This window comes from Salmonella sp. 741265050_HSA (genome assembly GCF_046569445.1).
In the GTDB taxonomy this organism is placed as follows: domain Bacteria; phylum Pseudomonadota; class Gammaproteobacteria; order Enterobacterales; family Enterobacteriaceae; genus Salmonella; species Salmonella enterica.
On record NZ_JBKFSV010000019.1, the window covers coordinates 1 to 52,500 of the forward strand.

47 protein-coding genes and 1 pseudogene (1 of these 48 only partly in view) are annotated in these 52,500 nt (G+C 52.5%); 25 read left to right on the plus strand and 23 right to left on the minus strand.

Features of this window, described 5'->3' with window-relative positions:
* The 5 genes from ACLD4F_RS20095 to yiaY all read left to right on the plus strand — a co-directional run.
* A partial coding sequence (locus ACLD4F_RS20095; RefSeq protein ID WP_411011007.1) for an HlyD family secretion protein occupies positions 1-853 on the plus strand: 853 nt, incomplete at its 5' end.
* A gap of 97 nt (positions 854-950) precedes the next feature.
* A complete protein-coding gene (locus ACLD4F_RS20100) occupies positions 951-1,559 on the plus strand; it encodes a glutathione S-transferase (protein ID WP_000766677.1) in 609 nt (202 codons plus the stop codon).
* 98 nt (positions 1,560-1,657) lie between these two features.
* Positions 1,658-3,049 (plus strand): L-seryl-tRNA(Sec) selenium transferase, encoded by a 1,392-nt coding sequence (gene selA / locus ACLD4F_RS20105; RefSeq protein ID WP_000200188.1) that lies wholly within the window; start codon positions 1,658-1,660, stop codon positions 3,047-3,049.
* Entirely contained in the window at positions 3,046-4,896 is a 1,851-nt protein-coding gene (selB, locus tag ACLD4F_RS20110) for a selenocysteine-specific translation elongation factor (RefSeq protein ID WP_172496451.1), read from the plus strand. Before selA ends, selB begins: the two co-directional genes overlap by 4 nt.
* Before the next feature lie 185 nt (positions 4,897-5,081).
* Complete coding sequence (yiaY, locus tag ACLD4F_RS20115; RefSeq protein ID WP_061377055.1) at positions 5,082-6,233, plus strand: L-threonine dehydrogenase; 1,152 nt, start codon at positions 5,082-5,084, stop codon at positions 6,231-6,233.
* Positions 6,234-6,304: 71 nt separating this feature from the next.
* Here the strand turns inward: yiaY and ACLD4F_RS20120 are convergent, their stop codons facing one another.
* Positions 6,305-7,186, minus strand: a complete 882-nt coding sequence (locus ACLD4F_RS20120) for an ROK family protein (RefSeq protein WP_001188273.1) — start codon at positions 7,184-7,186, stop codon at positions 6,305-6,307.
* Positions 7,187-7,354: 168 nt separating this feature from the next.
* Here ACLD4F_RS20120 and aldB point away from each other — a divergent pair, with 168 nt between their 5' ends.
* Entirely contained in the window at positions 7,355-8,893 is a 1,539-nt protein-coding gene (gene aldB / locus ACLD4F_RS20125; RefSeq protein WP_000183988.1) for an aldehyde dehydrogenase AldB, read from the plus strand.
* 173 nt (positions 8,894-9,066) lie between these two features.
* Here the strand turns inward: aldB and ACLD4F_RS20130 are convergent, their stop codons facing one another.
* On the minus strand, positions 9,067-11,022 hold the full coding sequence (locus tag ACLD4F_RS20130) for a glycoside hydrolase family 127 protein (RefSeq protein WP_001650977.1): 1,956 nt from the start codon (positions 11,020-11,022) through the stop codon (positions 9,067-9,069).
* Between the two features lie 263 nt (positions 11,023-11,285).
* On the opposite strand from ACLD4F_RS20130, the gene ACLD4F_RS20135 reads away from it, so the two are divergent.
* Positions 11,286-12,101, plus strand: coding sequence for a helix-turn-helix domain-containing protein (locus tag ACLD4F_RS20135; RefSeq protein ID WP_039591147.1), 816 nt, complete (start codon positions 11,286-11,288; stop codon positions 12,099-12,101).
* Positions 12,102-12,261: 160 nt separating this feature from the next.
* Here ACLD4F_RS20135 and araD read toward each other — a convergent pair whose 3' ends face one another.
* The 10 genes from araD to yiaK all read right to left on the minus strand — a co-directional run bounded on the left by araD (position 12,262) and on the right by yiaK (position 21,283).
* Positions 12,262-12,957: an L-ribulose-5-phosphate 4-epimerase gene (gene araD / locus ACLD4F_RS20140; RefSeq protein WP_000893174.1), complete on the minus strand. Its 696-nt coding sequence runs from the start codon at positions 12,955-12,957 to the stop codon at positions 12,262-12,264.
* Positions 12,951-13,811 (minus strand): L-ribulose-5-phosphate 3-epimerase, encoded by an 861-nt coding sequence (locus ACLD4F_RS20145; protein ID WP_001244035.1) that lies wholly within the window; start codon positions 13,809-13,811, stop codon positions 12,951-12,953. The genes araD and ACLD4F_RS20145 overlap by 7 nt, the downstream gene beginning before the upstream one ends.
* On the minus strand, positions 13,804-14,466 hold the full coding sequence (gene ulaD, locus ACLD4F_RS20150) for a 3-keto-L-gulonate-6-phosphate decarboxylase UlaD (protein WP_079944116.1): 663 nt from the start codon (positions 14,464-14,466) through the stop codon (positions 13,804-13,806). Before ulaD ends, ACLD4F_RS20145 begins: the two co-directional genes overlap by 8 nt.
* On the minus strand, positions 14,463-15,959 hold the full coding sequence (locus ACLD4F_RS20155) for an FGGY-family carbohydrate kinase (protein ID WP_079944117.1): 1,497 nt from the start codon (positions 15,957-15,959) through the stop codon (positions 14,463-14,465). The genes ulaD and ACLD4F_RS20155 overlap by 4 nt, the downstream gene beginning before the upstream one ends.
* 3 nt (positions 15,960-15,962) lie before the next feature.
* Positions 15,963-16,949, minus strand: a complete 987-nt coding sequence (yiaO, locus tag ACLD4F_RS20160) for a 2,3-diketo-L-gulonate TRAP transporter substrate-binding protein YiaO (protein ID WP_000766340.1) — start codon at positions 16,947-16,949, stop codon at positions 15,963-15,965.
* An 11-nt stretch (positions 16,950-16,960) separates the two neighbouring features.
* Complete coding sequence (yiaN, locus tag ACLD4F_RS20165; protein ID WP_000301822.1) at positions 16,961-18,238, minus strand: 2,3-diketo-L-gulonate TRAP transporter large permease YiaN; 1,278 nt, start codon at positions 18,236-18,238, stop codon at positions 16,961-16,963.
* 2 nt (positions 18,239-18,240) lie between these two features.
* Entirely contained in the window at positions 18,241-18,714 is a 474-nt protein-coding gene (gene yiaM / locus ACLD4F_RS20170; protein WP_000832315.1) for a 2,3-diketo-L-gulonate TRAP transporter small permease YiaM, read from the minus strand.
* Positions 18,715-18,852: 138 nt separating this feature from the next.
* Positions 18,853-19,785 carry a DUF4862 family protein gene (locus ACLD4F_RS20175; RefSeq protein ID WP_047606889.1) on the minus strand — a complete coding sequence of 311 codons (933 nt, stop codon included), beginning with the start codon at positions 19,783-19,785 and terminating at the stop codon, positions 18,853-18,855.
* Between the two features lie 23 nt (positions 19,786-19,808).
* Positions 19,809-20,273 carry a YhcH/YjgK/YiaL family protein gene (locus tag ACLD4F_RS20180; protein WP_000576100.1) on the minus strand — a complete coding sequence of 155 codons (465 nt, stop codon included), beginning with the start codon at positions 20,271-20,273 and terminating at the stop codon, positions 19,809-19,811.
* 11 nt (positions 20,274-20,284) lie between these two features.
* Positions 20,285-21,283, minus strand: a complete 999-nt coding sequence (gene yiaK, locus ACLD4F_RS20185) for a 3-dehydro-L-gulonate 2-dehydrogenase (RefSeq protein ID WP_000869008.1) — start codon at positions 21,281-21,283, stop codon at positions 20,285-20,287.
* Positions 21,284-21,512: 229 nt separating this feature from the next.
* Here yiaK and yiaJ point away from each other — a divergent pair, with 229 nt between their 5' ends.
* Together yiaJ and ACLD4F_RS20195 are read left to right on the plus strand one after the other, a co-directional pair.
* Positions 21,513-22,313 carry an IclR family transcriptional regulator YiaJ gene (yiaJ, locus tag ACLD4F_RS20190; protein WP_000081338.1) on the plus strand — a complete coding sequence of 267 codons (801 nt, stop codon included), beginning with the start codon at positions 21,513-21,515 and terminating at the stop codon, positions 22,311-22,313.
* A 116-nt stretch (positions 22,314-22,429) separates the two neighbouring features.
* Positions 22,430-22,903, plus strand: a complete 474-nt coding sequence (locus ACLD4F_RS20195; protein WP_001078817.1) for a 4Fe-4S dicluster domain-containing protein — start codon at positions 22,430-22,432, stop codon at positions 22,901-22,903.
* Between the two features lie 36 nt (positions 22,904-22,939).
* Here ACLD4F_RS20195 and avtA read toward each other — a convergent pair whose 3' ends face one another.
* Both avtA and ACLD4F_RS20205 read right to left on the minus strand, forming a co-directional pair.
* Positions 22,940-24,190 (minus strand): valine--pyruvate transaminase, encoded by a 1,251-nt coding sequence (avtA, locus tag ACLD4F_RS20200; RefSeq protein WP_000144379.1) that lies wholly within the window; start codon positions 24,188-24,190, stop codon positions 22,940-22,942.
* Positions 24,191-24,364: 174 nt separating this feature from the next.
* Positions 24,365-26,392 carry an alpha-amylase gene (locus ACLD4F_RS20205; RefSeq protein ID WP_411011008.1) on the minus strand — a complete coding sequence of 676 codons (2,028 nt, stop codon included), beginning with the start codon at positions 26,390-26,392 and terminating at the stop codon, positions 24,365-24,367.
* A 315-nt stretch (positions 26,393-26,707) separates the two neighbouring features.
* On the opposite strand from ACLD4F_RS20205, the gene ACLD4F_RS20210 reads away from it, so the two are divergent.
* On the plus strand, positions 26,708-27,532 hold the full coding sequence (locus tag ACLD4F_RS20210; RefSeq protein WP_001575119.1) for a protein bax: 825 nt from the start codon (positions 26,708-26,710) through the stop codon (positions 27,530-27,532).
* Positions 27,533-27,592: 60 nt separating this feature from the next.
* Here the strand turns inward: ACLD4F_RS20210 and xylR are convergent, their stop codons facing one another.
* Positions 27,593-28,771: a D-xylose utilization transcriptional activator XylR gene (xylR, locus tag ACLD4F_RS20215; protein WP_000459824.1), complete on the minus strand. Its 1,179-nt coding sequence runs from the start codon at positions 28,769-28,771 to the stop codon at positions 27,593-27,595.
* A gap of 362 nt (positions 28,772-29,133) precedes the next feature.
* Here xylR and xylA point away from each other — a divergent pair, with 362 nt between their 5' ends.
* From xylA to ACLD4F_RS20230, 3 genes are all read left to right on the plus strand, one after another.
* Positions 29,134-30,456, plus strand: a complete 1,323-nt coding sequence (gene xylA, locus ACLD4F_RS20220) for a xylose isomerase (protein ID WP_001149561.1) — start codon at positions 29,134-29,136, stop codon at positions 30,454-30,456.
* A 99-nt stretch (positions 30,457-30,555) separates the two neighbouring features.
* The gene (gene xylB, locus ACLD4F_RS20225; protein WP_076727373.1) at positions 30,556-32,010 is read left to right on the plus strand and encodes a xylulokinase; all 1,455 of its coding nucleotides are present in this window, start codon (positions 30,556-30,558) and stop codon (positions 32,008-32,010) included.
* Positions 32,011-32,184: 174 nt separating this feature from the next.
* Positions 32,185-32,538, plus strand: coding sequence for a YiaA/YiaB family protein (locus tag ACLD4F_RS20230; RefSeq protein ID WP_001635944.1), 354 nt, complete (start codon positions 32,185-32,187; stop codon positions 32,536-32,538).
* A 22-nt stretch (positions 32,539-32,560) separates the two neighbouring features.
* Here ACLD4F_RS20230 and ACLD4F_RS20235 read toward each other — a convergent pair whose 3' ends face one another.
* Complete coding sequence (locus ACLD4F_RS20235) at positions 32,561-33,556, minus strand: acyltransferase (RefSeq protein WP_001182572.1); 996 nt, start codon at positions 33,554-33,556, stop codon at positions 32,561-32,563.
* Positions 33,557-33,721: 165 nt separating this feature from the next.
* Here ACLD4F_RS20235 and ACLD4F_RS20240 point away from each other — a divergent pair, with 165 nt between their 5' ends.
* From ACLD4F_RS20240 to ACLD4F_RS20275, 8 genes and pseudogenes are all read left to right on the plus strand, one after another.
* Entirely contained in the window at positions 33,722-34,024 is a 303-nt protein-coding gene (locus tag ACLD4F_RS20240; protein WP_000605592.1) for a YsaB family lipoprotein, read from the plus strand.
* Positions 34,025-34,162: 138 nt separating this feature from the next.
* The gene (gene glyQ, locus ACLD4F_RS20245; protein WP_001168556.1) at positions 34,163-35,074 is read left to right on the plus strand and encodes a glycine--tRNA ligase subunit alpha; all 912 of its coding nucleotides are present in this window, start codon (positions 34,163-34,165) and stop codon (positions 35,072-35,074) included.
* A 9-nt stretch (positions 35,075-35,083) separates the two neighbouring features.
* Positions 35,084-37,153 (plus strand): glycine--tRNA ligase subunit beta, encoded by a 2,070-nt coding sequence (gene glyS, locus ACLD4F_RS20250; protein WP_001291745.1) that lies wholly within the window; start codon positions 35,084-35,086, stop codon positions 37,151-37,153.
* A gap of 264 nt (positions 37,154-37,417) precedes the next feature.
* Positions 37,418-37,833 (plus strand): annotated as a pseudogene (locus ACLD4F_RS20255) (transposase); the annotation flags it as partial.
* Positions 37,834-38,440: 607 nt separating this feature from the next.
* Positions 38,441-39,667: an AAA family ATPase gene (locus tag ACLD4F_RS20260; protein ID WP_079944122.1), complete on the plus strand. Its 1,227-nt coding sequence runs from the start codon at positions 38,441-38,443 to the stop codon at positions 39,665-39,667.
* Positions 39,664-40,332 (plus strand): HNH endonuclease, encoded by a 669-nt coding sequence (locus ACLD4F_RS20265; protein WP_023213311.1) that lies wholly within the window; start codon positions 39,664-39,666, stop codon positions 40,330-40,332. The genes ACLD4F_RS20260 and ACLD4F_RS20265 overlap by 4 nt, the downstream gene beginning before the upstream one ends.
* Before the next feature lie 297 nt (positions 40,333-40,629).
* Positions 40,630-40,917 (plus strand): DUF1778 domain-containing protein, encoded by a 288-nt coding sequence (locus ACLD4F_RS20270; protein ID WP_000965886.1) that lies wholly within the window; start codon positions 40,630-40,632, stop codon positions 40,915-40,917.
* A complete protein-coding gene (locus ACLD4F_RS20275; protein WP_000533909.1) occupies positions 40,905-41,390 on the plus strand; it encodes a GNAT family N-acetyltransferase in 486 nt (161 codons plus the stop codon). The genes ACLD4F_RS20270 and ACLD4F_RS20275 overlap by 13 nt, the downstream gene beginning before the upstream one ends.
* Positions 41,391-41,760: 370 nt before the next feature.
* Here the strand turns inward: ACLD4F_RS20275 and cueP are convergent, their stop codons facing one another.
* From cueP to ACLD4F_RS20290, 3 genes are all read right to left on the minus strand, one after another.
* Entirely contained in the window at positions 41,761-42,300 is a 540-nt protein-coding gene (gene cueP / locus ACLD4F_RS20280) for a copper-binding periplasmic metallochaperone CueP (RefSeq protein ID WP_000047139.1), read from the minus strand.
* Between the two features lie 173 nt (positions 42,301-42,473).
* Positions 42,474-42,686 carry an RNA chaperone/antiterminator CspA gene (gene cspA, locus ACLD4F_RS20285; RefSeq protein WP_000014594.1) on the minus strand — a complete coding sequence of 71 codons (213 nt, stop codon included), beginning with the start codon at positions 42,684-42,686 and terminating at the stop codon, positions 42,474-42,476.
* 287 nt (positions 42,687-42,973) lie between these two features.
* Positions 42,974-43,264 carry an HTH-type transcriptional regulator gene (locus ACLD4F_RS20290; protein WP_000455790.1) on the minus strand — a complete coding sequence of 97 codons (291 nt, stop codon included), beginning with the start codon at positions 43,262-43,264 and terminating at the stop codon, positions 42,974-42,976.
* Between the two features lie 438 nt (positions 43,265-43,702).
* On the opposite strand from ACLD4F_RS20290, the gene ACLD4F_RS20295 reads away from it, so the two are divergent.
* On the plus strand, positions 43,703-44,413 hold the full coding sequence (locus ACLD4F_RS20295) for a DUF3053 domain-containing protein (RefSeq protein ID WP_000190524.1): 711 nt from the start codon (positions 43,703-43,705) through the stop codon (positions 44,411-44,413).
* 49 nt (positions 44,414-44,462) lie between these two features.
* On the opposite strand, the gene ghrB is transcribed toward ACLD4F_RS20295, so the two are convergent.
* Complete coding sequence (gene ghrB / locus ACLD4F_RS20300; RefSeq protein WP_079944123.1) at positions 44,463-45,437, minus strand: glyoxylate/hydroxypyruvate reductase GhrB; 975 nt, start codon at positions 45,435-45,437, stop codon at positions 44,463-44,465.
* A 218-nt stretch (positions 45,438-45,655) separates the two neighbouring features.
* Positions 45,656-46,318, minus strand: a complete 663-nt coding sequence (locus ACLD4F_RS20305) for an OmpA family lipoprotein (RefSeq protein ID WP_000747548.1) — start codon at positions 46,316-46,318, stop codon at positions 45,656-45,658.
* Between the two features lie 152 nt (positions 46,319-46,470).
* On the opposite strand from ACLD4F_RS20305, the gene ACLD4F_RS20310 reads away from it, so the two are divergent.
* Entirely contained in the window at positions 46,471-48,804 is a 2,334-nt protein-coding gene (locus tag ACLD4F_RS20310) for a molybdopterin guanine dinucleotide-containing S/N-oxide reductase (RefSeq protein WP_079981667.1), read from the plus strand.
* Here the strand turns inward: ACLD4F_RS20310 and ACLD4F_RS20315 are convergent.
* Positions 48,773-49,213, minus strand: a complete 441-nt coding sequence (locus ACLD4F_RS20315; RefSeq protein ID WP_000619902.1) for an N-acetyltransferase — start codon at positions 49,211-49,213, stop codon at positions 48,773-48,775. The genes ACLD4F_RS20310 and ACLD4F_RS20315 overlap by 32 nt on opposite strands.
* A complete protein-coding gene (gene tag, locus ACLD4F_RS20320; RefSeq protein ID WP_001188418.1) occupies positions 49,191-49,772 on the minus strand; it encodes a DNA-3-methyladenine glycosylase I in 582 nt (193 codons plus the stop codon). Before tag ends, ACLD4F_RS20315 begins: the two co-directional genes overlap by 23 nt.
* A 156-nt stretch (positions 49,773-49,928) precedes the next feature.
* On the opposite strand from tag, the gene ACLD4F_RS20325 reads away from it, so the two are divergent.
* Both ACLD4F_RS20325 and eptB read left to right on the plus strand, forming a co-directional pair.
* Positions 49,929-50,633 carry an autotransporter domain-containing protein gene (locus tag ACLD4F_RS20325; RefSeq protein WP_374732398.1) on the plus strand — a complete coding sequence of 235 codons (705 nt, stop codon included), beginning with the start codon at positions 49,929-49,931 and terminating at the stop codon, positions 50,631-50,633.
* Between the two features lie 230 nt (positions 50,634-50,863).
* A protein-coding gene (eptB, locus tag ACLD4F_RS20330) for a kdo(2)-lipid A phosphoethanolamine 7''-transferase (RefSeq protein WP_079944126.1) crosses the window boundary here: on the plus strand, positions 50,864-52,500 show its 5' portion. Its footprint extends 55 nt past the window's final position; the window shows 1,637 of its 1,692 coding nt (coding positions 1-1,637); the start codon lies at positions 50,864-50,866; its stop codon lies beyond the right edge, outside the window.

Below are 52,500 nucleotides of genomic sequence, written 5' to 3' on the forward strand. Positions count from 1 at the left end.
TCCGGTACGGTATCAGGCGCGTGTCGACAGGCTGCAGGCTGATCTGGTTACCGCTACGCACAACATCGACAACCTGAAAGCACAGTTGTCGGAAGCGGTCGCCAATACCACCCGTGTATCTGCTGAACGTGACCGTCTGTATAAAGATTATCAACGCTATTTGAAAGGCAGTCAGGCGAAGGTTAACCCGTTCTCTGAAAGCGATATCGATAACGCTCGGCAAAACTATCTGGCACAGGATGCGCTGGTCAAAGGCTCGGTTGCAGAACAGACGCAGATTCAGAGCCAATTAGACAGTATGGTCAACGGTGAGCAATCTCAGGTTGCGTCCCTACGTGCCCAGCTTGCCGAGGCTAAATACAATCTTGAACAGACGGTAGTTCGTGCCCCCAGCAGCGGTTATGCCACGCAGATTTTAATTCGTCCGGGGACTTACGCAGCAGCATTACCTTTGCGTCCGGTAATGGTGTTTATTCCTGAACAAAAACGGCAAATCGTGGCGCAATTCCGCCAGAACTCGCTGCTGCGCCTTAAACCAGGCGATGAAGCGGAAGTGGTGTTTAACGCGCTGCCTGGTCAGATTTTCACCGGCAAGCTGACCAGTATTCTTCCTGTCGTTCCGGGTGGTTCTTATCAGGCGCAGGGCGCATTACAGTCCTTAACGGTGGTGCCGGGTACCGATGGCGTGCTGGCCACGATTGAGCTGGATCCGAATGCCGATGTGGATGCGCTGCCGGACGGTATCTATGCCCAGGTCGCAGTCTATTCCGACCATTTCGCCCACGTGTCGGTAATGCGTAAAGTACTGCTGCGCATGACCAGTTGGATGCATTACCTTTATTTGGATCATTGAGACCGTCATCACCTGCCATTTTCAGTGACCTGAGCCATACTAAGCGGTGCCCCACTATCATTGGGCACCGCTTTTTTGTTGGCAAAAAGGACCCGGCATGAAACTCATTGGCAGCTATACCAGCCCTTTTGTGCGTAAAATTTCGATTCTGTTACTGGAAAAGGGCATCACCTTCGAATTTGTGAATGAACTTCCCTACAACGCGGATAGCGGGGTGGCGCGCTATAACCCGTTAGGTAAAGTACCCGCGTTGGTCACCGATGCGGGCGAGTATTGGTTCGATTCGCCGATCATCGCGGAATATATTGAGCTACTGGATATCGCGCCAGCGATGCTCCCGCGTGACCCGATGGCAGCGCTTAAAGTTCGCCAGCTTGAAGCGTTGGCTGACGGCATTATGGATGCAGCGTTGGTTTCTGTACGCGAACAGGCGCGCCCGGCGGCGCAACAATCGGAAACGGAACTGCTGCGCCAGCGGGAAAAAATCAACCGCAGCCTGGATATGCTCGAAAGTTATCTGAGCGACGGGACGCTAAAAACGGATACGGTCAATCTGGCGACTATCGCGATTGCCTGTGCGGTAGGCTATCTCAACTTCCGCCGGGTCGCGCCTGGCTGGTGTGTTAGCCGCCCCCACCTGGTCAAACTGGTCGAAACGCTTTTTCAACGCGAAAGCTTTGCCCGCACCGAAGCGCCAAAGGCTTGACGCGCATTATGTCCGCCTGAGCAAACTCACGTTACAATCCCCCTTATGTCGATATCCCTCTCCCGCCAGGAGAGGGCCACCAACAGCCAGGCATTTTCATGACAAGCGAAACGCGTACACTCTACAGCCAGCTTCCTGCTATCGATCGCTTATTGCACGATAGCGCTTTTCTTTCTCTGCGCGATCGGTATGGCCATACCCAGGTGGTTGATCTGCTTAGGCGGATGCTTGACGACGCGCGCGACGTCATCCGGAATACGCAAACGCTTCCCGACTGGTACGCAGACTGGGCGCAAGAGGCGAAACTCCGGCTGGAAAATGCGGCGCAAAGCGCGCTGCGCCCGGTGATTAACCTGACGGGGACGGTGCTGCACACCAATCTTGGCCGCGCATTGCAGGCGCAAGAAGCGATTGAGGCGGTAACGCAGGCGATGCGCGCGCCGGTGACGCTGGAATACGATTTAGATGGCGCCGGGCGGGGGCATCGCGACCGGGCGCTGGCGACGCTGTTATGCCGAATCACCGGGGCGGAGGACGCCTGTATCGTCAATAACAATGCGGCGGCGGTATTGCTGATGCTGGCGGCGACAGCCAGCGGCAAAGAGGTGGTGGTTTCGCGTGGCGAGCTGGTCGAAATCGGCGGCGCGTTTCGTATTCCGGATGTTATGCGCCAGGCGGGCTGTACGCTGCATGAAGTGGGCACCACCAACCGGACGCACGCGAAAGATTACCGTCAGGCGGTAAATGAAAATACCGGGCTGTTGATGAAGGTGCATACCAGTAATTACAGCATTGAGGGCTTTACCAAAACGGTAGAGGAAGCGGAACTGGCGGAAATCGGGCGAGAGCTGGATATTCCGGTGGTGGCGGATCTGGGCAGCGGTTCGCTGGTGGATTTAAGTCAATATGGCTTACCCAAAGAGCCGATGCCGCAGCAGCTCATTGCCGCAGGCGTCAGCCTGGTAAGCTTCTCCGGCGATAAGTTGCTGGGCGGGCCGCAGGCCGGGATCATCGTCGGCAAAAAAGCGATGATTGCCCAACTGCAAAGCCATCCGCTGAAACGCGCTCTGCGCGCGGATAAAATGACGCTGGCGGCGCTGGAGGCAACGTTACGTCTGTATCTGCACCCGGAAGCGTTGGCGGAGAAATTACCCACCCTGCGTCTGTTAACTCGCAGTGAAGCGTCGATTCGCGAACAAGCGCAGCGGTTACAGGCGCGGCTGGCGGCACGTTACGGCGATGAATTTGCGCTGGAGGTTAAACCCTGCCTGTCGCAAATCGGCAGCGGTTCATTACCAGTAGACCGCCTTCCCAGCGCCGCCATGACCTTTACCCCGCACGACGGGCGCGGTAGTCGGCTGGAGGCGCTGGCGGCCCGCTGGCGCACGCTGCCTGTACCGGTCATTGGCCGAATTTATGATGGCCGTTTATGGCTGGATATGCGCTGTCTTGAAGACGAAAGCCGGTTTATGGAGATGATGCTGAAATGATTATTGCAACTGCCGGACACGTAGACCACGGTAAAACGACGTTGCTCCAGGCGATTACCGGAGTCAATGCCGATCGCCTGCCGGAAGAGAAAAAACGCGGGATGACTATCGATCTGGGTTACGCCTATTGGCCGCAGCCGGATGGTCGTGTGCTGGGCTTTATCGATGTGCCTGGGCATGAAAAATTCCTCTCTAACATGCTGGCGGGCGTAGGCGGTATCGATCACGCTTTGCTGGTGGTCGCCTGTGATGACGGCGTCATGGCGCAAACGCGCGAGCATTTACAGATCCTGCAACTGACGGGCAATCTCCAGCTCACCGTCGCGCTGACCAAAGCCGATCGCGTGGATGAGGCGCGTATCGGTGAAGTACGTGAAGAGGTACTGGCGGCGCTCGGCAACTATGGCTTCGCCGATACCGTTTTATTTGTCACCGCCGCCAATGAAGGACGCGGTATTGCAGAACTTCGCGCTCATTTACAGCAGCTTCCTGCACGTTTGCACGCCGCGCAGCATCGCTTCCGTCTGGCTATCGACCGTGCGTTTACGGTGAAAGGGGCGGGACTGGTGGTGACCGGAACGGCGCTGAGCGGAGAGGTGAAGGTAGGTGATACGCTGTGGTTAACCGGAGTAAATAAACCGATGCGGGTGCGTAGCCTGCACGCACAAAATCAGCCTACCGACCATGCGCACGCCGGGCAACGTATTGCGCTCAATATTGCGGGCGATGCGGAGAAGGAACAGCTTAACCGCGGCGACTGGCTGCTTTCCGATGCGCCGGTGGGGGAAGCTTTTTCCCGGGTGATCGTTTCTCTGGCGCTTCATGCGCCGCTTTCCCAATGGCAGCCGCTACATATTCACCATGCCGCCAGCCATGTGACCGGTCGCGTCTCTTTGCTGGAAGGCGGGCTGGCAGAGCTGATCTTCGATACGCCGTTGTGGCTGGCCGATAATGACAGACTGGTGCTGCGTGATATTTCCGCACGTGCCACCCTTGCCGGCGCACGCGTGGTGACGCTTAAGGCGCCGCGTCGCGGTAAACGTAAACCAGATTATTTGCACTGGCTTTCAACGCTTGCCGACGCGCAGGACGATAGCGCGGCGTTGGCCATTCATCTGGAACGCGGCGCCGTCAACCTGCCGGATTTCGGTTGGGCGCGTCAGCTTAATCCTCTCGGTATGCGTCAGCTTATTGAGCAACATGGTTTTATCCAGGCCGGAGACAATCTGTTAAGTGCGCCCGTCGCCGCCCGCTGGCAGCGTAAGATTCTTGATACGCTGGCGACCTACCACGAACAGCACCGCGATGAACCGGGGCCGGGACGCGAGCGTTTACGCCGCATGGCCCTGCCAATGGAAGATGAAGCGCTGGTCCTGATGCTGATCGAGCGGATGCGCGATGACGGCCTGATTCATAGCCATCACGGTTGGTTGCATCTGCCGGATCATAAAGCGGGATTTAGCGATGAGCAGCAGGCCGTCTGGCAAAAAGTTGAACCGCTATTTGGCGATGAGCCCTGGTGGGTACGCGATCTGGCGAAAGAGACCGGAACGGAGGAACAATTGATGCGGCTGGTGCTGCGGCAGGCGGCACAGCAAGGCATCATTACCGCGATCGTAAAAGATCGGTACTATCGTAACGATCGGATTGTCGCTTTCGCCAATATGATCCGCGAGCTGGATCAAGAGAGAGGATCAACGTGTGCGGCGGATTTTCGCGACAGGCTGAATGTAGGGCGGAAACTGGCCATTCAGATCCTTGAATATTTTGACCGGATTGGATTTACACGACGTCGTGGGAATGATCATTTATTACGTGATGCGTTATTATTTCCGCAAAAAGAATGAAATGGTTAAATTAAATCAGAAATGAATCAATACAATTATTGAGTTGATTTATAAAAGCACATCAGGAAATTAACCTAATGTGCTTTTTATTTTTCTGACTTCTTAAAATAGTCATCGTGATCATATTATTAGGATAATTTCACCCGTATTCTTCGCACCTTATTCTGGTAATTAAGGACAGTATAATGGCAGCTTCAACGTTTTTTATTCCTTCCGTGAATGTAATTGGTGCCGATTCATTAAAGAACGCAATGAATACGATGGCGGAATATGGTTTTCGCCGTACATTAATTGTTACGGATGCTATGCTGACAAAATTAGGGATGGCGGGTGATATTCAAAAAGCGCTACAGGAACGTGATATTTTTAGCGTGATTTATGATGGTACGCAGCCTAACCCTACCACCAGCAATGTGGCAGCTGGGTTGAAGCTTCTGAAAGAAAATGGCTGCGACAGCGTTATCTCGCTGGGCGGCGGTTCCCCGCACGACTGTGCGAAAGGTATCGCTCTGGTGGCGGCGAATGGCGGCGATATTCGTGACTATGAAGGCGTTGACCGCTCCGCGAAACCGCAGTTGCCGATGATTGCGATTAATACGACCGCCGGCACCGCGTCTGAAATGACCCGTTTTTGTATCATCACCGACGAAGAACGTCATATTAAAATGGCTATCGTCGATAAACACGTTACGCCGCTGCTCTCTGTCAACGACTCCTCTTTAATGGTTGGTATGCCGAAATCCCTGACGGCGGCAACTGGTATGGATGCGTTAACCCACGCGATTGAAGCTTATGTTTCCGTTGCGGCAACGCCTATTACCGATGCCTGCGCGCTGAAAGCGGTAACGATGATTGCGGAAAATCTGGTTGTTGCGGTTGAAGAGGGGAGCAATGTCCAGGCGCGTGAAGCGATGGCTTATGCTCAGTTCCTGGCGGGAATGGCGTTTAACAATGCGTCGCTGGGCTACGTTCATGCTATGGCGCATCAACTTGGCGGTTTCTACAACCTACCGCACGGCGTATGTAACGCGGTTCTGCTGCCGCATGTGCAGGTATTCAACAGCCAGGTAGCGGCGGCTCGCCTGCGTGATTGCGCTGCGGCGATGGGCGTCGATGTATCAGGTATGAGCGAGGCGGAAGGCGCGCAGGCGTGTGTGGCGGCCATTCGCCAACTGTCGCAGAAAGTCAACATTCCGGCGGGACTGCGCGAGCTAAACGTGAAGGAAGAAGATATCCCGGTTCTGGCGACTAATGCTCTTAAAGATGCCTGTGGTCTGACGAACCCGATTCAGGCGACTCACGACGAGATTGTGGAAATTTATCGCGCGGCGATGTAACGCTTTTGCCCGGTGGCGCGGACGCTTACCGGGCCTGCGTAGACGATGCAGGCCGGATAAGGCGTAACTCGTTAGCTTCGGGCGAGCTTTTGCTGCGCCAGCCAGACGGCGCCCAGCCTGCCCGCCTGATTTCCCAGTTGGCAGGGCTGAATCGGCACCTGGAGCGCCTCCCACATTTCAAACGTTTCAAGATGCCGCGTCAGGAGCGGGTAGAGCTTTTCCTGTTCGCTTATTCCTCCGCCGATCAGCACCACGCCCGGATCAAACATAGAGATCACGCTGTAAACGCCGCGTGATAGATAACGCGCCCAGTCATTGACCGCCTCACGCAGATGAACATCGGTCGCCATTCGTTCGAAGATCACATCCGCAGGCGGCATCTCTTCGGCAGGCAGCGCCAGCGCCTGGCGGCACGACGCCATTAATCCGCTGGTTGACGCGATTTTATGCATACTTTCGCCATTATTCCCGACCGGCATGACGCCGAATTCACCGGCGTGGAAATGTGCGCCGCGATACAGTTCTCGTCCGACGATAATACCACCGCCAATGCCGGTTCCAATGGTGATACAGACCATGTTTTCATAATGCTGCCCGGCGCCTCGCCACATTTCGCCCAGCGCCGCGCAGTTCGCGTCGTTCTCCACGACCAGCGGCAGATCGGTTAGCCCGCTGAACAACTCCATCAGGTTGACGTCATCCAGGTAAGCCAGCGCGCCCGCTTTTGCCGCATGACCGTTATGGGGATTAATATGGCCGGGGAAACTGACCCCGATTGCCGCAATGTCATAGTCCTGTTGGCAACGCGCCACCACATCCTGCCATTTGCGGGTAAACGTGGAGGCGTCCTCTGGCGTATCGAATTGATGATGGGTTAATTCTTCGCCGTCACTGTTAATCACGCCATATTTGACGTGAGTTCCTCCCACATCAATGCCGATATATTGCTGCATAGTGTTCTCCGTACGTTAAACAGGCACCTGTTTAGTATGGCTAAAACCAGACGGAGAAACGTAAAGGAAAGTAATTCGTGATTGCTGTCGTAAAGCGGGAAACCATTGGCGAAAAATTCACCAGTACCGTCTACCCTTGTGGAGTACCTTTACAATAAGGAGTTGGTCATGACGAACAATCCCCCTTCAACACGTATTCAGCCAGGTGAATACGGGTACCCACTGAAGTTAAAAGCCCGCTATGACAATTTTATTGGCGGTGACTGGGTTGCGCCCGCCGACGGCGAATATTATCAAAACCTGACGCCAGTGACCGGCCAGCCGCTATGTGAAGTCGCTTCCTCCGGTAAAAAAGATATCGATTTAGCGCTCGACGCCGCGCATAAGGCGAAAGATAAGTGGGCGCATACGTCAGTACAAGACCGTGCCGCTATCTTGTTTAAGATCGCCGATCGGATGGAACAAAACCTCGAACTGTTGGCGACAGCGGAAACCTGGGATAACGGTAAACCGATTCGTGAAACCAGCGCCGCCGACGTACCGCTGGCGATCGATCATTTCCGCTATTTCGCCTCCTGTATACGTGCGCAGGAGGGCGGGATCAGCGAAGTTGATAGCGAAACCGTGGCCTACCATTTTCACGAACCGCTTGGCGTCGTGGGGCAGATAATCCCGTGGAACTTTCCGTTGTTGATGGCAAGCTGGAAAATGGCGCCAGCGCTGGCGGCGGGTAACTGCGTGGTGCTTAAACCGGCACGCCTGACGCCGCTTTCCGTTCTGCTGTTAATGGAAGTCATTGGCGATCTGTTACCACCGGGCGTCGTCAACGTCGTGAACGGCGCGGGCGGCGAGATCGGCGAATATCTGGCGACCTCGAAACGTATCGCGAAGGTGGCGTTTACCGGTTCGACGGAAGTGGGTCAACAGATCATGCAGTACGCCACGCAGAATATTATTCCGGTGACGCTGGAGTTAGGCGGCAAATCGCCAAATATCTTCTTTGCTGACGTGATGGATGAGGAAGATGCGTTCTTTGATAAAGCGCTGGAGGGATTTGCCCTGTTTGCCTTTAACCAGGGCGAGGTGTGTACCTGTCCAAGCCGTGCGCTGGTCCAGGAGTCCATCTATGAGCGCTTTATGGAACGCGCTATTCGCCGGGTGGAGAGCATTCGCAGCGGGAACCCGCTAGATAGCGGTACACAGATGGGGGCGCAGGTCTCTCACGGCCAGCTTGAGACTATCCTCAATTATATCGATATCGGTAAAAAAGAGGGGGCCGATATTCTGACCGGTGGGCGACGCAAGGAGCTGGATGGCGAACTTAAAGAGGGCTATTACCTTGAGCCTACCATTCTGTTTGGTAAGAACAATATGCGCGTCTTTCAGGAGGAGATCTTTGGCCCGGTGCTGGCGGTAACCACCTTTAAAACCATGGAGGAGGCGCTGGAAATCGCTAACGATACCCAATACGGCCTCGGCGCCGGCGTCTGGAGCCGCAACGGCAATCTGGCCTATAAGATGGGGCGCGGCATTCAGGCCGGGCGCGTATGGACCAACTGCTATCACGCCTATCCGGCACATGCTGCGTTCGGCGGCTATAAGCAGTCGGGCATCGGGCGCGAAACGCATAAGATGATGCTGGAACACTACCAGCAAACCAAGTGCCTGCTGGTGAGCTATTCCGATAAGCCGCTGGGGCTGTTCTGACGCAAGAGGTAATGCCCGATGGCACTTCGCTTATCGGGCCTACCGCGTTGATATTAGCCTGGTGGTAATGTCTGATGGCGCTTCGCTTATCAGGCCTACAAAAATTCATCGCAATTTACTGATATTGCAAATCTTGTAGGCCGGATAAGGCGCAGCCGCCATCCGGCACAGTATTACCGCTCGTTAACCCAAATCCGCATTTCGCCCTCGCCACGGTTGGCCCAGCTAAACCACGGAATGAACGTTAGCGTCTGCGGCTGGCGCGATGACGGCGCGTTATCGTAGTGCCACAACGCCTGATGCTGCGCATCTGGGGCGCTTTGCTTCTCGCCTTCAGCCTGAATCAGCATCTTATGCGCAAAAAGCCCTTTGCCCTCAAAGACCCGGAATTCACTCTCTTTCGGTAACCACAGATTATGCAGTTCTTCGCCGTTATCGGCCTGCTCAAGGCAATAGACCAGTGGCCCGCGCTGAATGGCGACCTTACCGGCGACGTGACGCGCCAGCGGATTGCCATACACGCGGCGAACCGGCATCGGCAGCGTCAGGGTTATCGTATCGCCCTCCTGCCAGGTCCGACGGATATGCAGATAACCTTTGCGAATATCCTGCTCCACTTCCAGCCCGTTGAGCGTCACTTTTGCCTCAGGGCACCAGTCCGGCAGACGTAGCGCCAGCGTGTGACGTACCGGCTGCACAGAGTCGATGGCGATCTTCACCTGCTCATGCCACGGGTAGTTCCCGCTGATTCGCAGTTTGAGCGCGCCATTTTCAACGGGTATTTCCATGCTGTTACCCACGTACATATTGATGTACAGCGCATCCGCACGCGGCGTGTAGATGTAGTGACCAAGGGAGGTGAGCACGCGGGCGATGTTCGGCGGGCAGCAGGCGCAGCCAAACCAGCGCTGGCGGATGGGCTTAACGTGATCGTAAATATGGTTGAATTTTAACGATTTTGGATGCACTTCCAGCGGGTTGACGTAGAAGAAATGCTTGCCATCCAGCGCCATACCACCGAGGACGGTGTTGTACAGCGCGCGCTCCATCACGTCGGCGTACTGGCTATCGGCTTCCATTTCCAGCATCCGGCGGGCGAACATCATCAGGCCGATTGAAGCGCAGCTTTCCGCATAGACCGAATCATTCGGTAAATCGTAATCGCTGCTAAAGGCTTCGCCGCTGCTCTGTGAACCGATGCCTCCGGTGATATACAGCTGACGCTGCGCCATATTTTTCCACAGGCGCAGGCAGTCCTGGCGTTTGCCTTCATCGTTGCTCAGGCGAGCGAGATGCGCCACGCCAGTCATCAGATAGACAAAACGTACCGCGTGGCCAATGGCCGTCTGCTGCTGCGAAATTGGCAGATGCGCCTGGCTGTAGGCTTTGTCTTTGACCATCCACGCCGGGCCGTAGGTATGCCAGTAAGAGGTTTGGCCGCGTTTTTCGTACTCTTCGTCGTAGAAGTGCGGTTGGGTGCCGCGCTGCCCGATAAAGTAGCTTGCCAGCATCATATAGCGCGGCTGCTCTGTTACCTCATACAGACGCATCAGCGCCAGCTCAATTTCCGGGTGGCCCGGATAGCCGTGCAGCTGATTTTCGCCAGGGCCGAAAGTGCTGTCGATATGATCGGCCAGGCGACAAACGACGTCTAGCAGCCGACGCTTGCCGGTGGCCTGAAAGAAGGCGACGCCCGCTTCAATCAGATGCCCGGCGCAATAAAGCTCATGGCACTCCGCCAGGTTGCTCCAGCGTTCTTGCGGGGCTTTTGCCGTAAAGTACGTATTGAGATAGCCATCGTCACACTGCGCGGCGGCCACCAGTTCAATCACCTCATCGGCGGTTTTCTCAAGCGCGGGATCGGGCTTCTGGCACAGTGACCAGGCAACCGCTTCCAGCCATTTCGCCACGTCGCTGTCCTGAAAGACCATGCCGTAAAAGTCGCCCGTCTGCTGGCCTGCGGCAATGCGGAAATTTTCAATGGCATGGCTGGGTTCAGCCTCTGGAATACGATCGTTTAACGCATCCCACTGGTAAGGAATAACCACATCGCGAACCAGTTGTTGATACTGTCCGAGGAACGGATCGCTGACCGTCAGTTTATGCAGATCGACTTCCAGTACGTTCATTTCGTGCTCCTTAAGGCTGTAGAGGTCATAGATATTCCTCGCTGACGGGGTATTTTATGGCAGTAATTTTTATTTTCGCGTTATGACCTGATTCATTTTGCCCGGATAGCGGTGAGCGACAAGGCGATAAAAGAGTAAAAAAAGATGACGATTCCGACCCGTATTTAAAAATGTGAGATGGATCGAGTGAAATGACTATTTTTAGTTAATAATCAAAAGGTAATATGAAATACGGTGCTGAATGAGCGGGAAATGACATATTAATGCTCGAATTATCCATAACATTACCGATTAAAGTCCAAAACGGCGGATTATTTATTTCTCGCGGCATTGGGCGTCATCCTGCCAGGCGTCTACAATCGTGGGAAATTATATTTGTGGAAAAAGGCTGCCTGAAAATTCAGGAAGAAGAATGTGTTTTCTGTGTCGACGCCGGGGAAAGCCTGTTGCTTTGGCCGCATCGCCGCCATATTGGCGTTGAGGAGTTTCCCGCCGATCTTAAATTTTACTGGCTCCATTTTGAGGTCAAAGCGCCGGACAGCGACCCGCGCTGGCTGACGCATCTTTCCGTGCCGCAGCATACCCAGGTTGCCGATCCGCAGGCGCTGATTGCGCTTTTTCGCCAGTTTATGAACGAGCAGGAAAAGCACCAGCGCAGCCCGGCGCTGGAGTTCATCGTGCTGCTGATTTTGCAGCAGCTCACTGTTGACGCCCGGCAGAATGAAAACGCCGAGGCCGCTGGCGTGTCGCTGGCCTGGAAAGTGCAGCAGCTGATTCGAACGCACTATCACCTGCCGCTTTCCAGCTCGGTTCTGGCGAAAGAACTGCATTGCAATGTGGATTATCTGGGACGCGTTTATCGGCGGGTATTTCACCTTACGCTAACGGAAGCCATCCACCGCCAGCGGGTGCGCGAGGCGGAAAAGTTGCTGATTAGCGACGCGCGTTCGTTAAAAGAGGTGGCGGAGCGGTGCGGTTTTAATGACGTTGGTTACTTTCGCCAGATCTTCCGCAAGCACACCGGCCTGACGCCTACCGCCTGGAAGCGGCGCTACAGTAAGGAACACGTTAATTCTTGAGTATAATCTTTGGCCCTCTGACAACGCGGTTGCAAACTGAATGCCCGATGGCGCTTTGCTTATCGGGCCTACAAGAGTTCATCACAACGTATTGATATTGCAAATCTTGTAGGTCGGATAAGGCGCAGCCGCCATCTGACACAGGCTGTGGCTGCCGGCATTACTGCCCGTAATAGGCATTCGCGCCGTGTTTACGCAGATAATGTTTATCGAGCAATTCCGGCTGCATATCCGGTAGCTGCGGGGCCAGCTGGCGCGAGAACAGCCCCATATAGGCACACTCCTCAAGCACCACGGCGTTGTGGACGGCATCGGCGGCATTTTTACCCCAGGCAAACGGGCCGTGCGAATGAACCAATACCGCCGGGATTTGCGCCGGATCCAGACCGCGCTCTTCAAAGGTTTTAATAATCACCTCGCCGGTCTGATACTCGTACTCGCCGTTAATTTCCTCAACGGTCATCAGTCGGGTACAGGGGATCGCGCCATAGAAATAGTCGGCGTGGGTGGTGCCCCAGGCGGGCAGATCGAGCCCGGCCTGCGACCAGATCGTCGCATGGCGGGAATGGGTATGCACGATCCCACCGATTTGCGGATAGCGGCGATAGAGCGCCAGATGGGTCGCGGTATCTGACGACGGTTTTTTGTTGCCTTCAACGACCTTACCGCTGGCGATCTCTACCACCACCATATCGTCGGCGGTCATCACCTCATATTCGACGCCGGAAGGCTTAATGACCATCAGCTTGCGCGTCTCATCGACCGCGCTGACGTTGCCCCAGGTAAAGGTGACCAGCCCGTGCGCCGGGAGGGCCAGGTTGGCCGCCAGCACCTCGGCTTTCAGTTGCTCTAACATGTGAAACCTCCTTCCTGCATCCGTGATTCAATCCAGCGGCGGGCCTGGATAATTTCCAGCACCGGCTCGCTGGCTTTCTCTGTCCACATCTCAATCAGAAATGAACCGCGATAGTTCAGCTCATGCAGCGTTTTGAAGATGCCGACAAAATCAACGCATCCTTCGCCAAACGGCACGTCGCGGAACTGGCCGGGGCTGTCACCGGTCACTGGCAGCGTGTCTTTCAGGTGGATAGCGGCGATACGGTCGATACCCAGCTTCAGCTCGGCGGTCACGTCGTTCCCCCAGGCGCTGAGGTTGCCGACGTCTGGATAAACGGTGAACCACGGTGACGAAAGCATCTCGTCCCACTTTTTCCACTTGCTGATGGAGTTCATAAACGCGGTATCCATGATTTCCACCGCCAGCATCACCTGCGCCGCTGCGGCCTGTTCCACCGCCCACGCCAGCCCTTCGGCGAAACGTTGCTGGGTGCCTTCGTCGTGTTCTTCGTAATAGACGTCGTAACCCGCCAGCTGGATGGTGCGGATCCCCAGGTCGCGCGCCAGACGGATGGCTTTGGTCATGATTTCACGCGCCCGCTGGCGTACCGCTTCGTCGCGGCTGCCAAAAGGGAAACGGCGATGGGCGGAGAGACACATCGACGGGATGGCGACGCCGCTTTCCAGCATCGCGTTCACCAGCGAAGCGCGTTGGGCCGAGGTCCACTCCAGGCGTGAGAGACGTTCGTCGGTTTCATCCACCGACATCTCAACAAAATCAAAACCGCAGCTTTTTGCCAGCACCAGCCGCTCCGGCCAACTGAGGTCTTTCGCCAGCGCTTTCTCGTAAATACCTAATGGATGATTACGCATGCTTTTCTCCCCAAATGGCGTCAATTTGGGCGTGGAATTCGGCTGCGACCTGCGCCGGATGGGCGGCACCCGCCAGCGCACGTCCGGCGATAAATGCCTTAACGTTAATGTCGCGGAACAGCGGCAGATCCACTGGGGTAATGCCGCCGGTAATCGATAGTTCAAGGCCGATGTCGGACAACGCTTTCATGCGCATCAGATCCGCTTCGCCCCACTGCTGCCCGCTGGCCTGCGCATCGCGTCCGCGGTGGTAAATCGCCTGGCGAACCCCGACGCGATACCAGTCTCGGGCGTCGTCCAGCGTCCAGTTGCCGAACAGTTCCATTTGGATTTCACCGCCGCAGGATTGCGCGACGGCATGGCCTTTCTCGACGGTTGCGAGCGGCGCAGCGCAGATGATAGTCATCCAGTTAGAGCCAGCGCTAAAAGCCTGCTGCGCCAGGGTTTCACCGGCATCGGCCACTTTCCAGTCGGCGACGATGATTTTTTCCGGGCACTGCGCTCGCAGGGCTTTCACCGCGCTAAGGCCTTCGGTTAAACAGAGGATGGTGCCAGCCTCAACGATATCGACATGATCCTGTAGCAGGGCGACATCGCGCTGGGCTGCTTCCAGACTGGTGTGGTCGAGCGCCAGTTGCAGTAATGGTCGGCTCATAATGCGTGCTCCTTAATACGGGCGTGATAGCCCTGTAGTGCTTCAATCAAATCCTGGTATTGGCGGTATTTGCGCTGGTAGAGGGCGTGTGCGGTCATGTCCGGCAGCAGCGTGCGCACCGGGTGCCGGAGGTCGCGTTGGGCCTCGCGGAAATTGCGATATACGCCGGTGCCGACGCGGGCAGCCAGCGCCGCGCCGAAGCAGCCGGTCTCCTCCACCTGCGGCAGCTCAATGCGCAGGCCGCTGACGTCCGCCAGCATCTGCATCCAGACGTCGGAGTGGGCCGGTCCGCCGGTAACGCGCAGGGCGCAAACGTCGGTAAAGCGTTCACGCATGCGGTTGAGGTGGGTCATATGGCTGAAGACCACGCCTTCATAAATCGCCTGCAGCAGATGGGCGCGGGTGTGCAGCGCCTGCATGCCGTAAAAGCCGCAGGTCATCTCCAGCCCGGCATTGCTGCCGTAGAGAAACGGCAGAAAAAAGAGGTCGCTACCGGCTTTCGGCAGGCTGGCAACCGCCTGGTTGATCTCATCAAAAGAGAGGTCGCCCCACTGGGCGGTGAACCATTCAAGGTTGCCGGAAGAGGTCGGGCTGGCTTCGTGAACGATATACTGCCCGTCATTGACGTAGCGGCCATAGACGTAAGGGTGGGCCTCATGGTCGCGCAGGCCGTGAGCGATGCCGCTGGTGACGGCCCAGGTACCCATCACCGCATTGAGGGTCGATTCATCCTCAATACCGGCGCAAAGGGCGGTGGAAACCACGTCAAACAGGCCGCCGACGACGGGGGTACCCGCCGCCAGACCGGTGATGGCGGCTGCCTGAGCGGTGATCTCCCCGCATATTTCGGCTGAACCCACCACGGGGGGCAGCGCGCTATCGATTTCACTGATGCCCAGCCACTCGGTCAGACGCGGGTCGTACTGGCCCGTCGCCATGTTGTAGAGGTTGGACTCGGAGATGTTGCTCTCCTCACAGCCTTTCACGCCGGTTAAGCACCAGCGCAGATAGTCATGCGTCATCATGACGCAGCCTATCTGCGCGTAGCGCTGCGGCTCATTCTCTTTTACCCAGCGTAAAAGGGAGACCGGATGCCCGGTCCATAGAGTTTGTCGGGTCAGCGGGTAGAGTTTTTGCGGAACCGCTTCTTTTTGCCAGCGCTGGACAATTTCCATGGCGCGACGGTCGGAAGAGAGTATCGCTTTACCTAATGGCCGATCGCTTTTATCTAACAGGAACAGGCCCTTACCCTGAGCGGAAATACCCAGACCGCGGATTTGTGAGCCGCTCACCCCCGTGTGCGCCAGCAGTTTGCTGATGACCGAGCCGCACTGTTGCCACAGTTCGGTCATATCGCGTTCAACCCAGCCTGGCTGCGGGCTTAAAGCGTGCAGCGGCAGGCGTTGTACCGCTACTTCCCGGCCTGCGCCATCGTACAACCCGGCTTTTAGCCAACTCCCACCACAATCTAACCCCAGCCAGTAATTGCTCATGACTTATTGCACCTCGTCCACGGCTTTCAGGAGGTCAGCGCCCTGCGGGTTGTCTTTCAGGAACATATCGCGCACCTGGCTGCCCAGCGCATCGCTGAAGGCTTTACGGTCGATATCGGTCAGGACTTCAACTCCGGCTGCTTTCATGCCATCGATAATTTTTTGCTGATCTTCGGCGACCAGTTTGCGCTGGTAGTCACCCGCTTCTTTAGCGGAACTCAGCAGTGCCTCCTGGAGCTGCGGGCTTAAAGCGTCGAATTTAGCTTTATTGATCACCAGCAGCAGAGGCGAATAGGCGTGATGAGTGAGGGAGAGGTATTTCTGTACCTCATAGAATTTCGCTGACCACACGACGTTGATAGGGTGTTCCTGGGCATCAATCGTACGGGTTTCGAGGCCGGTATAGACTTCGGAGAATGGCATCGGAATAGGGTTCGCGCCGAAGATTTTAAAGGCCGCGATATTCATTGGGCTGTTGTTAGTGCGGATTTTTAAGCCTTTCAAATCGCCCGGCGTTTTTACCGGCGCGCGGGAGTTGGTGACGTCGCGCCAACCGTTTTCCCAGTAGGCGAGGACTTTTAACCCTTTTGAATCGAGTGATTTTTTCAGTTCATCGCCGACTTTGCCGTCGAGCGTTTTATGCGCATGCGCGGTATCGCGAAACAGGAAGGGGACATCAAGTAAGTTGAATACAGGGGCCAGACCGGTGAAATTGTTCGAACCGGACATTTCCATATCAATGGTTCCGCCGCGCACCCCGCTGATCATTGCCTGGGCGTTACCTAATGTGCTGTCAGGAAAGAGTTTTAGCGTTAATTCGCCGTTAGTTTTTTCTTTTAATAGTTCGTTAAATTTTTTCGCGGCAATATGTTGGGAGTCAGTTTGCGGTGTTTCATAACCAAAACGTAAAGATTGCGCCGCCAGAGACGACACGCTGAAAACCGTCAGACCAGCTATCAATAATGAACGAGCAATAACGTGTAATTTCATAATATTATCCTTTAATTAATCCATTTAAGCGGTGTGATAATTAGCTCGGGAATAAAAATAAATAAAACCAGCAGCGACATCAGGACGACAACGTAAGGGAATACGCCTCTTACCGCGTCATCAAATTTCAATTTTGCTACCCCGGAAATAACGTTGAGGACGTTGCCAACGGGCGGTGTGATTAATCCAATAGAGCAGTTAATAATGAACATGACGCCGAAATAAATCGGGTCAATATTGGCTTCTTTAACTAATGGCAATAATACAGGGGTAAGAATTAACACCGTTGGCGTCAAATCCATCACCATACCGACGACCATAATTGAGATCATAATGACGATAAATAAGAGTCGCGGAGAGTCGACCAGCGGCTGCAGCAAATCTGACACCATCATGGGTAATTCCGCGATCGTAATCAGCCAGGCGGATACCTGGGCTGCGGCCACCAGAAACATGACGACTGACGTCGTTTTGGCGGCATTGACCAGCACGTGGTAGAGACTGGAAAACGTTAATTCCCGATAGATAACCACGGCGACAAACAGGGCGTAAAACGCGGCGACCGCCCCTGCCTCCGTTGGCGTGAAAAGTCCGGAACGGAAGCCGCCGATAATAATCACCGGTAGAAACAGCGCCCAGATACCTGAAACCAATGATTGCCAGATTTCACGCGGTGTTGCTTTGGGCTGAGAAGGGAGATTTAATCGCCCGGCCTGCCACCACCAGGTGAGCATAAGCGCCGCGCCCATCATGATGCCCGGTGCGATCCCGGCCATAAACAGCTTGCTGATCGACAAGCCGCTGGAAACGCCGAAGATAATAAAAGGAATCGAGGGGGGAATAATTGGCGCAATGATCCCGCCGGAAGCGATTAACCCAACGGAGCGGTTGATCGGGTAGTTTGCGGAGCGCATCATCGGCACCAGCAGCGCGGCGACCGCAGCGGTATCTGCTACCGCAGAGCCGGAAAGGCTGGCCATAATCATTGCCGCAATAACGCCCACGTAGCCCAGGCCGCCGGGCTTATGGCCGACCAGCTTCATCGGCAGGTCGACAATTCGCTTTGACAGGCCGCCCGCGTTCATGATTTCACCGGCCAAAACAAAAAAGGGAATGGCCAGTAGGGAGAAACTGTCCGCGCCGTTAACCAGGGTTTGCGCCATAATCTGCACGTCAAACATATCCAGGTATGCCATCAGAGCAGCGCCGCAAAGCAGCAGCGACCAGGCGATGGGTAAACCTATCGCGATCCCGCCGAGCAGGCAGCAGAGAAATATCACCACGGCCATGATTAGGCTCCTTGCTGTGGTTGTTGAAAGGAATCGTTATGCGTTATTAAGTGATAAAGCCGACGCAGCTCGATTAACGCGATGGCAACGCTTGTGGGCAGACAGGCGATATACATCAGGCCGATCGGTAAACCGAGGATTGGCGAGTGATCGCTCCAGTCCTGCAGTGCTTTTTGTAGGCTGCCCCAGCCTAATGCGAGGCATAACAATAAAATCAGTGAATGCGTCAGCAGCGAGAGACGACGCTGATTCGCTGGCGAAAGTTTTTCCACCACAAAAGTGACCTGAACGTGAGCGTTATCCATAAATGCAACGATGGCGCCAATAAACGTCAGCCATACAAATAGATAACGTGATAGTTCATCTACCGACAAAATACTGCTCTCAAAACCGTAACGTAAAATAACGTTAATAAATACAATGCAGGAAAGTACGGCAATTAATACCGCAAGTATGCCCTCAAGTACCCGCTTCATAACGACTCCATCAGGTTATAGAAACTTATCTCTTTCGATGCTGAATAGTGGAACTTAATTTCTTATGTTTGGTTTATATTAGGTCGGCGCAACGTTGAGTTGCAGGCCGAGGATTAAGGTGATGATGTTTAATTCAGGTTAGCGGCGTGTGGCCTTTTTCATCATGTTAATACCATCGCGTAATATATTGATGCGGTGATTAATATCGGCGCTGGCATTGATTTCCAACAATTTAATACCGGTAAACTGCAACAGTTCGGGAGCTGCGGCGGTAATCAGTTCTTGAACATGTTTCTCCGTCATCAGGCTTTGTGGACAGAAAGGTGCAAACGGAGCATGGAGGTCCTGCCATTCGCCGTATTCTCCATCCAGCGTTGTACCGGAGAACATCAGCGCCCCGAGTTTTCCAGCCTGTTTGGCCTGCTGCGTGTGGATCAGCGGTAGAGAGGTATCCCGCCCTTCAATAGCGGAGCGCGCCCAGTTAATACAGACGCTTATGTCATAGTCGGCAATAGTTTCCAGTACGTTTACCAACGGTAAGAATCCTTTGCGCGGTGCGGGGCCGGTCATCGCGTCGCAGTGTTCAAGCACCAGGTCGCAGGACCAGTCCCAGTTGGCAATCTCTTTTAATGAGCGCGCAAAGGCGTCGGTTGCCTGCGCTACGTTCGGATTGCCCGCCAGCGGGGCGGCGTGAAGCTCAAGGGCTATGACTTTGCCGGTATTGTTCCCATTGATTTTATTGATCTTCTGATGCAGATGACGATAGTACTCCACGCAGGCTTTACGCTGTTCCTCGTCACTGGACGCTAATCCAAAACCGCCGTTTTCGCTACGGCGGCGCATGGTTTCCATTATCGCGGTGACCACGATTTGCCAGTTCCCTGGTGTATGACGCAATAACCACTCGTCGCCGAGCGGGTGAAGATGTTCAAGACAAGGCTGCTCCAGCCCCCGGATATCCGGAGTATCAGAGAGTTGCCGCCAGAATTCCGTCTCTTCCTCTTCACTCTTCTGGTGAAATGAGGGTGCACAAGGGTACGCACCGATAATATAACCGGTATTATTTTTCATTTTGTGCTCCAGTAAACTCTATTTTATAAAACGTCTATGGCGACTTTTACGACTATTTTCCGTATCGGCGTAGCAATGCTTTTATTACAACCTGGACGATGAACATCCTGCGGGAAAAACAGGGCATAACTTCCCGGTATCATTTCAATGAATGATTCATGTTCACTGTCGTGATAAAAAATAATATCGCGCTGTTCTAATAATGACTCGCTGATTTGATTATTACCGGTATCAATGGCAACCCCAATTTTCTCTTCACCCCATGCCAGAAACTGAATATCCAGATAGCGGCGATGGACTTCCGGACGATTTTCAGCAGCATCGCGGGTGGTCATATCGATAATCTGCGCGAAGATATTTTTGCCGTCGATTTCCACTACGCCGGGTTCCAGCGTGCGAAAGTCGGTATTGCGCAGGAAATCGAGCGCCTGCTCTATGGCCGACGGTAGTCGGCACGGATTAGGCTGCGCGATATGTCCAAAAATCATGATGTGGCTCCTTACAGCGCCTGAATTTTGGCCCAGACGCTGTCGTCAATGGTGATACCGTGACGGCGGTTGTCATCCAGCAATTTGGTAAATTCGTGGCCGGGCAGCCGAATCGCGACGTTGTCGTCGGCGCGTTCAGCAGTGGTGATGAAATCCATAATCCGCTGCAGTTTGGCATCGCGGGTTGCGCCATCGATCAGCTTATCCACTTCTATGGCGATGAAAATCTGCGAAACGCCATATTCATCGCTGTTTTCCTGGGTCACTTCGGCAACGGAAGAGCCGTTGGAAAGCAGGGTGGCAATCATGTCCAGCACAATCGACAGACCAGATCCTTTCCAGTAACCCATTGGTAAAATGCGGCGATTTTTCTCGATAACGCCCGGTTCTTTGGTCAACTGACCGTTATCGTCGAAACCGCCGTCCACCGGCAGTTCGCGGCCCGCCAGACGGTTAACTTCTAACATCCCGTAGGAGAACATCGACATCGACATATCTACCATCGTGATCGGCGTAGACGGGATGGCGACGATCAGCGGATTGGTACCGATACGGCACTCTTTCGCGCCCCACGGCGGCATGACGGCGATGGAGTTGGTCCAGCAAATGCCGATATAGCCTTTTTCCGCCGCCTGCCAGCCGTAGCTGCCGCCGCGCATCCAGTGGTTAGCATTACGTAACGCCACCAGGCCAATACCATGATCGGAAGCCAGCTCGATGGCCCGGTCCATCATCTTTTTCGCCGTCAGGTTGCCGATGGCGCGCTGAGCATCCCACTGTTCGATGGCGCCGAGGCTGGTAACCCGCTGCGGTTTAGCATCAGGAATAATGTCGCCGTTATCCAGTTGCTGGATGAAGCGGGGAAAGCGGTTCACGCCGTGGGAATAGACACCGGACTCGGTGGTGCGAGCGAACATTTCCGCGCAGGCGTCGGCGGTATCTTCCGCAATATTCCGCGACCGCAAGACGCGGTAGAAGGCCCCTTTTAACTCTTCGAAAGTTACTTTCATCCCTGTTCTCCTGGTCGATTGTTAGAAATTTTAGTATGTTTTTTTGTCGATAAATTTCATAATACGAAATGTAGTTCCAAATATATAGATCAAAAATTGACATGGCAACGCCAGAGAAGGTTTTTAAAAACGATTAAAATCATCGGGTTATGTTTTTTATGCTGATATCGTGAACTGCAACACACTTTGAGCTACCATCTGATCGCCCAAGAAAGGAGAGAGTTTTCTGATGAGCCAGAACAACGATAAAGAGAAGCCTGCGGGGAGTCAGAGCCTGTTTCGTGGCCTGATGTTGATAGAAATTTTGAGTAACTACCCGAACGGTTGCCCACTGGCGCACCTGTCGGAGCTGGCGGGGTTGAACAAGAGTACCGTCCATCGTTTGTTGCAGGGGCTTCAATCCTGCGGATACGTGACGCCAGCGCCGGCGGCCGGAAGCTACCGTCTGACGACAAAGTTTATTGCCGTCGGCCAAAAAGCCCTGTCATCGCTGAATATCATCCACGTTGCGGCACCGCACCTTGAGGCGCTCAACCTGGCCACCGGCGAGACGGTGAATTTTTCCAGCCGTGAAGATGATCACGCTATCCTGATTTATAAGCTGGAACCGACCACCGGTATGCTGCGCACGCGTGCCTACATTGGCCAGCATATGCCGCTGTACTGCTCGGCGATGGGGAAAATTTATATGGCGTTTGGTCAGCCGGATTATGTGGCGTCTTACTGGGAAAGCCATAAAGATCAGATCCAGCCGCTGACTCGCAACACCATTACCGATTTACCAGCAATGTACGATGAGCTGGCGCAAATTCGTGAAACCAGCATGGCGATGGACCGCGAAGAAAATGAACTGGGCGTCTCCTGTATTGCTGTGCCTGTGTTTGATATTCACCATCGGGTGCCTTACGCCATTTCTATTTCACTGTCGACGTCACGGCTAAAACAGATCGGCGAGAAAAATCTGCTCAAACCGTTGCGTGAAACCGCACAGGCTATCTCTAATGAGCTGGGATTTACCGTTCGCGAATAAGACAGCTCGCCAGGTTTTATCAGGCATCTGACAAAATTTGTCCGTTTGCGTAGTGGGATCAAAGCGGCGGGGAATGGCTCTCTGGCATTCTGGCGTTTTAACGCAGGGGGAGAACAATGAACCGGTTTATTATGGCGGATGCGTCGGCGTGTATCGGGTGTCGTACCTGCGAGGTCGCCTGCGTGGTGTCGCACCAGGAACAGCAGAATAGCGCGGCGGTGACGACGGCGGACTTTGTGCCGCGTATCCGGGTGATAAAAGAGGATAGCTTCACCACGGCCACGGTCTGCCATCAGTGTGAGGACGCGCCGTGCGCGAATGTCTGCCCGGTACAGGCGATTCGCCGTGATCGGGGGCATATCTTCGTGACGCCATCGCGCTGCATTGGTTGTAAAAGCTGTATGCTGGCTTGCCCATTTGGCGCGATGACCGTGGTGGCGTCCGCGTCAGGCGCGCAGGCGATTAAATGCGATCTTTGCTGGCATCGTGAAGCGGGGCCGGCGTGCGTGGAAGCCTGCCCGACCAGTGCGTTACAGTGCGTTGACGCAGCACACGTGCAGCGCCAGCGCCTCTATTCTCAACCTTTCTGAACGTCGTTCCGGCCTGCATGATGGCCGGAATAACCGTCAGCCTTCACGCCAGGCGCGTTCAATCTCTTCTGCCAGAATTTTTACGCCCGCCTCGATTTTGTCCGGTTCAGGCACGTAGTTCATCCGCATACACTGGTGTGTGTGCGGCCAGGGTTTATCCAGCCCGGGAAAGAAATAGTGGCCCGGCACCATCAGCACGCCGCGCGCTTTCAAGCGTTGATAGAGTAGCTCGGTGGTAATCGGCAGATCTTTAAACCACAGCCACAAAAATATTGCGCCTTCCGGTTTATGAATCAGGCAGCGTTCTTCGGATAAATAGCGACGAATGATCGCGATAGTCTGTTGAACGCGCTGATAGTAGAAAGGTTTGATAACCGTTTCCGACAGCCGCAGCAGATCGTTACGCTTAATCATTTCGCACATCATCGCCGGACCCATGCCGCCGGGCGCAAGGCTGATAATGCCGTTCATGTTGGCAATGGCGGAAATCGTCTTATCATTGGCGATGATAATCCCGCAGCGGGAACCGGGCAGCCCCAGCTTCGAGAGGCTCATGCATAGGATAATATTGGGATTCCACAGCGGGCGCGCCTCGCTAAAGATAATGCCCGGAAACGGTACGCCATAAGCGTTATCAATCACCAGTGGGATGTTGTGCTGATTCGCCAGTCTGTCCAGCTTCATCAGCTCTTCGTCGGTGATAACGTTACCGGTTGGGTTGGTCGGGCGCGAGACGCAAATCATCCCCGTTTCTTCGCCGATGTGCAGATGCTCAAAATCGACGTGATACTTAAACTGGCCTTCCGGCAGCAGCTCAATATTCGGGCGCGCCGAAACGAAGAGGTCGTCTTCCAGACCGGAATCCGCATAGCCGATGTATTCCGGCGCAAGCGGGAATAGTACCTTTTTCGTACTGCCGTCGGCGCGACGTCCGGCGAAGAGATTAAATAAGTAGAAAAACGCGCTCTGACTGCCATTTGTCAGCGCAATATTCTGTGGTTCGATATCCCATCCCAGCGTTTCACGTAGCAGTACGGCCAGTGCATTCAGTAGCGCCGTTTTTCCCTGGGGACCGTCATAATTACAAAGCGCATCAGCGGCTTTGCCGCTTTCTACCATATCTGTCAGTAGCGTCTGGAAATAATCCTGCATTGCAGGGATATGTGCCGGGTTACCGCCGCCAAGCATGATGGCGCCTGGCGTGCGTAAGCCGTCGTTGAGATCCTCCATCAGGCGGGTAATGCCTGAATGGCGGGTAAATTTATCGCCGAAAAGTGAAAATGTCATAACGGGTGATCTATCGAACTGTCTGTCAAAGTGGATAACCATAACGCTACAAATGGCGGGGCGCAAATGAGGGTCAGGCGGTAGTATTGATGTTTTATGCTACAAATTTTTATCAGGTTAGTTTTTTATTTTGAAGGGGCTACCGGTACGCGAGGGGGACCGGTAGCGCCACGATTAGCGGCGGCCCGCCCAGACGACCATCACCGTATCGTCGCCGTACTGGCGTACAAAACCGTACCCGTGTTTTAGCGTCAGCGTGGTTTGTTGGCCTGCGCCGATGGCGGGATGTCTGGCGCGGAACTGGCTAATACGCTGCCAGTGCGCGACGGCTGCGGCTGACTTTCCGCTCACGTCCTGCCAGTTCATATCTGAACGGGTGCCTTGCAGCGGGTCGGAGCCGGTGGGGCCGAAGGGACGAGAGGATTCATCGCCGTAAAAGATCTGCACCGCGCCCGGCGAAAGCAGCAGCAGTTCCGCCGCCTTATCACCGCCCTCACGGAAAAGGCGCGTATCATGCGAGGAGAGGTAACTTAATACGTTGAAATCCTGCATTTTATCCGCCATCTGCTGCCAGACTGGCCCCATTTCCGCCAGGCAATCGACCGCTTTCGCCGCCTGCTCCTGATAATCAAAATTGATCATCGCGTCGAAACCATAGCGATAATAATCACTTTTCATGACGCCGTGGCCCCACGCTTCGCCAGTCATCCAGAACGGGCTATCATCCAGCGCTTTGTCCGGATTGGCCTGCTTCCATTCACGTAACGCCGCGCTGGCCTGGGTTTTTAGCTGTTGCCAGGCAGGAAGCTCAACGTTTTTGGCAGTATCGACCCGGAACCCGTCAATGCCGTAATCATGCACCCACTGGCTTAACCAGTGAGTCAGATAATCCCGTGGCGTATAGCCCTCAATGAACTTTGCTTTAGTATCGGGTTTGTTGGCATAGAACGCGGGTAGGCCGGAAGGCGTGGCAGATTCCGTTTTTATATCCGGCAGGAAGGCCAGCGACAGGGTTAAATCGTCAAATCCCGGACTGTCGTAGTCGCCAATATCGGTACGAATCCACTTTTTCCCCCACCATTTTTCCCAGGCGGCGCTGTCGCTGAAGTTGATGTAGTCGTTAAAGCTGTGCCAGCTTTGTCCGGCGGCGGGTCGCCAGTTTGTCCAGCGATCGCCGAGAATTTTTTGCCGTTCCGCGCCGGATAAATAGAGCGCGCCAAACTGATACTCCTGCATATCCTCCAGCGTAGCGTAACCGGCATGATTCATTACTACGTCAAATAAAATACGGATGCCGCGCTGGTGCGCGCCGTCGACCAGCGCGCGGAGATCGGCTTCGTTGCCCATATTGGCATCCAGCGTCGTCCAGTCCTGAGTGTAATAGCCGTGATAGGCGTAATGAGGAAAATCGCCTTTTGCTCCGCCGCCGACCCAGCCGTGGATCTGTTCAAACGGCGAGCTTATCCACAAGGCGTTCACGCCTAATTGCTGTAGATAGTCCAGTTGACTCGTCAACCCGCGCAAATCGCCGCCGTGGAAAGTGCCAATCTCTTGCATACCATCCTTATGGCGACCATAGCTGTGGTCGTTGGTTGCATCGCCATTGCGAAAGCGATCCGTAAGCACAAAATAAACGGTGGCGTTGCGCCAGTTAAAAGGCGCTGATGCATGGGTTTCCGCGCGTTCCAGCAATAAAAGCCCGTGGCTGTCGGCAGGTTGCAGCGTGATTTGCCCGTTTTGGACGGTATCGGTTTGACCACTGTAATAATCGCGCACTACCGTCCCTTCCGGAAAGGTCTGGCGAACATCCAGCGTGAGCGGCGAACCATCCCAGACGGGACACTGGTAGGCGAGCTGCGCGGTGCGTTCAGGTTCAGTTTTTATCGATAACAACAGGGTCGGCGTACCGGAGCGGGTATCTACCGTTATCGTATAGTCGCCATCTTTAAACAAACGCCATTGCGGTGGCGCGCCTTCGCAGGGTTTTAACGACAACATTTGGTTGAGTTTTATGGCGCCGGAGGGCTGCCAGCACTGCTGGTCAATATGGAGCGTTAACGCGCGTGTACCTTTTGTTAATGCAGCATGGCTGGTAAAGCGTCCGGTTTCCTGCGTCGAGAACGTCGGAAAACCGGGTGAGGTCCATGATGAGGCGATCGCGATACCGGGTATCAGCGTCAGAGCGAAGGCGGCAAGTTTCATCACGCTATCCTTTGTGGGCAATATTCATCAGCTTGCCTGGTTTTTAGGCGAATGAACTCCTCCCCAGCAGAGAGTCGCGCAGGAGGAGGCGCGAGGGTGAGCGACGAGGCGCAAAAAAACGCCTCTATTTGCGATAAGCACCACATTTTATTGGCATTATTGCTGCCTGTTATCGTTAATAGTTGACATAGTTTCGGATTAAGACTATTCCCTGAGGTGCTTTTTAAGCCTATTTTTGCTAGAATTTGGGGTTCAAACCTTAACTTCGTGAAAAATAAAAGGTGTTGGAATGTATCAATCCGACCAGGAGACCTAATGATATTGACTCCCATGCGACGATATGGGGCAATGATTCTTATGTTACTCACCATCGCATTTTCGGGTGAGGTGCTGGCAAAGACGCACGCAACACAAACGAGTCAAAAGTCCCACATAACTGAGACAAGTTATAAACAGGTTAGCAGTAAACAAGAGTATTCTCGCAATAGTGCAAAGAGCAGTTCACTTCCTGATTTGCGAAAATACCCTTCCGGAACCCCCAGAAAAAAAGCGTTTCTCCGGACCGTTATGCCTTACATCACCAGCCAAAATGCCGCGATTACCGCGGACCGTAATTGGCTGATCTCAAAACAGTACCAGAACCGCTGGTCGCCGTCTGAGCGCGCGCGTATGAAAGATATCGCGAAGCGCTATAAAGTGAGCTGGTCCGGCAACACGCGTCGTATTCCGTGGAATACGTTGCTGGAGCGCGTCGACATTATCCCAACCAGCATGGTGGCGACGATGGCGGCGGCGGAAAGCGGCTGGGGAACCTCTAAACTGGCGCGTAGCAACAACAACCTGTTCGGCATGAAGTGTACGAAAGGGCGTTGTACCAATACGCCGGGTAAGGTGAAAGGTTACTCGCAATTCGCGTCGGTTGAGGAGTCGGTGAGCGCGTATGTCGCCAACCTGAACACGCATCCGGCTTATTCTTCTTTCCGCAAGTCGCGCGCCCAACTGCGTAAGGCGGATCAGGAAGTCACCGCCACGGCGATGATTCATAAGCTGAAGGGTTACTCTACCCAGGGGTCGCGCTATAACAACTACTTGTTCGCGATGTACCAGGACAACCAGCGTCTGATCGCCGCGCATATGTAATTCTGTGTGCCGGATGGCGCTACGCTATCCGGCTTACAAGGCGTCTGTAGGCTGGATAAACTACAACAACGCTTCACTATGCTGGTCGCGATACTCCTTAGGCGTAGTGACGTATTCCTTTTTAAACACCGAATAGAAATATTGCAGTGACGGGTAGCCGCACATTTGCGAAATTTCGTTTATCGCCAACGTGGTGGAAATCAACAAACTACGCGCTTTTTCCAGCTTTTCGGCGTGGATCAGCGCATGTATCGTCTCGCCAACTTCTTCCTTAAAACGTTTTTCCAGGTTTGAACGTGAAATCCCAACCGCGTCCAGCACCTGCTCGACTTTAATGCCCTTACAGGCATGGTTACGAATAAAGTGCATCGCCTGGATAACCGCCGGATCGGTCAGGGAGCGATAGTCTGTCGAGCGGCGCGCAATGACGCGCACCGGCGGCACCAGAATGCGCTGTAACGGCATCTCTTCGCGCGCCAGCAAACGGTGCAGCAGTTTCGCCGCCTGATAGCCCATTTGCCGCGCCCCCTGCGCGACGGAGGAAAGCGCGACGCGCGACAGGTAACGGGTTAACTCTTCGTTATCAATACCGATAACGCAAAGTTTTTCCGGCACCGGAATATGCAGGTGTTCACAGGCCTGCAATACGTGACGGGCGCGGGCATCCGTTACGGCAATGATGCCGGTTTGCGGCGGCAGCGTCTGAAGCCAGTCGGCGAGGCGATTTTGCGCGTGCTGCCAGTTTTCCGGCGCGGTTTCCAGTCCCTGATAGACTACGCCGCGGTATTTTTCCTCGGCGACCAGCTGGCGAAAGGCGTATTCCCGTTCCGCCGCCCAATGTTTGCGGCTGGAGTCGGGCAAACCGTAAAACGCGAAGCGGTTAACGCCTTTTTCTTTTAAATGCAGGAAAGCGCTTTCAACGAGCGCATGATTATCGGTGGCGATGTAATGAACGGCGGGATAATTTTCAGCAAGATGGTAAGAACCGCCGACCCCGACAATGGGTACGTCGACATCGGCTAATAATTGCGCGATATCGTCATCATCGTAATCGGCAATAACGCCGTCGCCTAACCACTCTTTAATGTTATCGATACGGGCACGGAAATCTTCCTCAATAAATATATCCCATTCGGATTGCGAGGCTTGTAAATATTCACCCACCCCCTCCACTACCTGACGGTCATAGGCTTTATTCGCGTTAAATAACAGAGTGATGCGGTGACGTTTATCAAACATGAGGATATATCCTGCAAAAGTGAACCTGGACTCATGGATACTATCAAAACGGCTGACATAACGGTCTGGCGAATGATGACAAATTATTTTGCGCCTGAAACGTTATGCGAAATTCATCACAGCAAACGGCGGATGACAATTGTCATTTCTTATCTATATATTACGGTTTTTTGTTTATTTGCCAGGATTCGATCGCGATCGCTTTTTTCTTCTGTGGTTTTCAGCGTTTTTTTGAGAGCCAGCGCACATTTGGGGATTCTCTTAATAGCGGTGTGAAATAACGTAATTGAGCAATAAATCAGGAAATTCCAGTATGACGTTATGTCGTTTACTTGCCGTCTTATCTGATTATGGAGCTCACTATGCAGGCTTATTTTGACCAACTCGATCGTGTTCGCTATGAAGGCCCTCAATCGACTAACCCGCTGGCATTTCGTCATTACAATCCCGACGAGCTGGTTTTAGGTAAACGTATGGAAGATCACCTGCGTTTCGCGGCCTGTTACTGGCATACCTTCTGCTGGAACGGCGCGGATATGTTTGGTGTAGGCGCGTTTAATCGTCCGTGGCAGCAACCGGGCGAAGCGCTGGAGCTGGCGAAACGCAAAGCGGACGTGGCGTTTGAATTTTTCCACAAACTGAATGTGCCTTTTTATTGCTTCCATGACGTGGATGTGTCGCCGGAAGGCGCGTCGCTGAAAGAATATAAAAACAACTTCGCGCAGATGGTGGATGTGCTGGCGGCGAAACAGGAGCAGAGCGGCGTAAAACTGCTGTGGGGAACGGCGAACTGCTTTACCAACCCGCGCTATGGCGCAGGCGCCGCCACTAACCCGGATCCGGAAGTCTTTAGCTGGGCAGCGACGCAAGTGGTTACGGCAATGAACGCCACGCATAAACTGGGCGGCGAAAATTACGTCCTGTGGGGCGGGCGCGAAGGTTATGAAACGTTGCTGAATACCGATCTGCGCCAGGAACGCGAACAGATTGGCCGCTTTATGCAAATGGTGGTCGAGCACAAACATAAAATGGGTTTCCAGGGCACGCTGCTGATTGAACCGAAACCGCAGGAACCGACAAAACATCAGTATGATTATGACGTTGCAACGGTCTATGGCTTCCTCAAACAGTTCGGCCTGGAAAAAGAGATCAAAGTGAACATTGAGGCGAACCACGCGACGCTGGCGGGCCATTCGTTCCACCATGAAATCGCGACCGCTATCGCGCTGGGTATTTTTGGCTCCGTTGACGCCAACCGCGGCGATGCGCAACTGGGCTGGGATACCGATCAGTTCCCGATTAGCGTTGAAGAGAACGCGCTGGTGATGTACGAAATCCTGAAAGCGGGCGGATTCACAACGGGCGGTCTCAACTTCGACGCCAAAGTTCGTCGCCAGAGCACCGATAAATACGATCTGTTCTACGGTCATATCGGCGCGATGGATACGATGGCGTTGTCGCTGAAAATCGCCGCGCGTATGGTTGAAGACGGCGAGCTGGATAAACGCGTGGCGAAGCGCTATGCCGGCTGGAATGGCGAGCTGGGTCAGCAGATTCTGAAAGGACAACTCTCCTTAGGCGAACTGGCGCAGTATGCGGAGCAGCATAATCTGGCGCCAGTACATCAAAGCGGTCATCAGGAGCTGTTAGAAAATCTGGTTAACCGTTATCTGTTTGATAAATAACCCTATCTACCGGGCGACTCCGCGTTAGCCCGGCCTGTAGTCGTGATTAGCCCGGTAAGCGTAGCGCTGCCGGGCGCTTTCAGTAAAGGAACCCACACTATGTATATCGGGATCGATCTTGGTACATCGGGTGTAAAAGCTATCCTGTTGAATGAGCAGGGCGATGTGCTGGCTACGCATACTGAAAAACTGACCGTATTGCGTCCGCATCCCTTATGGTCGGAGCAGGAACCAGAGCAGTGGTGGCAGGCGACGGATCGTGCGGTTAAAGGTTTAGGTCGGCAACAGTCGTTAAGTGGCGTCCGGGCGTTGGGCATCGCTGGACAAATGCATGGCGCGACATTGCTTGATAGCCGTCAGCAGGTTCTGCGACCAGCGATTTTATGGAATGACGGACGCTGTAGCGAAGAGTGCGCCTGGCTGGAAAAACAGGTGCCGCAGTCGCGTGCGATAACCGGTAATCTGATGATGCCCGGTTTTACCGCGCCCAAATTAGTCTGGGTGCAGCGCCACGAACCGGATATTTTCCGCCAGATAGACAAAGTTCTGCTGCCGAAAGATTTTCTGCGGCTGCGAATGACGGGCGTCTTTGCCAGCGATATGTCGGATGCGGCGGGAACGATGTGGCTGGACGTGAAAAAGCGCGACTGGAGCGACGTTATGCTCAACGCCTGTCATTTAACCCGACAGCAGATGCCAGCGTTATTTGAAGGTAGTGACATTACCGGAACGTTGCTGCCAGAGGTAGCCAGCGCATGGGGAATGCCATCAGTACCTGTGGTGGCGGGCGGCGGCGACAATGCGGCTGGCGCGGTCGGCGTAGGAATGATCGATGCCGGACAGGCGATGCTCTCACTTGGAACATCGGGCGTCTATTTTGCCGTCAGCGACGGCTTTCTGAGTAAACCGGAGAGCGCAGTACACAGTTTTTGCCATGCGCTGCCGGAACGCTGGCATTTAATGTCTGTAATGTTGAGCGCCGCCTCTTGTCTGGACTGGGCGGCTAAACTCACCGGGCAGAAGAATGTCCCGACGCTGATTGCCGCCGCGCAGCTGGCGGATGAGCATACCGATCCGATCTGGTTTTTGCCGTACCTGTCCGGCGAGCGCACGCCGCACAATAATCCGCAGGCAAAAGGCGTTTTCTTTGGTTTAACCCATCAGCATGGCCCGGCGGAACTGGCGCGGGCGGTACTGGAAGGCGTGGGATATGCTCTGGCGGATGGCATGGATGTGGTTCACGCCTGCGGCGTCAAACCCGCCAGCGTGACGCTTATCGGCGGCGGGGCGCGCAGCGAATACTGGCGTCAGATGCTATCTGATATTAGCGGGCTACAGCTTGATTATCGTACTGGCGGCGATGTGGGGCCAGCGCTGGGCGCGGCGCGTCTGGCGCAAATTGCGGTGAATAAACAGACTCCGCTCGCCGATGTATTGCCGCAGTTGCCGCTGGAGCAGGCGCATTATCCTGATGCGCAGCGTCATGCGGTTTATCAACAACGTCGTGAAACCTTCCGTCGACTCTATCAGCAGCTGTTGCCGTTGATGTCCTAAGTCAGAATGCCTTTCGGTTTTGGCTGAAAGGCATTTCCCGTAAATATTAATTCTATTGAATTATATCGAAATAAGTATGTGTGTTTTCTGATTTTTATATTATTGCTGAGCAGGCGCCTTTTTCATCGCTATTTCTTCGCTTAATGTGTCTCACACAACCACAAGGAGAGTGAGATGGACGATCACGTTGCACGCAGGAAACGGATGTTCGGCCTGGGAATGTTAGTTGTCGGTGCAGTGGTATACCTGGTGGGACTGTGGCCAGGCTGTCATACATTAAGCGAAAAGGGATATTTTTTTGCGGCAATCGTCATGTGCGGTTTTCCAGTCTTAATTCGCCAGGAACACACGGGGAATGACCGCTTGCTTTCTCGTTGCAAATCTTTGCTGTTGCTTGGCATCGGCATGGTCGCGGTCGGCGTATTTAACCTGGCGCTGGCGGGCGCGCTGAAAATACTGTGTCTGGTGGCGCTGGGGGTCAGTATATATGGAACCGATCTTTACGCTTCCTACAGTGATGATGAATGATGGCCGGAGCCATCATTATCGTTTAGCTAACCCATTTCCGTTTATCAATACGCTGTAACAGCATGGAAAGTAGCAGGCTTCCTGTCACCGTCGCGGCAAAAACCCACACGATGTCTAACGGCGGCCAACGTTTTAACTCCAGACCATTAGTACGTAGCGCATGGATAATCAGCGCGTGGAAACCATAAATACCCAGCGAGTGGCGGGAGATAAGCCCCAGTCCAGGTAACGTCCGCGCATTCAGCTTATTTTTAACTACCGTGAACAGTGAGACGGCGCAAATAAACACCATGGGACCGCAATACAGATACCAGGTATCGGCAAAATTTCCGCGCCAGCGTAATTCATGCAATGTGCCGCGAGAAATAACAAATACCGCGATGATGAACAGGGCAGTGCAGATAAGCGTCAGCGATGGCTTTTGCGTCTCCATCATGCCAATGGCGCGGCCCAGGATACCGTAGAGAATGTAGTAGAACGTGTCGCCGCTGATATACAGATTGATGGGCAACCATTCAACGCCGCCGATTTTTTGCGGCACAGTATTTGGGTTAGCAATAATACCAATGATCACCATCAGCATCAGGAGCATTTTGCCGCTCACGTTTTTTACCTGGATTAATGGCGATACCAGGTAGATCACCGCAATCGCAAAGAAAAACCACAGGTGGTAAAACACGGGTTTTTGCAGCGCATTTTTTAGCGAAAGCTCGACGTTGATCGAAGTAAAAAGTGAAATGTAAGCCAGGGCGACAACGCTGTAAAAGATAAGGCACAGGGCGATACGTAAAAAATGCCGCGGTTGCGCGCAGCGCTCGCCAAAAAAAAGATAGCCTGAAATCATAAAAAACAGGGGAACGCTAACGCGCGAAGCCGAATTCAGGACATTCGCAATATCCCAGTTTAGCGGGCTGACGCTGTGGGCGTTGGTGATGTACCACGTTGTAGTATGGATCATCACTACCATTAAACAGGCGATCCCTCGCAGGTTATCAATCCAGTTAATTTTAGGCTGCATCAGTTCCTCAGCTTCCGTTTGAATAGAGTTCCAGCGCGGTGGCTCACTGGAAAAATCTGACTTTCTACGCTACATCTTGTGATGGCGTAAGGAGATTCGCACAATGTGTCTGCTACCCACAAACCTTAATAATAAGACTGACCAGCAAACCAGACGGTAATAAAAATGATAATGAAGTATTTCTGTACTGTGATGATAGCCATCGCTCTGGTGGGATGCACAGCGACACCGCCACCGACGCAAAAAGCCCAGCAGAGTAAAGTGAGCCCAACACGCACGCTGGATATGGAAGCATTGTGTAAAGCCCAGGCGGCGCAGCGTTACAACACTGGCGCACAGAAAATTGCTGTTACCGGCTTCGAGCAGTTTCAGGGGAGCTATGAGATGCGTGGTAATACCTTCCGTAAAGAGAGTTTTGTCTGCTCTTTTGATGCAGATGGGCAGTTTTTACATCTTTCTATGCGGTAAAAGCCGCGCCTGGTGAGGTGTGATGCCGCGAAATCCGGCAATTTTCGCTAAACAAACCGGTTTCATACTGTATATCTCGCATCCAGCGGGTATACTGGCTCCTTCCTTTAAATCCACACGTATCCAGCACGAAATAATATGCAAAAGTTTGATACCAGGACCTTCCAGGGCTTGATCCTGACCTTACAGGATTACTGGGCTCGCCAGGGCTGCACCATTGTTCAACCATTGGACATGGAAGTCGGCGCGGGAACTTCTCATCCAATGACCTGCCTGCGCGCGCTGGGGCCAGAGCCGATGGCGACTGCCTATGTGCAGCCTTCTCGTCGTCCGACCGATGGCCGCTACGGCGAAAACCCGAACCGCTTACAGCACTACTATCAGTTCCAGGTGGTGATTAAGCCGTCTCCGGAGAATATTCAGGAGCTGTACCTCGGTTCTCTGAAAGAGCTGGGTATGGACCCGACCATTCACGACATCCGTTTCGTGGAAGATAACTGGGAGAACCCGACGCTGGGCGCCTGGGGACTCGGCTGGGAAGTGTGGCTGAATGGCATGGAAGTGACGCAGTTCACCTACTTCCAGCAGGTCGGCGGCCTGGAGTGCAAGCCGGTGACCGGTGAAATCACCTACGGTCTGGAACGTCTGGCGATGTATATCCAGGGCGTGGACAGCGTTTACGACCTGGTCTGGAGCGATGGCCCGCTGGGTAAAACCACCTACGGTGACGTGTTCCATCAAAACGAAGTGGAGCAGTCCACCTATAACTTTGAATACGCCGATGTGGATTTCTTATTCACCTGCTTCGAGCAGTATGAAAAAGAAGCCCAGCAGCTGCTGGCGCTGGAAAACCCGCTGCCGCTGCCGGCCTACGAGCGTATTCTGAAAGCCGCCCATAGCTTCAACCTGCTGGATGCGCGTAAAGCTATCTCCGTCACCGAACGTCAGCGCTACATTTTGCGTATTCGCACCCTGACCAAAGCAGTGGCAGAGGCTTATTATGCTTCCCGTGAAGCCCTCGGCTTCCCGATGTGCAACAAAGACAAGTAAGAGGCGGCCATGTCTGAGAAAACTTTTCTGGTGGAAATCGGCACTGAAGAGCTGCCACCAAAAGCCCTGCGCAGTTTGGCTGAGTCCTTTGCTGCGAACTTCACTGCGGAGCTGGATAACGCCGGCCTCGCGCACGGTAACGTTGAATGGTTTGCCGCCCCGCGCCGTCTGGCGCTGAAAGTGGCGAACCTTGCTGAATCTCAGCCCGATCGCGAAGTCGAAAAACGTGGTCCGGCGATTGCCCAGGCGTTCGACGCCGAAGGCAAACCGAGCAAAGCGGCAGAAGGCTGGGCGCGCGGCTGCGGGATCACCGTTGATCAGGCCGAGCGTCTGAAGACCGACAAAGGCGAATGGCTGCTGTATCGCGCCCACGTGAAGGGCGAAAGTACCGAAGCGCTGGTGCCGAACATGGTAGCCACCTCGCTGGCGAAACTACCGATCCCGAAACTGATGCGCTGGGGCGCGTCTGACGTCCACTTCGTGCGTCCGGTACACACTGTGACTCTGCTGCTGGGCGATAAAGTGATTCCGGCGACTATTCTGGGTATTCAGTCTGACCGCGTCATTCGCGGCCATCGCTTTATGGGTCAGCCTGAGTTCACTATCGACAATGCTGACCAGTACCCGCAAATTCTGCTGGAGCGCGGTAAAGTCATTGCGGACTACGAAGCGCGTAAAGCCAAAATCAAAGCGGACGCCGAAGAAGCAGCACGCAAGATTGGCGGTAATGCCGACCTGAGCGAAAGCCTGCTGGAAGAAGTGGCCTCGCTGGTGGAATGGCCGGTGGTATTGACGGCGAAGTTTGAAGAGAAATTCCTCGCCGTGCCTGCCGAAGCGCTGGTGTACACCATGAAGGGCGACCAGAAGTATTTCCCGGTTTATGACAACGCGGGCAAGCTGCTGCCGAACTTTATCTTCGTCGCCAACATCGAGTCGAAAGATCCGACCCAGATTATCTCCGGTAACGAGAAAGTGGTGCGTCCGCGTCTGGCAGATGCTGAATTCTTCTTCAATACCGACCGTAAAAAACGTCTGGAAGACCATCTGCCGCGTCTGCAAACCGTGCTGTTCCAGCAACAGCTGGGCACGCTGCGCGACAAGACCGACCGTATTCAGGCGCTGGCGGGCTGGATTGCCGGTCAGATTGGCGCTGACGTCAACCACGCCACTCGTGCAGGCCTGCTCTCCAAGTGCGACCTGATGACCAACATGGTCTTCGAGTTCACCGACACCCAGGGCGTGATGGGGATGCACTACGCGCGTCACGATGGTGAAGCGGAAGATGTCGCGGTGGCGCTGAACGAACAGTATCAGCCGCGCTTTGCCGGTGATGACCTGCCGTCTAACCCGGTGGCCTGCGCGTTGGCGATCGCCGATAAGATGGACACTCTAGCGGGTATCTTCGGTATCGGCCAGCATCCGAAAGGTGACAAAGACCCGTTTGCGCTGCGTCGTGCCGCGCTGGGCGTGCTGCGCATCATCGTTGAGAAGAACCTCAACCTTGATCTGCAAACGCTGACCGAGGAAGCGGCGCGTCTGTATGGCGACAAGCTGACCAATGCCAACGTAGTCGATGATGTGATCGATTTTATGCTGGGTCGCTTCCGCGCCTGGTATCAGGATGAAGGTTACACCGTCGACACTATCCAGGCGGTACTGGCGCGTCGTCCGACCCGTCCGGCAGATTTCGATGCTCGTATGAAAGCGGTGTCGCACTTCCGTACCCTGGAAGAAGCCTCTGCGCTGGCGGCGGCGAACAAGCGCGTCTCCAACATCCTGGCGAAAGCCACTGAGCCGCTGAACGATATCGTCCACGCCTCCGTACTGAAAGAAGCGGCGGAAATTGAGTTGGCCAGACATCTGGTTGTGCTGCGTGATAAGCTTCAGCCGTACTTTGCCGATGGTCGTTATCAGGAAGCGTTGATTGAGCTGGCTGCTCTGCGCGCGCCGGTGGATGAATTCTTCGAAAATGTCATGGTTAACGCGGAAGAGAAAGATATCCGTATCAACCGCCTGACGCTGTTGTCGAAACTACGCGAACTGTTCCTGCAGGTTGCGGATATTTCGTTACTGCAATAAGCGTTCAGTTAATTAAACAAAAACCTGCTTTCGGGCAGGTTTTTTTATAATATAAATAGTATCAGTCGATTCGCTAATAATTCTGTAACTCATAGACGCGGTTATTTCTATTGATTGGCAAAAAATATTTCAGGAATACATTAACGCTGGCGGTACGGATATTAGCGTTAGAATAGCTACGGGTGCTTGAGACTGTTTGTCTCAGGTATTCACCAAAAGGCAGACAGAGAAAAGCCCCACCTGACTATAAATCAAAAGTGCACTGCGCCCATTATTGATCTCTTCAATAACGAAGCGATCTCCTGCAGTATTTCAGAATGTCCAACCATGCCGATGATCGATGACATACTCATGAAGGCATTTGCCAGACTTGATGCGGGTACCAATCCGGTTCTTCATTCAGATCAGGGCTGGCAATACCGTCATTGATGGTCCAGTATCAGTTACGAGAGTTTGGCATCATCCAAAGTATGTCCCGCAAAGGCAACTGCCTTGATAATGCCTGTGCAGAATGTTTTTTCGGGACTTTAAAATCAGAAAGTTTTTACACCAGTAAATTTAAGGATATTGATGAACTTAAGATAGCTATTGAGGATTACATACGATACTACAATACCCGACGAATTAACGGACTCATCCCGGTTGAATACCGCCTAACGAGCTATCCAGGCAGAAATTAACAAGTTCTGTACAGGGATGCTATCAGGGAACCTGAACGTCGGTGGATACGCTCACGCAAATGTCTGCTATGAGCGAAGAGCGGACGTTAGTATTGTCGTTAATCCACAATCAATATTGCGGCCATCTCATTAAATCAATCGGTAAAGGAAGATAGACAATATGTGCATCTTGAACCTTAAATATACCCCATCATGACGGTATGAAAATTGTCATAGCATAAACTAAGAAAATATTTATTTTTTAGAGATTCCTATTGCTGGCTTAAATTTAATGTTGAGTTATCGTGCAGGGTGTGATAAATAATATTCCAGCGTTCATCTTTATAATTATTATACATGGAGGTGTTTGAAATGCATACAATTCCCCTGATAGATAATTTTCAGTTTAAAATAAATTGCAATAGATATTATTCTAGAGAAAGAAGTGGATTTTCTGTCATATCAGAATTTAAACTCTATGAACTATTTACTAGTGTTTAGACCCTGTTTATGGGGCAGGAAATCCGCATTTTTGATCATCCCGACGGGCTTACGTTGTTAGTGGCGTACCGAAGGAGTAGTAAAGGGGATGTTATGGTAAATTATTCACCTAAAAACAGGAGTTGACATGAAATTTAAAAGGTTAAAAATATCTGATTGGCGCCAATTTAATGAGGTAAGCATAGACTTCCATAACAAAGTAACAGTGATTACTGGGTCTAATGGAGCAGGAAAGTCAACAGTATTAAGAATATTAGCTAAGCATTTCTCTTGGAATTGTGATTTTTTGGCAATGCCGTTTTACGATGAAGATAAAGGGATTAATATTTTCACTAATAAACGTCAAAGCAATTCATATTCTAATGCCAACCATAAAATAGGGGAAATAGAGTATTCAAATGAAATTATATCCTCTATATATATAGAAGAACATCCCAGGACTATAAACTATGATATAGCTATTGAAAATATTGACCGCAGCATTAAAGGGCTGTTTATACATTCGCATAGAGCATCAAATAACTATGAAATAACATCCAATATACCAACGGGTGTAATAAATGCGGAAGACTCCTATAAAAACCATTTACAAGCATATAAGAAACACTTAGAAAATAGTTCATTTAATGGCAACCCAACGGTAGAAATGAAGCAATCACTGTTATCCATGGCTGCCTTGGGAGTTGGGAATAGCTACATAAAGAAAAATAAAAAATCAGAAAAAACATTTACTTCATTCATAGAAATATTAAAGATAACTCTACCTAAAAACATTGGATTCAAAAATATAAGGTTTGAAGTTCCTGATGTTATTTTTGAAACAGATTCAGGCGACTTTGTATTAGATTCCGCGTCTGGTGGGATTATGTCTATAATAGATATATCGTGGCAAATATTACTTTATTCGCAAGATGCGGAGCACTTTACAGCATTAATTGATGAACCGGAAAATCACCTTCATCCAACAATGCAACGGTCATTGATAAATGATCTGATAAAAGCGTTCCCAAACGTTCAGTTTGTTATTGTCACCCATAGCCCATTCATTATTTCTTCAGTGAAAGACTCAAATGTTTATGCATTAAAGCATGATGACTCCAATAAAGTTAATTCTCATAAATTGGATTTAGAAGAAAAAGCATCAACTGCAAATAAAATATTAAGAGATGTTCTTGGAGTTTCAATAACTATACCTCAGTGGGCGGAAGATGAATTAGATAAAATATGTTCGATGTTAACTGCAGAAAACATAACTGAAAATAATCTAAATGAACTTAGAACTTCTTTAGATCAAGCAGGGTTGGGTGAGTTTTACCCGGAGGCCCTTTACCACATAGTTGGTGGTAAAAAATGATTAAACTAATAAAATTAACAGAGCCAGATATATTGGCTAAGAATTTTAAAAAATGGACAGATAAACATTTATCAAATATAGGGTCAGGCATAAATTCAAGTGATTATTTAAAAACCAGGTACTCACATGAAGATATAAAAGAGCAACTAATAAAAGAAACTAACGGGAAATGTGCATATTGTGAAAGCAAATTATTGCATATACATCATGGTGATGTTGAGCATATATATCCAAAGTCATTGGATGAATCAAAAAGATTCTTATGGATAAACCTTACGTTATCTTGTGAGATCTGCAATCAGAATAAAACAAATCTTGACCCAAATTTAAATAATATTCAAGATCCTTATTCAGGAAATCCTGAGAGTGTAATTATTTTCTGTGGCTCATTGGTTCTTGGTTCTGGAATTAAAGGGTTATCAACGCTTGCAATATTAGATCTTAATAGGAAGCAATTGATAGAAAAAAGACAAGAAAAGTTAGAGAAAATACTTTTGATTTTCAATCAAATATGCTCAGAGGCACTACCCCAAGCAGCAAGGCAAGCAATATATAACGATATGATTAAAAATGAAACATCAGCAGACCAAGAATACTCATCAATGGTGAAAAGTACAATTCGTCATGTTAGTTATATTATTCCTGGTGATATAAAGCAAAAATAAGAATTTAAAAGTGCATTTGATTTTAATTAAACGCACTTCCATAAGAATAATATATTATTCCTCTGTAGATAGAAACGCTCTCTTTTATATTGGAGCACTCGACGTTGGTAGCCTGAGCACATTGTAAATATCTCATTCAAAAGGAAATATGCTTTTAGAAATCGGAGCTAAAGTGCCGTAGTGTTCGCTATGTCCGCTGCTGGCGCAAAGCGGACATCAGTATTCAAAAAATGAAAAACGACGACTTGATGTATATCGTTTGCTATACATGGTGGTTGTGCTATCATTGTAAAGCAAATGCTATACAAGGGATGTCTCATGAAATCAGATGTTCAACTTAACCTTAGAGCTAAGGAATCGCAGCGGGCGCTCATTGATGCAGCTGCGGAAATCCTTCACAAGTCACGTACAGATTTCATTCTGGAAACGGCCTGCCAGGCTGCCGAGAAAGTGATCCTTGACCGCCGTGTATTTAACTTTAACGATGAGCAATATGAGGAGTTCATCAATCTGCTTGATGCACCGGTCGCAGATGATCCCGTTATCGAAAAACTGCTGGCAAGGAAACCTCAGTGGGACGTGTAACAGCACCAGAACCTTTGTCCGCTTTTCATCAGGTAGCTGAGTTCGTCAGCGGTGAAGCTGTGCTCGATGACTGGTTGAAGCAAAAGGGCCTCAAAAACCAGGCTCTCGGAGCGGCCAGAACATTTGTGGTGTGCAAGAAAGACACGAAGCAAGTAGCCGGTTTTTACTCTCTGGCCACCGGTAGCGTCAATCATACAGAAGCGACAGGCAACCTTCGGCGTAACATGCCAGATCCCATCCCTGTCATTATACTTGCCCGTCTTGCTGTCGATCTCTCATTCCATGGAAAAGGGCTTGGTGCTGATTTACTTCATGATGCAGTGCTTCGTTGCTATCGGGTTGCCGAGAATATTGGTGTACGTGCAATCATGGTTCATGCACTTACCGAAGAAGCCAAAAATTTCTACATTCACCATGGTTTCAAATCATCACAAACTCAGCAGCGAACATTGTTCCTTAGGCTCCCTCAATAGAATGCAAAGACTGTTATGTTCAAATCGCTATAAGCGATAATTTGATAGAACTTCTAAGGTTAAATTCAGGAAGAATACGACGAACAAAATATTGATGAGACAGGAATCCGCGTGATGCAAGAAAGCAACGGAATGGATAATCCGATTGCGGACAATGTTATTTAGTTATAGCCAGAAACAAAAAAGAGCCCATGTATTAAATGGACTCTTTCGCTGATGCCTCGGTTAATCTGTCCAGGTTTTGGGGTCAGTACAAAGTGAGCCCACCTCTGCCATTCTTGTGGCGTTATGCATTCTCAAGGCACTCTGTTAATTTTATCTTGTTGGCGCTTTGTAGGCCCGATAACCCATTATGTTATCGGGCATTTTTTTAACGTAATGGTAATTCCGTCAGACAGGTCTGGCTGTCATCTTTGGTGGCAATGGCATGTGACGCCGTTTTACCGTTGTAGCTTACTTCGAGCGTCCCTTCCATATTGCGCGGTAGCCAAACACCGATAAATCCGTTTCGATAGCTTTGCATCTCTTTTTGTACAATGACAGCGCCTTTACTGTCTGTCACTTTTACAGTGAACGGTTTATTCGGCATTTCTCCCTGACAGCCGGAAAGGCTGTGGTTAAAACAGGGGTGTGTCCGCCATTCATAGGGCGCAAAAGAGAGATAGAATTTGTCGCCTAACGGCAGCGTATAAATCTGCTCTCCGTCAGATAATTTGAGCTCGGTACTGGTAATCGACGCGGAGTAAGGCAAAGGACGGCTCTGCGGCGTCTGATCAATCGTATCCACGATCTGCTCAACCGTTTTTCCCGCCAGCCCATGTTGCGCCAGAAAAGCGGATTCTGCGGATGCCGCAAGCGCGGAGCCGCTGGCGCATAAACCCAAAAGTAATAACCATGATGATTTCGACATAACTTCAATTCCTTGTGAACAATCTCCTTGCCTACTATAGGGGTTCCCCTAAGGGAAAGGTCAAAGGGACGCAGGGTAAAGTAATGCAAAGTTATGCTGGGGGAGAGGGGGGAATTGGAATAAAAAAAATCCCCGCCATCAGGCAGGGATTCAAAATTCTGAGCTTTTTAAGCTTACAGGCTGGTTACGTTGCCAGCTGCCGGGCCTTTAGCGCCGCTTTCGATGGTGAAGGAAACTTTCTGACCTTCGTCCAGAGATTTGTAACCATCGTTCTGAATAGCGGAGAAGTGTACGAACACGTCTTTAGAACCGTCATCAGGAGTAATAAAGCCGAAGCCTTTATCAGCGTTGAACCATTTTACGATACCAGTCATTTTACCGGACATAGTGTATTACCTTTTAAAAAATAAGTGTGCCTTTCGGCGTTATGGCGTGCTTTACAGATTTTTTAAGCGTTAAGGAAATGCGCACTACGAGGGGTATCTAATGGATAACTCTTGAAGGGACTTGCCTTACTAAACTGCTTTAATGGTCTGTACGTCAAACCGTTGAGCACATTAACTCATGTAATGCCGGGCGATGCAACTTTTATTTTACTTTATTTCTCCAGGCCAGGAATCGGGCGGGGAAAACGGTCCTTACGCAGGACCGTTAAAACAGAAAGGGGTAAAAATTACTCCATCAATTGCTTACTTAAGCGTGGGTTCGCCTGTATCAGGCGCATCAATTTGAGCTCTGCTGGCGTGGGTTTTTCGCGTTTCGATTCCCATTCCTGAACCATGGCAACCGTTACGCCCAGCGCTCTGGCGAATTCATCTGTTTTTAGTCCCGTCCCTCTCCGTAACTGTTCAAATTCGGTAAAAGGATTGGGTTTTTGCGTCAGGGTGATCTTTCGCGTTTCATCTTTAAAAACAATTTGTTCCAGGCTGCTCAGCAGCTCAAACATCGGATCTTTATATTCCATTGAGAACTCCTGTAAATCACACAGCGGGATCGTGAAGTGCATCGAAGCCTCTTAAGAATAGTCGGGAAACTTGCGGGTGGGGGGCGACGCGCCGCCAGGAAGCGCTATCGATTCGTTTCGATGCCTTACGCTACGCGACTTTTAGGACGCTAACAATTTGATCCAGGAAGGTATATCCGTCTTTCAGAAAATAATTGTAAAGATTAAAAAAATATTACATCCCCCGCTGGAAAGCTTTCTTGCCGCGTTTTTTATCGCAGTGTCAGGCCAAAAATTAACAATAAAATAACAAATTAAGCATTGATGCAGATAAACATAATTTTCCGCTACAAGATCGCGTGGAAAGGGTATCCTGCAAGCCTGACCTGGACTATCCTTGTAAGCCGTCAGGCACGCAGGTGTCGTTGTGCGCATTTTTGGGTGAAAGGAGTATTAACAATGGCGACAGGTAAGTCCTGCTCTCGCTGGTTTGCGCCTGTTGTGGCGTTATTAATGGTGTTTAGCCTGAGCGGGTGTTTTGATAAAGAAGGCGATCAGCGCAAAGCGTTTGTCGATTTCCTGCAGAATACAGCAATGCGTAGCGGAGAGCGTTTACCAACGCTGACGGCCGATCAGAAAAAACAGTTTGGTCCGTTCGTGTCTGATTACGCGATACTGTATGGCTACTCGCAGCAGGTAAACCAGGCGATGGATTCCGGTCTGCGCCCGGTGGTCGATAGCGTTAACGCCATCCGCGTTCCGCAGGATTATATGACGCAACGCGAGCCGCTGCGGCAGGCAAATGGTTCGTTAGGCGTGCTGGCGCAACAGTTGCAGAATGCAAAACTGCAGGCTGATGCCGCGCATGGCGCGTTAAAGCAGGCCGATGACCTGAAACCTGTGTTTGATCAGGTCTACAAAAAAGTAGTCACCGTGCCGGCAGATGCTTTGCAGCCGCTGATCCCGGCGGCGCAGATCTTTACGCAGCAGTTGGTACAAGTGGGCGATTATATTGCGCAACAGGGCGAGCAGGTGAGCTTCGTCGCGAACGGCATTCAGTTCCCGACCTCACAGCAGGCCAGCCAATATAATGCGCTGATTGGGCCGTTGGCCTCGCAGCATCAGGCGTTTAATCAGGCCTGGACGGCGGCGGTAAACGCAACCCAGTAATGACAGTCTGCCCGATAAGCGCAAGCCAGCGCTTATCGGGCCTGTAGCGCTATCCCGCCGCCTGCGGGTTGACGCAGTTCTTCTCTATTTTTCCCTGCAGCGCATCAATCAAATTATCCACCGCACAGGCCATCATGTTGTAGCGCGTCTCATGCGTTGCCGAGCCAATATGCGGCACCGCGACGACATTAGACATGTTCAGCAGGGGCGAATCCACGGATAGCGGTTCATGTTCAAAGACATCCAGACCTGCCGCATATATTTCACCGTTTTGCAGCGCGGCAATCAGCGCGTTTTCATCGACCACCGGACCGCGTCCGGCATTAATAAAAATGGCGGACGATTTCATTCTGGCAAACTGTGTTGCGCCAAACAGATGTCGCGTTTCTGCCGTTAGCGGCAGGATCACGCAGACAAAATCAGCCTCCTGCAACAGCGTATCCAGATCGCAGTAGCGGGCGTTAAACCGGTCTTCCGCCTCCTGATGCCGCCGACGAGCGTGATAGAGAACCGGCATGGTAAACCCAAAGTGCGCTCGCTGCGCCAGCGCCATCCCGATACGCCCCATCCCAACGATACCGAGTGTTTTGTGATGCACATCGATGCCAAACCACGCCGGGCCAATGCTTTCCGTCCATTCACCCGCTTTAACCCGTTCTGCGACGTCTACCACGCGGCGGGCAGTGGTCAGCATCAACGCCATCACTGTATCGGCAACGGTTTCCGTCAAAACGGCAGGCGTGTGCATCAGGACTATTTTGCGGGCAGTAAGGGCGTCCACTTCGACATTATCGTATCCCACCGAGATGGTCGACGCCGCGCGTAGCGCCGGCATTTTTTCCAGCAGCGCGCGGTTAACGGTTTCGCTGGCGCCCAGAAGGCCTTGCGCGCTGGCAAATGCCTGCGCGTGTCGCGCGACCGTTTCCGGATGCAGGTTCGGTACCTGGGTGACGGTAAAATGCGCCTCCAGGCGATGCAGCAAATCATCAGGCAGGGTTTTGTAGAGAATGATGGACGGCTTCATGCGACTCTCCGTAAATCAAAAGGTAAGCGCGGCATGCGCCAACCGGAACAGGCTTATTATTAACCCGTTTAGCCATCATCGACCAGCCAATTTCCCCGCTGTCGGCAGCCGTGTCGTGGTAAATGATGAATGAATACCGAATGATGTGCGATGTAACCGGTCTGGCGAGGGAATAATGCAGGCCGGGTAAAGCATGCCGCCTTACCCGGTACGATAGTTTACTGCAATGGACTCAAGGTAATTTCGACGCGGCGGTTTTGCGCCTTACCTTCTGCCGTACTGTTGCTGGCGATCGGGTTCGCCGGCCCCATTCCGCTGGTACGGATACGGCTGGCGTCGACGCCCTGGGTGATCAGCGAGCTGGCGACGGAGTCAGCACGCTGCTGCGACAGACGCATATTCAGATCGTGGCTACCGGTACTGTCGGTGTAGCCCACCACATTGACGGCGGTCTTGGGATACTCTTTCAGCACCATCGCCACGCCGGTCAGCGTGTTAGCGCCTGCCGGTTTCAGCGTCGCGCTGCTGCTGTCGAAGGTGACATTATTCGGCATATTCAGAATGATATTATCGCCGCTTCGCGTCACGCTAACGCCTGTGCCCCGCATTTTGTCACGCAGTTTCGCTTCCTGTACGTCCATGTAGTAACCCACGCCGCCGCCCAGCGCCGCGCCAGCCGCCGCGCCAATCAGCGCGCCTTTACCGCGATCTTTTTTGGAGGAGGAGAGTGCGCCGATGCCTGCGCCGACCAGCGATCCAATACCCGCGCCAATGCCGGATTTACCTGCTTCGCGTTCGCCGGTGTAAGGGTTTGTTGTGCAGCCAGATACTGCCAGGGCGCCGCTCACGATGGCAGCAATCACAAATACACGTTTTTTCATCTTAAATCCTTATCACTTTTTTATTTTTACCACAGCGACCGTGGCGGTTGATTATGACGTCTGCACATGAAGAAAATTCCAGGGAAAACTCTGAAATTTGTAAGTAACATTGATCGGCAAAATAAATAATCCCAATAATTCAGGAGCGAACCTTGACCCACGCACCATCGCGTCATTCGGTATTGACCGCCGCACACTGGGGGCCAGTCCGCGTTGAAACCGACGGAGAACGCATTTTTGCCTCGTATGGCGAACTCCCGACGGCACACCAAAATTCCCTGCAAACCGTTGTGCATGACCAGGTGCACAGTAAAACGCGGGTTCGCTTCCCGATGGTGCGTAAAGGGTTCCTGGCTTCTCCCGATAAGCCGCAAGGCATACGCGGGCAGGATGAGTTTGTTCGCGTAAGTTGGGATGACGCGCTGGATCTGATCCACGCTCAGCACAAACGTATTCGCGAAAGTTATGGGCCATCGTCCATCTTCGCTGGCTCCTACGGTTGGCGTTCGAACGGCGTATTGCATAAAGCGGCTACGCTATTGCAGCGTTACATGGCGCTGGCGGGAGGGTATACCGGCCATCTTGGCGATTATTCCACCGGCGCGGCGCAGGCTATCATGCCTTATGTGGTGGGTGGCAACGAGGTTTACCAGCAGCAGACTAGCTGGCCGGTGGTGCTGGAACACAGCGAGGTGGTGGTGCTCTGGAGCGCGAACCCGCTGAATACTCTGAAAATTGCCTGGAATGCCTCGGATGAACAGGGGCTCGACTATTTTGCGGCGTTGCGACAAAGCGGCAAGCGCCTGATCTGCATCGATCCAATGCGATCGGAAAGCGTCGACTTTTTTGGCGATAAGATGGAGTGGATCGCCCCACATATGGGCACCGATGTGGCGTTAATGTTGGGAATCGCCCATACGCTGGTGGAAAACGGTTGGCAGGATGAAACGTTCCTTGCCCGCTGCACGACGGGTTATGACCGCTTCGTCGACTATCTTTTGGGCACGACCGACGGTACGGCCAAAACAGCGGAATGGGCGGCGGAAATTTGCGGCGTTTCTGCGGTGAAAATCCGCGAACTGGCGGAAATATTTCATCATAACACCACCATGTTGATGGCTGGTTGGGGAATGCAGCGTCAGCAGTTCGGCGAGCAAAAGCACTGGATGATCGTTACGCTGGCCGCAATGCTGGGGCAAATTGGTACGCCTGGCGGCGGGTTTGGTTTTTCTTATCATTTTGCTAACGGCGGAAACCCGACGCGCCGCGCCGCCGTGTTAGCCTCGATGCAGGGAAGCATCCCTGGCGGGGTCGATGCGGTAGATAAAATACCGGTGGCGCGTATTGTCGAGGCGCTGGAAAACCCCGGTGGGTTTTACCAACACAATGGGATGGATCGCCGCTTCCCGGATATTCGTTTTATCTGGTGGGCGGGCGGCGCGAACTTTACTCATCATCAGGATACCAACCGTCTGATTCGCGCGTGGCAAAAACCGGAACTGGTCGTTATCTCGGAATGTTTCTGGACGGCCGCCGCGAAACACGCGGATATTGTTCTGCCTGCGACCACCAGCTATGAGCGTAACGATTTAACCATGACCGGCGACTATAGCAATCAACATTTGGCGCCGATGAAGCAGGTCGTGTCGCCCCGGTGGGAGGCGCGGAATGATTTTGACGTTTTTGCTGAACTGAGCGAACGGTGGGAAGTCGGCGGTTACGCTCGGTTCACCGAAGGAAAAAGCGAGCTGGCGTGGCTGGAGACTTTCTACAATATTGCCGCCCAGCGTGGCGCCAGCCAGGGGGTGACGCTGCCGCCGTTTGCCGCATTCTGGCAGGCTAACCGTTTACTGGAAATGCCGGAGAATCCCGCCAACGCGCAGTTTGTGCGCTTTGCGGATTTTCGCCGCGATCCTGATAACCATCCGCTAAAAACGGCCAGCGGCAAAATCGAAATCTATTCTGCGCGCATTGCCAGCTATGGTTACGCGGATTGTCCCGGTCATCCGATGTGGCTGGTGCCGGATGAGTGGCACGGGAACGCCGATGCGGGACAGGTTCAGCTACTTTCCGCGCATCCGGCGCACCGTCTGCATAGCCAGCTTAACTACAGTTCGTTACGGGAGCGGTATGCGGTAGCCGGACGCGAACCGGTGACGATTCATCCGCAGGATGCGACAACGCGCGGAATCGTCGATGGCGATACGGTACGCGTCTGGAATCATCGCGGGCAGGTTCTGGCGGGCGCGGTCGTTACCGACGGAATTCGGCCTGGCGTTATCTGTATTCACGAAGGCGCATGGCCGGACCCTGAACCTACCGCAGGCGGCATATGCAAAAACGGCGCGGTAAACGTCCTGACAAAAGATCTTCCCAGTTCCCGGCTGGGGAACGGTTGTGCGGGCAACACCGCGCTGGTCTGGTTTGAGAAATATACCGGCCCGGCGCTACCGCTTACGGCGTTTGATCCGCCTGCCAACTCATAATCCAGGTGGGGTGGGCGGTATCCTCCTGCCAGGCGCTATCTTCAATACGAAAACCAAGCGCATGGTAGAAGTTTACGGCGGATTGATTTTTCTGGTAAACCTCAAGGCTCAGCAGAGGAAAACGTTGCTGGACATATTCCAGAAGCGCTTTGCCAATGCCGTGTCTTAACGCGTCGGGGGCGACAAACAGCGCCCCGACAAAACGGGCTTCCAGTACGCTGACGAAGCCTTTCAGTTGCCCATTTTCCTCCCATACCCAGGTTTGCGCGGCGGGTAAATAGACGTCGCGTACAATTGCTTCGCTCTCGTGCCAGTAACGTTCTTCGATAAAGGGATGGGCATAAATGGTACTTTTCATCCACAGCGCCAGAATAGACGCCATGTCTTCACTCTGGGATTTGCGAATCATGTTTTTCTCCCGGATGGCAAAAACAGCCGGTAATATGGTCGTTGACCAGTCCGCACGCCTGCATAAAGGAGTAACAGATAGTCGTACCGACAAACTTGAAACCGCGTTTTTTCAATGCCTTAGCAAGCGCATCGGACGCAGGTGTTGAGGTGGGGATCTTATCCAGGCTGGCCGCCTGGGTGATCTGCGGCTGGCCATCAACGAATGACCAGACAAAATCGGCGAAAGACTCGCCGTTTTGCTCCATCGCAAGCCAGGCGCGGGCGTTACTGATAATGGCCTGAATTTTACCGCGATGTCGTATGATGCCCGTGTTCTGCAGCAGGCGTTCAACATCCTCCTCCTGCATAGCTGCGATGCGTACCGGGTCAAACTGATGAAAACAGGCGCGGTAGTTCTCCCTCTTTTTAAGCACGGTGATCCAGGATAAACCGGCCTGTTGACCTTCAAGACAGATCATTTCAAACAGCTTTCTGCTATCGGTTTCCGGCACGCCCCACTCGTTATCATGATAGGCAATATAAAGGGGGTCCTGGCTGACCCAGTCGCAACGCTGCATAGACTTCCTCGTTATTGTGGTTACCGCGAAAATTTCCTTCAACCCGCCTTGACGGGCCCGCTAAAAGGACAATAGTTAATACAGGGCTGATGCCCGACATCCTTCATTCAATGACAATAATATCGCCGAATTCGGCTCTACTCTGGAGTCGCGTTGATGATTGTAAGAAAACGCCGTGGTCGCCGGACATTGCGTTGTCTGGCGGGCCTTATGGCCTGCTCGTTTTTTATCAATACCACGTATGCCTGGCAACAAGAATATATCGCTGAAGCGGCTCCGGGGCATACGACGGAACGCTATACCTGGGACAGCGATCACCAACCGAATTACAACGACATACTGGCCGAACGTATTCAGTCTACGCAAAATACGGTGGGTCCGGTGCTTAGCCTGGCGGATGAAACCCCGCTTGATGCGACCAGCGGTATCAGTATGGGCTGGAATTTTCCGCTTTCCCGACGCGTGACCACTGGGCCGGTCGCGGCGTTGCATTACGACGGTTCGACGTCATCAATGTATAACGAATATGGCGATAGCGCGACGACATTAGCGCTTACCGATCCGTTATGGCACGCCAGCGTCAGTACGTTAGGCTGGCGGGTAAACTCGCAGTTCGGCGATGTCCGTCCCTGGGCGCAAATCAGCTATAACCAACAGTTTGGGGAAAATATCTGGAAAGCGCAGTCCGGGTTGAGTCGTATGACCGCAGGAAATCAGGCGGGAAACTGGCTGGATGTCACCGTAGGCGCGGACGTGTTACTTAACCCGCACATGGCGGCGTATGCGGCGTTTTCCCAGGCGGAAAATAGCGCTACGGATAGCGATTATTTGTATACCCTGGGGGTGAACGCTCGCTTTTAACGAGATAAACCGCTGCCTGGACTTATTAGAAGTTCAGCTAATACCCTGTCTATATATTTACAAAAATATATAGGTCAATCACATTCTCTATAGACACTTTTTGCGCTTCCTGTGGTCTACTTAGCCGCGCTTGTAGACTTTCTCACATCTGCGTTAGCCGCATATTTACCTGTTTGATTAAAGAATCGTTGTACAGGTCGTTTTTATCCCGATTCCCAGGGTTTGTTTGCATGAGATACATTAAATCGATGACGCAACAGAAACTTAGTTTCTTGCTTGCGCTCTATATCGGTCTGTTTATGAATTGCGCCGTGTTTTACCGCCGTTTTGGCAGTTATGCGCAAGAATTTACCGTTTGGAAAGGCCTCTCCGCAGTTGTCGAACTTGGCGCCACGGTGCTGGTCACTTTCTTCTTACTTCGTCTTCTTTCACTGTTTGGCCGACGCGTCTGGCGCGTGCTGGCCACGCTGGTGGTGCTGTTTTCCGCTGGCGCCAGTTATTACATGACCTTCCTGAACGTGGTGATTGGCTACGGCATTATTGCGTCTGTTATGACCACCGATATCGATCTCTCGAAAGAGGTGGTGGGGCTGCACTTCGTATTGTGGCTGATTGCCGTGAGCGTGCTTCCGCTCATCTTTATCTGGAGTAACCACTGTCGCTACACGTTGTTGCGCCAGCTACGTACGCCGGGGCAGCGTTTTCGCAGCGCCGCTGTAGTGGTACTCGCAGGCGTAATGGTGTGGGCGCCTATCCGCCTGCTGGATGTACAGCAAAAAAAGGTTGAACGGGCGACAGGTATCGACTTACCCAGCTATGGCGGCGTGGTGGCGAACTCCTATCTGCCTTCAAACTGGTTATCTGCGTTAGGGCTGTATGCCTGGGCGCAGGTAGATGAGTCGTCGGACAATAATTCGTTAATAAACCCGGCCAGGAAATTTACCTATGTTGCGCCGAAGGATGGGGATGACACCTACGTCGTTTTCATTATCGGTGAGACGACCCGTTGGGATCACATGGGGATTTTCGGCTACGAGCGTAATACCACGCCGAAGCTGGCGCAGGAAAAAAATCTGGCGGCGTTCCGCGGCTATTCTTGCGATACCGCGACGAAGCTTTCTTTACGCTGTATGTTTGTACGGGAAGGCGGGGCGGATAATAACCCGCAGCGTACCTTAAAAGAGCAGAATGTTTTTGCCGTACTCAAACAGCTCGGATTCAGTTCCGATCTGTACGCCATGCAGAGCGAGATGTGGTTCTATAGCAATACCATGGCGGATAATATCTCCTACCGCGAGCAGATCGGCGCCGAGCCGCGTAACCGCGGTAAAACGGTTGATGACATGCTGTTGATTGATGAGATGCAGAACTCGCTTGCCCAGAACCCGGAGGGTAAGCATCTGATTATCCTGCATACTAAGGGGTCGCATTTTAACTATACGCAACGTTATCCGCGCAGCTACGCTCAGTGGAAGCCCGAATGTATTGGGGTCGATAGCGGCTGCACGAAAGCGCAGATGATCAACTCTTACGATAACTCCGTGACCTATGTGGATCACTTTATTACCAGTGTGTTCGATCAGCTGCGTGATAAAAAAGCGATTGTGTTCTACGCGGCTGACCACGGCGAGTCGATTAACGAACGCGAACATTTGCACGGTACGCCGCGCAATATGGCGCCGCCGGAGCAATTCCGTGTTCCGATGCTGGTATGGATGTCGGATAAATATCTTGCCAGTCCGCAACATGCGCAGATGTTCGCTCACCTGAAACAGCAGGCGGAGATCAAAGTGCCGCGTCGTCATGTGGAGCTGTACGATACGATAATGGGCTGCCTGGGGTATACATCGCCGGATGGCGGCATTAA

Bases quoted from the DNA above. Each gene is read 5' to 3' on its own strand.
- glyS (WP_001291745.1), top strand. From the start codon at position 35,084: ATGTCTGAGAAAACTTTTCTGGTGGAAATCGGCACTGAAGAGCTGCCA.
- xylR (WP_000459824.1), bottom strand. From the start codon at position 28,771: ATGTTTGATAAACGTCACCGCATCACTCTGTTATTTAACGCGAATAAA.
- ACLD4F_RS20130 (WP_001650977.1), bottom strand. From the start codon at position 11,022: ATGAACGTACTGGAAGTCGATCTGCATAAACTGACGGTCAGCGATCCG.
- ACLD4F_RS20265 (WP_023213311.1), top strand. From the start codon at position 39,664: ATGATTAAACTAATAAAATTAACAGAGCCAGATATATTGGCTAAGAAT.
- cueP (WP_000047139.1), bottom strand. From the start codon at position 42,300: ATGTCGAAATCATCATGGTTATTACTTTTGGGTTTATGCGCCAGCGGC.
- ACLD4F_RS20120 (WP_001188273.1), bottom strand. From the start codon at position 7,186: ATGCAGCAATATATCGGCATTGATGTGGGAGGAACTCACGTCAAATAT.
- ACLD4F_RS20210 (WP_001575119.1), top strand. From the start codon at position 26,708: ATGATATTGACTCCCATGCGACGATATGGGGCAATGATTCTTATGTTA.
- selB (WP_172496451.1), top strand. From the start codon at position 3,046: ATGATTATTGCAACTGCCGGACACGTAGACCACGGTAAAACGACGTTG.
- ACLD4F_RS20230 (WP_001635944.1), top strand. From the start codon at position 32,185: ATGGACGATCACGTTGCACGCAGGAAACGGATGTTCGGCCTGGGAATG.
- ACLD4F_RS20305 (WP_000747548.1), bottom strand. From the start codon at position 46,318: ATGAAAAAACGTGTATTTGTGATTGCTGCCATCGTGAGCGGCGCCCTG.
- ghrB (WP_079944123.1), bottom strand. From the start codon at position 45,437: ATGAAGCCGTCCATCATTCTCTACAAAACCCTGCCTGATGATTTGCTG.
- yiaO (WP_000766340.1), bottom strand. From the start codon at position 16,949: ATGAAATTACACGTTATTGCTCGTTCATTATTGATAGCTGGTCTGACG.
- ACLD4F_RS20315 (WP_000619902.1), bottom strand. From the start codon at position 49,213: ATGATTCGCAAATCCCAGAGTGAAGACATGGCGTCTATTCTGGCGCTG.
- yiaJ (WP_000081338.1), top strand. From the start codon at position 21,513: ATGAGCCAGAACAACGATAAAGAGAAGCCTGCGGGGAGTCAGAGCCTG.
- glyQ (WP_001168556.1), top strand. From the start codon at position 34,163: ATGCAAAAGTTTGATACCAGGACCTTCCAGGGCTTGATCCTGACCTTA.
- ACLD4F_RS20180 (WP_000576100.1), bottom strand. From the start codon at position 20,273: ATGATTTTTGGACATATCGCGCAGCCTAATCCGTGCCGACTACCGTCG.
- ACLD4F_RS20235 (WP_001182572.1), bottom strand. From the start codon at position 33,556: ATGCAGCCTAAAATTAACTGGATTGATAACCTGCGAGGGATCGCCTGT.
- ACLD4F_RS20290 (WP_000455790.1), bottom strand. From the start codon at position 43,264: ATGGAATATAAAGATCCGATGTTTGAGCTGCTGAGCAGCCTGGAACAA.
- ACLD4F_RS20295 (WP_000190524.1), top strand. From the start codon at position 43,703: ATGGCGACAGGTAAGTCCTGCTCTCGCTGGTTTGCGCCTGTTGTGGCG.
- ACLD4F_RS20175 (WP_047606889.1), bottom strand. From the start codon at position 19,785: ATGAAAAATAATACCGGTTATATTATCGGTGCGTACCCTTGTGCACCC.
- yiaN (WP_000301822.1), bottom strand. From the start codon at position 18,238: ATGGCCGTGGTGATATTTCTCTGCTGCCTGCTCGGCGGGATCGCGATA.
- xylA (WP_001149561.1), top strand. From the start codon at position 29,134: ATGCAGGCTTATTTTGACCAACTCGATCGTGTTCGCTATGAAGGCCCT.
- ACLD4F_RS20270 (WP_000965886.1), top strand. From the start codon at position 40,630: ATGCTATACAAGGGATGTCTCATGAAATCAGATGTTCAACTTAACCTT.
- ACLD4F_RS20195 (WP_001078817.1), top strand. From the start codon at position 22,430: ATGAACCGGTTTATTATGGCGGATGCGTCGGCGTGTATCGGGTGTCGT.
- araD (WP_000893174.1), bottom strand. From the start codon at position 12,957: ATGTTAGAGCAACTGAAAGCCGAGGTGCTGGCGGCCAACCTGGCCCTC.
- xylB (WP_076727373.1), top strand. From the start codon at position 30,556: ATGTATATCGGGATCGATCTTGGTACATCGGGTGTAAAAGCTATCCTG.
- yiaM (WP_000832315.1), bottom strand. From the start codon at position 18,714: ATGAAGCGGGTACTTGAGGGCATACTTGCGGTATTAATTGCCGTACTT.
- avtA (WP_000144379.1), bottom strand. From the start codon at position 24,190: ATGACATTTTCACTTTTCGGCGATAAATTTACCCGCCATTCAGGCATT.
- ACLD4F_RS20205 (WP_411011008.1), bottom strand. From the start codon at position 26,392: ATGAAACTTGCCGCCTTCGCTCTGACGCTGATACCCGGTATCGCGATC.
- yiaK (WP_000869008.1), bottom strand. From the start codon at position 21,283: ATGAAAGTAACTTTCGAAGAGTTAAAAGGGGCCTTCTACCGCGTCTTG.
- ACLD4F_RS20240 (WP_000605592.1), top strand. From the start codon at position 33,722: ATGATAATGAAGTATTTCTGTACTGTGATGATAGCCATCGCTCTGGTG.
- aldB (WP_000183988.1), top strand. From the start codon at position 7,355: ATGACGAACAATCCCCCTTCAACACGTATTCAGCCAGGTGAATACGGG.
- ulaD (WP_079944116.1), bottom strand. From the start codon at position 14,466: ATGAGCCGACCATTACTGCAACTGGCGCTCGACCACACCAGTCTGGAA.
- ACLD4F_RS20325 (WP_374732398.1), top strand. From the start codon at position 49,929: ATGATTGTAAGAAAACGCCGTGGTCGCCGGACATTGCGTTGTCTGGCG.
- ACLD4F_RS20145 (WP_001244035.1), bottom strand. From the start codon at position 13,811: ATGCGTAATCATCCATTAGGTATTTACGAGAAAGCGCTGGCGAAAGAC.
- tag (WP_001188418.1), bottom strand. From the start codon at position 49,772: ATGCAGCGTTGCGACTGGGTCAGCCAGGACCCCCTTTATATTGCCTAT.
- cspA (WP_000014594.1), bottom strand. From the start codon at position 42,686: ATGTCCGGTAAAATGACTGGTATCGTAAAATGGTTCAACGCTGATAAA.
- ACLD4F_RS20155 (WP_079944117.1), bottom strand. From the start codon at position 15,959: ATGAGCAATTACTGGCTGGGGTTAGATTGTGGTGGGAGTTGGCTAAAA.
- ACLD4F_RS20135 (WP_039591147.1), top strand. From the start codon at position 11,286: ATGCTCGAATTATCCATAACATTACCGATTAAAGTCCAAAACGGCGGA.
- ACLD4F_RS20100 (WP_000766677.1), top strand. From the start codon at position 951: ATGAAACTCATTGGCAGCTATACCAGCCCTTTTGTGCGTAAAATTTCG.
- ACLD4F_RS20260 (WP_079944122.1), top strand. From the start codon at position 38,441: ATGAAATTTAAAAGGTTAAAAATATCTGATTGGCGCCAATTTAATGAG.
- yiaY (WP_061377055.1), top strand. From the start codon at position 5,082: ATGGCAGCTTCAACGTTTTTTATTCCTTCCGTGAATGTAATTGGTGCC.
- selA (WP_000200188.1), top strand. From the start codon at position 1,658: ATGACAAGCGAAACGCGTACACTCTACAGCCAGCTTCCTGCTATCGAT.